The sequence below is a fragment of the Shinella sp. BE166 genome, assembly GCF_051201095.1.
Classification (GTDB): Bacteria; Pseudomonadota; Alphaproteobacteria; order Rhizobiales; family Rhizobiaceae; genus Shinella; species Shinella lacus.
Window position 1 is genome coordinate 401017 of record NZ_JBPEHL010000001.1, and the last position, 56097, is coordinate 457113.

A 56097-nucleotide genomic window follows, 5' to 3' on the forward strand; every position below is an offset into this window, starting at 1 on the left:
CTGTGGAAGTTTACCGGAACTCGTTCAAGCCGGACATGAAGCTCCTGTTCCGCGTCGGTCAGTAACCGGCAGCGATCCGTCGGCTGCATGGCGGTGCAGCCGACGGGCCAAAATCTCCAAGAGAATTCATAGCCGAGCTTACGAATAGGTCTCGCACGATATGTCACGTCCATCGAAAGAACGGCTGGAAGCCCGCGGCGTTGCCGTCGCATTTGGCGGGATCCGGGCCTTGAGCGGGGTCGATCTCGAACTCCGGCGCGGCGAGGTGCTCGGCCTCATCGGTCCGAACGGCGCCGGCAAGACGACCATGGTCAATGTGCTGAGCGGCTTCCAGCGCCCGACCAGCGGCAGCATCAGCCTCGACGGCATCGACGTTTCGAAGCTCACGGCCCGCAAGATCGCCCAGGCCGGCGTCGGCCGCAGTTTCCAGGCGGCGCGTCTCTTCCGGGCGATGACGGTGGAGCAGAACCTTTCGGTCGCCGCGATCGGCAGCGGGCTTTCGCGCAAGGCGGCCCGGGAGCGGGCGCTCGAAATCCTCGACTGGATGGGCCTTGCGAAAAAAGCCGACGACCGCTGCGACAGCCTTTCCTATGGCGACGAGCGGCGTGTCAGCATCGCCCGGGCACTCGCCTTGCAGCCGTCCTTCGCGCTGCTCGACGAGCCGGCCTCGGGCATGAACGATGCCGAATGCGAGGCGCTGATGGAGGTCATCGCCGAGTTGCCGGCGCGCTTCGGCTGCGGCGTGCTGCTGATCGAACACAATATGAAGGTGATCATGGGCGTCTGCCAGCGCATCCATGTGCTCGATGGCGGCCAGAGCCTCGCCGAGGGTTCGCCCCAGGATATCCAGAAAAACCCCGCCGTCCGCCGCGCCTATCTCGGCGAAAAGGCGGCCGACAGCACCCTCGCGATCTAGGAACCGGACGCCATGGCCAACATCGTTCAAGTTCTCGTCGATGCCATCGCGCTGGGCAGCCTCTATGCCCTGGTCGCGCTGGCGATCGGCCTCGTCTTCGGCGTCATGCGGCTCGTCAATTTCGCCCAGGCCGACTATATTACCATCGGCGCCTATGCGCTGGTCGTGCCGACCGCGAGCGTCACGCCGCCGCTGCTGCTCGGCGCGCTGCCCTCGGCCCTGATGATCGGCGGCGTGCTCGTCGTCGTGATGGCCCTGGCGCTTCTGACCGAGCGCGTCGCCTTCCGGCCACTGCGCAATTCCAATCCGTCGACGCTGCTCATCTCCTCCTTCGCCGTCAGCTATTTCCTGCAGAACCTCGTCATGCTCATCCATACCGGCCGGCCGAAATCGGTCGGCATCGGGCAGGGCCTGGCGAACGCGGTGGAGATCGGCGGCGTGCGGGTTCCAGGCGTGCAGCTCCTCACCATGGTCGTCACCGCCGGCCTGCTCGTCGCCCTGGTGCTCTTCCTCAAGAAGACGCCGCTCGGCATCCAGATGCGGGCAGCGGCAGAGAATTTCCAGATGGCGCGCCTGCTCGGCATGCCGGCGAACCGGGTCATCGCGCTCGCCTTTGCCATCTCCGGCCTGCTTGGCGGCGCGGTTTCGCTGCTCCTGACCATCCAGACCGGCACGCTCGACCTGCGCATGGGCCTGATGCCCGTCGTCTACGCCTTCTTCGCCACCGTCATCGGCGGCATGGGCTCATTGCCGGGCGCAGCACTTGGCGGGTTCCTCGTCGGTGTCGCCAGCGTGCTGCTGCAAACCTATCTGCCGGCGGACCTGCGACCCTTCCGCGATGCCGGCGTGTTCATGATGGTCATCCTTATCCTCCTCGTGCGCCCGCAGGGCCTGATCGTCACCAGCGCCGCGAAGGAGCGCGTATAATGAAAAGCGATACCATGTCCTTCGCAGCGATTGGCCGCTTCTGGTTTCCGGTGCTCGCCCTCGTCATACCGCTTGCGATCATCGTGGTGGTCACCGGGCAGTTCGGCGGCCTCTCCATCCAGCGCACCGTCATCGAAATGCTGATCAGCATCGTCATCGTCGTCGGGCTCTATGTCTTTGTCGGCAATTCCGGCATCATCTCCTTCGGCCATGCCACCTTCATGGCGATCGCGGCCTACGCCTCGGCCTGGCAGACCTGCTGCGAGATGCTGAAGCCGATCACCATGTCCGGCCTGCCGCCGTTCCTGCGCGACCAGAGCATTCCGCTGCTGCCCTCGGCTGTGGTCTCGGTGCTGCTTGCCGGCGGTGCCGCCTTTCTTACCGGGCTCGTCATCATGCGGCTCACCGGTCTTGCAGCGTCGATCTCCACGCTCGCCGTGCTCTTCATCCTGAACGTCGTCTATTCCAACTGGGACAGCGTCACGATGGGTTCCGCCTCGATCGTCGGCCTGCCGACCTATGTGACGGCCTGGCTGGCACTCGGCTGCGCCGTCATCGCCATCGTCGTCGCCTATCTCTACCAGGTCTCCGCCTTTGGGCTGGCCATCCGGGCGACGCGAGAAGACGAGGTTGCCGCCGCCGCATCGGGCATCTCCCTCTACTGGTCGCGGCTGATCGCCTTCACGCTCTCGGGTTTCATGGTCGGCCTCGGCGGGGTGCTTCAAGCGCACTACCTTGGCACGGTGTCGATCAACAGTTTCTTCCTGAGCTTCACCTTCCTGGCGCTCGCCATGCTCATCGTCGGCGGCATGGGCAGCCTTGCGGGTGCTGTGGTCGGCGTCGTCGTCATCACGGCGATGGTCGATATCTTCCGTCGGCTTGAAGGCGGGATTTCGATCGGCGGCGAGCAGTGGTCCCTGCCGGCGGGCACGCAGGAGCTTATCATCGCGGCCTTTATGCTGTTGATACTGGTCTTCCGCAAAGACGGAATCATGGCAGGGCGAGAAATGACCCTGCCGGAGCAGGAACATCGCGAGAAAGGGCTCATCAATGGCTAACAATCTACTCTTCAATACCGACGAGCCGATTGGCATCATCGACCACCGGATGCTGTCCGACCAGGTTTCGACCTTTCTCGTGCGCGAACTGATCTTCGGCCGGCTCCAGCCCGGCCAGCGCATCAACGAGGCGGAACTCGCCCGCCAGCTCGGCATCAGCCGCAACCCCATCCGCGAGGCGATCCGCCGGCTGGAGGAGCGCGGCCTGCTCGTCGCGGTTCCCCGCAAGGGCACCTTCGTTCGCACCTTCCTGCACAGCGATATCGACGAGATCTTCTCGTTCCGCGTCGTCGTCGAGCGCTTCGCCGTCGAGCAGGCGCTGCCGCAGATGACCGACGCCGACATCGAGCGCATTGCCGGTTTCGTCGATGCGATGGTCGCGGCCGCCAATGCCAATGACGAGATCGCGCTGGTCGAAAACGACCTCGCCTTCCACCTCGAAATCTGCCGGCTCTCGAAGAATCGCCAGACGCTGCACGCCTTCACCAACATCCAGGCGGAAGTGCAGATGCTCATCACCATGGCCGAGCGCCAGTTCGAAAGCCAGATGGCGGCCGCGGTCGATCACTGGCCGGTCGTCGAGGCGCTCCGCACCCGCAACCCCGAAAAGGCGATGGACGCCATCCGCGATCACATCCGCGATTCCTGGCGCCACCTGCTTGAAGCTTACGAGCGGGAAAAACCCCGCTCGTCCTGACCCTATCCATGAGAAAAGAGGGAACAATGCCTGACAGAAAAATCATCGGCATCGATATTGGGGGAACGTTCACCGACTTCGTTTCCTACGATGCGGCGACCGGCACCATCGAGAACTGGAAGAACCTGACGACGCCCTCCGAACCGATCGAAGGCGTGCTCCAGGGGCTTGGACAGGTGGAGGATGTTGCGAGCGTCGACAAGATCCGTCTCGGCACGACGATTGCCACCAATGCGCTCCTGACGCGCCGTGGCGCCAAGGTCGCGTATGTCACGACCACCGGCTTTCGCGATGTTCCCTTCATCCAGCGCGGCGACCGCCGCAGCCACTACGACATTACCTGGATCAAGACCAAGCCGCTGATGAAGCGCGCGGACACCTATGAGATCGGTGGCCGTTTCAGCGCCAAGGGCGAGCTGGTCACGGCACTCGACGAGGCGGCCGTGCGGGAGCTTGCCGCCACCATCAAGGCCGACGGCACGATCGAGGCGATCGCCGTCTGCACGCTGTTCTCCTATATCGACCCGAGCCATGAGCAGCGCATCCGCGATATCCTTGCGGAAGAACTGCCGGGCATGCCCATCTCGATTTCCTACGAGGTCCTGCCGAAGTGGAAGGAATACGACCGCGCCTCGACCACGATCGCCGACGCCTACCTGAAGCCCATCGTCTCCGACAATTTCCACCGCATGCAGAAGCGCCTGGACGCCATCGGCATCGGTGACAGGATCGGCGTGATCAAGTCGAACGGCGGTGAATCGACGCTCAAGGGCGCTGCCGAAGCACCGGTGCAGATGACGCTGTCCGGCCCGACCGGCGCCGTGGTTGCCACCCGCGTTCTCTCGGAACTCACCGGCATCAAGAACCTCGTTACCTTCGACATGGGCGGCACTTCGACCGATTGCTCGACCGTCGTCGACGGCATGGAGCATGTGACGACGAGCTTCGAGATCGAATGGGGCCTGCCGATCCAGATCCCGATGATCGACATCCACACGATCGGCGCCGGCGGCGGCTCGATTGCCTGGATCGACAAGGGCGGCATGCTGCGCATGGGGCCGCAATCGGCCGGCGCCGCACCGGGTCCTGCCTGCTACGGCCGCGGCGGCGAGAATGCCACTGTGACGGATGCCAACGTCGTTCTCGGCCGCATCAACCCCGACTACTTCCTCGGCGGCAAGATGAAGCTCGATGCGGAAGCGGCGCATCGTGCGGTCAAGACGGTCGCCGACCAGCTGGGCCTTGAAGTCGATGCGGCGGCCTTCGCCATGGTGCAGATCGCCAACAACAATATGCTGGGCGCGCTGCGCGCCGTCCTGCTCCAGCGCGGCCTCGATCCGCGCGATTTCTCGCTTGTCGCCTCGGGCGGGGCAGGCCCGGTGCATATCTGCGACCTGATGGATATTGCCGGCATTCCGCAGGGCATCGTGCCGAACTATCCCGGCCAGTTCTCGGCCTTCGGCTTCATCATGACCGATGCCCGTGTCGACCGGCATCGCACGGTGCAGCAGATCTCGAAATACTTCGATGGCGCCCGCGCCACGGCCGCGATGACGGAACTCGTAGACGGCGCCATCGCCGAGCTGGTCTCTCAGGGCTACCAGCAGAAGGTGGAGATCTACCGCTCCATCGAGGCGCGCTACTTTGGCCAGAACCACGAGCTGGAACTGAGTTTTCCGGCCAACCAGTTCACCGAGGAGACCATCGCGAACCTCTGGGAGCGTTTCCACGAGGAGCACCAGAACCGCTTCGGCTTCTCCATCCCCGGCGAAACCATCGAGACGGTCAATCTCAAGGTCGTGGCCGTCGCCGTTTCGGAAAAGCCGAAGATGCGCGAACTCGAAAAGGGTGAGGGCACGCCTGCCTCTTCCGGCAGCCGCAAGGTGCGCTTCGAGGACGGCTGGCACGACGTGAAGACTTACGACCGCGGCACCTTCAAGCAGGGGCAGACCGTCGCCGGTCCTGCCATTGTCGAAGAAAGCGCCTCCGTCACCATTCTGCAGCCGAAACAGACGCTTCGCGTCGACCGTCTCGGCAATCTGATCATTTCGGCCTGAGGAGTACCGTCATGGACTTCGTTACGATGAACATCCTGGAATCCAGCATGGTCTCTCTCTGCAAGGAGATGGGGATCGTGCTGATGAAGACGTCCTATTCGACGATCTTCAACGAGGCGCTCGATTTCACCTGCGGCCTCGCAGACATGAACGGCGACATGATCGCGGTTGCCGACTATTGCCCGGCGCAGATCGGCGGCATGCCGCTGCTCGTCAAGTCGTGCCTCAAGGAAATCCCGATCGACGAGATCGAGGAGGGCGACGTCATCCTGCACAACGACCCCTATCGCGGCGGCCTGCACACGCCGGAGCACACCTTCTTCAAGCCGATCTTCGTCGATGGCGAGATCATGGGCTTTGCGGTGGCGATCGGCCATATCGCCGAAGTCGGCGGCATGGCGCCGGGCGGCTTCTGCGGCGAGGCGACGGAAATCTTCCAGGAGGGCCTTCGCATTCCGCCGGTGAAGATCAAGAAGCGCGGCAAGGACAATATCGAGGTCTGGAAGCTGCTTCTCGCCAATGTGCGCACACCGCGCGTCAACTATGGTGACCTGCGCGCCCTCATCGCCGCCGTCGATCTCGGCGAAAAGCAGATGACGCAGATCTACAAGAAATACGGCAAGGAGAAGATCAAGGAGACCGTCAACGACCTGCTGCTCTATTCGGAGCGCCGCATGCGCGCCGAGCTGGAAGCGATCCCGGACGGCATTTACGCCTTCTCCGACACGATCGAGAGCGACGGTATCGATGCCGAGCGCACCTACACGGTCGCCGTGGAAGTGCACAAGCGCGGCGGCGAGATCATCGTCGACTACCACGGCTCCTCGCCGCAGGCCTCCGGCCCGATCAACGCGACGCTCGGCGTCGCCACCTCGGCCGCCTACAATGCCGTGCTGCACATGACCGACCCGACGATCCCACGCAATTCCGGCTGCTTCCGGCCGATCCGGGTGATGGCGCCGCCCGGCACCATCGTCAACGTGGATTTCCCCGCACCGGAAGTCGGCGGCAACACCGAGACGCACCCGCGCATCGTCGGCACGATCCTCGGCGCCATGGCGCCGGCCATTCCAAACCGCGTCATGGCCGCGGAAGGGGCGACGCATTGCAACTTCGTCTTCGGCGGTGTCGATGCGGATACGGGCGAATACTTCGCCTGCTACGATCTCGAGGCGGTTGGCTGGGGCGGCCGCGCCTTTGCGGACGGCAATGACGGCGTCGATTCGATCAACGGCAATTGCCGCATCACGCCGGTTGAAGTCTATGAGACGCGCTTCCCCTGGCGCATCGAAAGCCTCGCCTTCAACGTCGATGCCGGCGGTGCCGGCGAATACCGCGGCGGGGTCGGCTATTCCAAGCAGATGCTGTGCCTCAACGACGAGATCATCTGCTCGCAGATGACCGACCGCCACCTGCTCGCCCCCTGGGGCCTCAACGGCGGCACGGAAGGCGGCGTCGGCGCGACGCTGGTCATGAAGAACGGCCGCGAGGACTGGCAGACGATGCGCGAGGCCTACGGCAAGGCCTCGACCAGCCGCTACTCCAACGTCTCGATCCGCCGCGGTGACCGCGTGCGGCTCGTCACCCCCGGCGGTGGCGGCTACGGCGAACCGGCAAAGCGCGACCCGGCAGCGGTCGCAGAGGATGTCCGCGAGGGCTACGTCTCCAAGGCGGCCGCCCAGAAACATTACGGCTACCAGGAGGCCTGAGACCATGAAGTTTTCGCTGAACGGGCTTTACATCGAAAGCTACACGAAATGCGCCAATTGCGGCGTGCTGATCTACGAGGCCTCGGCCGAGGATTCCGCCCGCAAGAAGGTGCATGACGGGAGTATCTATTGCTCCGAGGAATGCGTCGACTGGAAGCTTGCCCGGGACGCCCGCCGCGCCAAGGCGGCCGTCTAGGAATTGATGTGCCGGCCCCGTCTGTGAGGGTGGGGCCGGCCAATTTGAAGCGCCGCGATTAGCGCCGCGCCATAACAAACTGTCCAAGGAGACATCCATGTCCACGAACGCTGCCTTCACGGCGCGGCGCGCTGCCGCTATTCCGGCTGGCCTGTCGAAACATCTCGACGTCTATATCGAGAAGGCGGAAAACGCCGAACTGTGGGACGTCGAAGGCAAGCGCTACATCGATTTTGCCGCCGGCATCGCCGTCAACAACACCGGTCACCGCCATCCGAAAGTGGTCGAGCGGGTGCGCAACCAGCTCGATAAGGTCACGCACACCTCGTTCCAGACCACGCCCTATATCGATTATGTCGCGGTCTGCGAGAAGCTGAACGACCTGGTGCCGGGTGACTTCCCGAAGAAGACGTTTCTTGTCTCAACCGGCGCGGAAGCCATCGAGAACGCCGCCAAGATCGCCCGCGCCGCGACCGGCCGCTCGGCCTTCGTCGCCTTTTCCGGCGCCTTCCACGGCCGCACGCTGATGGCGATGACGCTGACCGGCAAGACCGCGCCCTACAAGGCCGGCTTCGGCCCGCTGGTGCCGGATGTCTTCCATCTGCCGTTCCCGATCCCCTATCACGGCATTTCCGAGCAGGAATCGCTGACCGCCCTCGACCGCTTCTTCCGCTCCGAGGTCGATCCCACCCGCGTCGCCGGCATCTTCGTCGAGCCGGTGCAGGGCGAGGGCGGTTTCTACCCGGCGCCCGTCACCTTCCTGCGCACGCTGCGCGAGATCTGCGACAAACACGGTATCCTGCTCATCGCCGACGAGATCCAAACCGGCTTTGCCCGCACGGGCAAAATGTTCGCGATGGAACATGCCGGCGTCGCCGCCGATATCGTCACCATGGCCAAGGGACTTGGCGGCGGTTTCCCGATCGCCGCCGTCACCGGCCGCGCCGATATCATGGACAAGATCCCGATGGGCGGCGTCGGCTCGACCTTCGCCGGCAATCCGCTGTCCTGCGCGGCCTCGCTTGCCGTGATGGAGATCATCGAGGACGAAAAGCTGATCGACCGCGCCAACGAGGTCGGCAGCCGGCTGAAGGCGGTCTTCGAGGACTGGCAGGAGGGCAACGAGTTTGCCTGCATCGGCGAGGTGCGCGGCCTCGGCGCCATGGTGGCGATCGAGTTCGTGCGTGACCGCGAGACGCGCCAGCCCTGGCCGGAACTGGTGAAGGCCATCACGCATACTGCCGCCGAAAAGGGCCTGCTGCTGCTCTCCTGCGGTGTGCACGGCAATGTCGTGCGTGTTCTGACGCCGCTGACCATCCCCTTCGACCATCTCGACGAAGGCATCGCTATCCTGAAAGACAGCCTGCGGGCAGCGCTGGAAAAGGCGGAGGCCGGGCAATGACGCTCGCGCTGCTGCATGACCGCGCCTTCATCGATGGTGAGTGGGTGGGTGGGGATGGGGGCGCGACCTTCGAGGTGCGCAATCCGGCGACGGGGGAGGTTCTCGCCCGCGTCGCCGATCTCGCCGCCGAAGATGTCGAGCGGGCGATCCTTGCGGCAGAGCGCGCGCAGGTGGACTGGCGCGAGCGCCCGGCCAAGGAGCGGGCAAAACTGCTGCGCGTCTGGTTCGACCTGATCACCGCGCATACGGAAGACCTTGCCCAGCTGATCACGGCCGAGCAGGGCAAGCCGCTCTACGAGGCGCGGGGCGAGGTGGCCTTCGGCGCCTCCTTCGTCGACTGGTTTTCCGAAGAGGCCAAGCGCGTCTATGGCGACGTCATCCCCTCGGCCGGGCGCGACCGGCGTTTCGTTGTGCTGAAACAGCCGATCGGCGTCTGCGCCGCCATCACGCCCTGGAATTTTCCGCTGGCGATGATCACCCGCAAGGCCGCCGCAGCGCTTGCGGCCGGCTGCACCATGGTCGTCAAACCCTCCGAGGAAACACCGCTGACGGCGCTCGCCATGGCAGAGCTTGCCCGGCAGGCCGGCATTCCGGCCGGCGTGCTCAACATCGTGCCGTCAAAAGATTCCGCCGGCATCGGCCGCCTGCTCTGCGAGCATCCGGTCATCCGAAAGCTCTCCTTCACCGGTTCAACGGCCGTCGGCAAGTTGTTGATGCGGCAATGCGCCGATACGCTGAAAAAGCTGTCGCTGGAACTCGGCGGCAATGCGCCCTTCATCGTCTTCGACGACGCCGACCTCGATCTCGCCGTCGCCGGCGCGATCGCGTCAAAATTCCGCAATTCCGGCCAGACCTGCGTCTGCACCAACCGCATCTATGTGCAGGATGGCATCCACGATGCCTTCGTGGCGAAGCTGACGGAAGAAGTTGCCAGGCTGAAAGTGGGAGACGGTGCCGCGCCGGAGGTGGTGCAGGGACCGCTCATCAACGCCAAGGCTGTCGCGAAGGTGGCGGAGCTGATCGGCGACGCCGTCGGCCATGGCGCCAGCGTCGAGACCGGCGGCAAGCCGCATGCGCTGGGCGGCACCTGGTTCGAGCCGACGGTGCTGAGCGGCATGCAGGCCTCGATGCGGCTCGCGCAGGAAGAGGCTTTCGGCCCGGTCGCCCCGGTCTTCCGCTTCAAGGACGAAGCCGAGGTCATCCGCCTCGCCAACGACACACGCTATGGCCTGATGGCATATTTCTACGCGCGCGACGTCAACCGCATCTGGCATGTGCTCGAAGAGCTGCAATTCGGCATGGTCGGCATCAATGAGGGTCTGATCTCCACCGAACTCGCCCCCTTCGGCGGCATCAAGGAAAGCGGTTTCGGCCGCGAAGGCTCCAAATATGGTATCGAGGAATATGTGGAGTTGAAATATGCCTGCTTCGGCGGGCTGAAGAGATCATAAGGGGCAGCATGTCGCAAAAGGTGGCATTGATCGTCGGAGCATCGCGAGGCCTCGGCCTTGGTCTCGCGGAAGTCTTTCTTGCGCGCGGATGGGAGGTGATCGCGACTGTGCGCAACGAGCGCGGTCGCGCGGCTCTCGAAACGCTGGCGGGGAAGGGCACTCTCTCGATCGTGACGATGGACATCACGATCGCCGAGGATATCGAACGTGTGCGGAAATCACTTTCTGGACGCAGGCTGGACGTGTTGTTCGTCAATGCCGGCATTGCCAATGATCCGGCGGCGCCCATCGAAAGCGTGCCGGAGCAGGATTTCCTGGGTGTCATGGCCACGAATGCGCTGGCGCCCTTGCGCGTCATCGGCGCGCTGCACGACCTGATCGCGTCCGCCGGCGTCGTTGCCGCCATGTCCTCGAACATGGGCAGCGTCAGCGGCAATGCCGGGGGCGGATGGGACGTCTATCGCGCCAGCAAGGCTGCGCTCAACCAGTTGATGAAGAGTTTTGCCGCCCGGCATGCGGACGGCAAAACCTATCTCGCCGTCTCGCCCGGCTGGGTGCGCACCGACATGGGCGGTGATGGCGCACCGCTCGATGTCGAGACGAGTGCTGCCGGCATCGTCGGCACGCTGATTGCCCGCGCCGGCAGCGGCGGCGTGCATTTCGTCGATTATCGCAACGAGACGATCGCCTGGTAGGCTGAGCAGGCACGCCACGAGCGTGCCGGCTCTCATTCAGATGCCGAAGCCGAGCTGGGCGAAGCGGTCGGGGCTTGCCCCCTTGAGGCGCGTGGCGAGCAGGATGCCGATGAGGGCCGCCGCCGGGATCAGGGCGGGAAGCGCCACGGCAAGCACCGAACTCGCCCCCGTCAGCACGCCAAAATTCACCGTCACGAAGTAGATCATCGCGGCAAGCGTGACCGACACCGCAAGCGGCGCGATCGTCGTGACGAAGACACCGTGCTTGAGCTGCGGGTTCTTGCGGAAATAGCAGAAGATCGCCACGGCGGTCAGCGCCATCAGCACCATGACAGCGAGCGTCGCCAGCATGGTGAGCCAGGCGAAGAGCGCCAGCACCGGATCCAGCCCGGCAATCGCGAAATAGGCGATGACCACGATGGCGATGACCGTCTGGACCACCGAGCCGATATGCGGGCTCTGGAAGAGGCCGTGGGTGGTGCCGCAGATTTTCGGAAACAAGCCCTCACGGCCGCCGACATAGACATAACGGGCGACGGCATTGTGCAGCGCCAGCACGGCGGCAAAAAGGCTGCTGATGAAGAGCAGGCTCATGATCGGTACGATCCAGCTGCCGACATAACGTTCGGCCAGTGCAAAGAGGAAGGTGGTCGGATCGGCGAGGCTTTGCAGCTCCGGCAACAGCTTCGCTTCGCCGGCGCCGATGACCATCAGCCAGGAGGTGAGCATGTAGAAGATGCCGATGGTGAGCACGGAGACATAGGTCGCGCGGGGCACGGTCTTCAGCGGATCGCGCGCCTCCTCGCTGTAGATCGCCGTCGCCTCGAAGCCGACGAAGGATGCGAAGCAGAACAGCAGGCCGATCGCCGGCGAGCCGGAGAAGAAGGCGGTGGGCGTGAACGGGGTGAAGGTGAAGCCGGAATCCCCGCCGCTCACGAGAATGGCGACATCGACGATGATGACGACGAGGAATTCGAGCAGCACGAGCACTGCCAGGATCTTGGCCGAAAGGTCGACATGGCGGTAGCCGCAGACGGCCACGATCGCGATGCCGGCAAAGGCGCAGGCCCACCAGGGCAGGGTGATGCCGAGTGTGGCGAGGAAGCCGGCCGTCGCCGCGCCGAACAGGCCGTAGACGCCGATCTGCATGGCATTATAGGCGAGGATCGCGACGAGCGAGGCCGCCCCGCCGGCAATGCCGCCGATGCCCTGCGAGGCATAGGCATAAAAGGCGCCGGCATTGCGCACGTAGCGCGTCATGGTCACGTAGCCGACGGAAAAGAGCAGCAGCACGGCGACCACGACGAGAAATGCGGCTGGAATGCCCGCGCCGTTGCCGAGCAGCATCGACATGGGCACGCCGCCCGCGGTGGCGGTGAGCGGCGCTGCCGCCGACACTACGAGAAAGGTAATGGCGCCGACGCCGAGAGAATCCGGCCTTAGCCGGTTGGCGGGCGTATCTGCGGAGGCTTGCTTTGACATCTGGTTCCCCTTTTTTGTCGTCAAGCAAAGACCGGCCTAGAGGCCGGCGAAATAACGCTGGAATTCGAAATCGGTGATGTGCCGGTCGAGCCAGGCCTTGAAGGCCGCGGCCTCGAAATGGCGGCTCGCCGCATAATGGGCCTGGAACCCGGCGCCGAGTGCCTCGGTCACGAAGGCGTCCTTTTCGAAGAGCGCGATCGAGCCTTCCAGCGTATCGGGCAACTCCCTGTCGGCGATGGCATCCGGATCGAGGCGTTTCTCGATACCGTCGAGGCCGGCGGCGAGCATCATCGCGACGCTGAGATACGGGTTGATGTCCGAGCCCGGAACGCGGTGCTCGAAACGGGCGGCCGGCTCCGACGGGATGGTGATGGCGCGGATCGATTTCGTGCGATCCTCGTGGCCCCAGCCGATCGTCGTGGGCGACCAGGCGCCCCGGTCGAAGCGGCGGTAGGAGTTGATGTTCGGCCGGAAGGCGAGGTGTGACGCCGGCAGGTGTTGCAGCAGGCCGCCGAGATAGTGCCGGCCGACCGCGCTCAACTGGTTTTCGCCGGCCGCGGTGACATTGCGGCCGTCCTTCCAGAGGCTCTGGTGGTGGTGCGCACCGGAGGCGCTGTGCGTGCCGAGCGGCTGGAAGCGGGCCATGAAGGTGGCGGTGAGGCCGTGCTCCAGGCAGAGTTCCTGAAGGACGATCTTGGCACGCACGGCGTCGTCGGCCGCCTCCAGCGGCGACTTCGGACCCAGCGCATATTCGTACATGCCGTAGCCGTATTCCGTCGTCACCGCGGCGAGCGTGATGCCGACGCCCTTCAGCCGGCGGATGAGTTCGGCGAAGAAGGCCTGGAAGCCCTTGGAGCGCATCAGCGAATAGTTGATGTCGCCATGGCCCCAGGGTTTGAGGTCGCGGTAGCGGCCGGCCCGCATCTTCTCCTCGTCGATCTCGAAGATGCCGAACTCGTATTCGAGCGCGAACTTCACCTCGTAGCCGAGATCGGCCGCCCGCTGTTCATGGCGCGCGATGATGCCGCGCAGGTCGAGCGGATTGCGCCGGCCGCCGATCTCGAAGGAATCGACGATCGCCGAGGCCCATTCCGGCGCCCATTCGTGCTGGCGCACCGTCGCGGGGTCGATGAGGCCGCGCATGTTGGGAAAGCCGTTCGTCTCGCTGGAGACCTCGGCCGGGAAGAGCGGCTCCAGCAGCGGCGCGCCTTCCCCGGGCGCCGTGCAGAAGAAGTTGCAGTTCACCGCCTCGCCCTGCGAGGAGATCTTGAAGGGGGCGATCTTGGTGCGGAAGTTGCCGTTGATATCGGGCAGGTGGATCTGGATGAACTGGGCGCCGTTCTTCGCGAGCGACGCCTGGAAGTCGTCGAGGGCGGACGCCCTTTCGGCGCGGGCGGTTTCGTAATCGTTGGACACGCGGGTTCCCCTTTTGGCTTATAGATGTGCCTTGATGTGATCGGAGGCCTTTTCTCCGATCATGATCGAGGCTGCATTGGTGTTGGCGCTGGGCAGCGTCGGCATGATCGAGGCGTCGGCGACGAAGAGGCCGGACAGGCCGTGCACGCGCAGCGTTTCGTCGACGACGGCGCCGCCATCGCGCCCCATGCGGCAGGTGCCTGCGGGATGGCTGAAACGCATCGATTTCTGGCGCAGGAACGCGTTCCAGTCCTCGTCGCTGCGCGTCTCAGGCCCCGGCTTGACCTCCCGTTCATAGGTCGCGGCGAAGGCCGGTGCCGCAAGGATATCGCGCGCCATCAGCGCGCCGCGCCGCAGCGTGTCGAGGTCTTGCGGGTCGCCGAACATCGGGTGGTCGATGACGGGAAGCGCGTGCGGATCGGCGGAGCGCAGGCGAAGCGTGCCGCGCGACAACGGGCGGCAGACATTGACGGCAAGCACGATCGCCGGAAACGGCAGCAGCATCGGTCCGTCACCATCGGTGTTGTAGCCGATCGGCGTGAAGGTGATCTGCACGTCGCCCTCGGCAAGCCCATCGCGCGTGCGGGCGAAGGCGACGGCGTGGCCGATTGGCGTCGCGCCCGGCCCGCGGCCGCGCAGCATCCAGTTCAGCCCGTGTTTGACGACGCTGAGCGGGTCCGTCTCGACATTGTAGGTGCACGTGCGAACGGCCGCCGTGACCAGCACGCCCGGATGCTCCTGCAGGTTCTCGCCGACGCCCGGCAGATCTGCAACCACGACGATGCCATGCGCACGGAGATGATCGGCGGGGCCGATGCCCGACAGCATGAGGAGGCGCGGGGAGGCGAGCGCGCCGGCGCTGAGCACGACGGCACCCGCATGGATGCGGTGCGTCGTGCCGCCCTGAACATAGTCGAGGCCGGTTACCCGCCCACGATCGGTCAGGATGCGGGTGACCTGCGCCCGCGTGCGGATCGTCAGGTTGCGCCGGAAGAGCGTCGGCCAGAGGTAAGCCCGCGCCGCGCTGTGCCGCCAGCCACGCTTCTGGGAGGCCTGCAACGGGCCGACGCCGAGCTGCGTCTCGCCGTTGACATTCGGATTGTAGGTATGGCCCGCCTGCTGCGCGGCCGCGATAAAGGCCTTAACCAGCGCGTGCGGCGTGCGCACGTCCGAGACGGCCAGGGGGCCGTCCGCGCCGCGATAGGCGTCACCGCCGCGAGAGTTGTGCTCAAGCCGCTTGAAGTAGGGCAGCACGCTTTCATAGTTCCAGCCCGCGGCACCCGCCTCGGCCCAGGCGTCGAAATCGCCGCGGTTGCCGCGCAGAAAAATCATGCCGTTGATCGAGGAACTGCCGCCGAGCACGCGCCCGGCCGGCCAGTTCTCCTGCCGTCCGTCGCGGGTAGGGTCCGGTTCCGTCCGGTAAGCCCAGGCATAATCGGGGTTGCCGATCGCCTTCTCCTCGCCGGCCGGAACGCTGAACACCGGCGACCAGTCCCAGCCGCCGGCCTCCAGCAACAGGACGCGCCGCGTGCCGTCCGCCGAAAGGCGGTTGGCAACGACCGATCCGGCCGAGCCCGCGCCGATGACGACAATGTCCGTGGTCTTGGTCGTCATCGTTTGTCCTTGATGTCTTTCGAATAGGTGCGCAGCAGGTCGCACATGAAGAGCGCGGCCGGCGACAGCGGCACGGCCGAGCGCCTGAGCAGCCAGTAGCGGCTCGGCTGGAGCTTTTGCTCGAAGGCGAGGCTGACGATGCGGCTTGCGACATGCGGCTGGTCGATCAGGGGTTCCGGCAGGGCGGACACCATGTCGCTGTTGGCGATGATCGAAACCGTGGCCGGCAGGCTCACGCATTCGACCAGCTTCGGCGGCATGGCGAGGCCCGCTTCCTGCATGAAGGCATGCATCGGGTCCGACGGGTCGCTCGGCTCCTGCGGCAGCACCCAGACCGCATCGGCAAGCTCCGCCGGGTCCCGGATCCCCGCCAGCGGATGGCCACGGCGCAGCGCGATGCGCTTGTTAACGCTGAGCAGGAATTCGCAGGCGAGGTCGCTCGCGGTCGCCGGTTCCCGGCCGGCGCCGACGACGGCGAGGTCGAAGGTGCCGTCGCGGATGTCGGGCAGGGAGCCCGGCAGCGACGCCTCGTGAATGACCAGCCGCACGCCGGGCATGCGGGTGCGGAAATGGCGGATGATCTCGGACAGTACCGTCTCGATGATGGTCGGCGTCAGGCCGACGACCAGCTTGCCGCCGGTGCCGGCATTGAGCTGGCGGATATCGTCCTGCGCGGCGCGCATCTGCTCGACGAGGAGATGGGCGCGCGCGGCAAGCTGCCGGCCGCTCTCGGTGAGCACGACGCCGCGGGCGCTGCGCAGCAGAAGCGACACGCCGGCCTCGGCCTCCAGCTCGCGGATCGCCTTGGTGATGGCGCTTTGCGTCAGGCCGAGCGTGCGCGCGGCCGCCCGGATGCCGCCGGCGCGCGTCACGGCCTCGAAGGCGCTGATCTGGTGGAATTTCATGGCTGCACCTCCTCTTTCGAGGAGACGAGAGCCGTAAGCGCATCGGCAAGGCAGGCTGCCACCTGCTCAACGCCGTCCGCCGTATCGATGATGTCGTTGCGCACTTCGATGATGATGGCCTCGACGTCGACCGCGGCCTGGATGCGGGTCGTCGTGCCCGGCGCGACCTTGCGCAGGTCGTAGGGATCGTTGTCGCCGATGACGAAGCGGCCGTCCTGCTTCAGCCAGTCGAGCATCGCCTGGCCGGTCCGGCAGCCGTCGGCGCGCAGCACGCCGATTTCCGTCCGGCGCGCCTTGCCGTCATAGATGCCGGAGAAGCTGTGGATGCCGACCAGCACGTCGCCCGGCCGCAGGCGGTGGATGACCGCCCGGTCGAAGGGCTCGCGCACCAGCGCATCGCGAAAATCCCGTTCCGCATCCGTCAGGTTCTGGTTGCCGGGCACGGGAATGCCGCCCATGTCCGGGCGAATGCAATCCCACGAGCGCGAACCACGGTTGATATCGTAGAACAGCCGCGAATAGCGGGCGAGGATCGCAGGTGCGGAGAGCTGGGCGCTGAGCGCGCGGGTAAGCTCCGCCGCGCCGATATCGTGCGAGAAATGCGTGTCGAAGTAGTCCTCGCCGAGGCCGAGCCGGTTCCATGCTTCCGGCACCTCGCGTCCGGCATGTTCGCAGATCAGCACGAGGCCCGAACGACGGCCACCGATTTCCTCGATCGACGCCTCGTCGGACTGGGGATGCAAAAAATGCTGGTCTGCGTTCATCAATGGTGCCCGGCTGGAATATGCTGGCAGCGACGCTAGGCCAACGGCACCCCGCGCATAAGACATCCAAATGCATCGAGTGATCACCAACGGTCGTCTCCCCGCGGATGGATGTGCGTGCTTAAACGGCATGGGATTTTTCAAGGACACCGACCTCATGCTGCCTTCCCTTTCTCCTGATTTCGACGCTGCTTTGAACGCACTCGCGTTCCCCGTCCAGCCATTCATCGACGGCGCCTTTCGTCCGTCAAGCGCGGGGAAGACTTTCGAGCCCGTCCACCCCGCTGACGGCCGTCGGTTGCCGGCCGTGGCAGCCTGCGATGCGCAGGATGTGGACGGCGCGGTCCAGGCGGCGCGGCGGGCTTTTGCGGATGGCCGCTGGCGGTCGTTCGGCCCGTTGCGGCGCCAGGCGATCCTCGGTCGTTTTGCTGATCTCGTGCGCGAGAACACGGAGACGCTGGCACTTTTCGACACGCTGGAAATGGGCAAGCCGCTCGCCGACGCCCGGTTCGACGTGTCGATCGCCGAAGGCCTAATCCGCTTCTTCGCCGGCGCGGTGGACAAGACGGAAGGCGCGGTCATGAGCGCCGATCCGCGCACGCTCGCCTTCTCGCGCGACGAGCCGCATGGCGTCGTCGCTGCGATCACCCCCTGGAATTTCCCGCTGGTCAACGCCGCCCTGAAGATCGCGCCGGCGCTGGCGGCGGGCAATTCGATCGTGCTGAAGCCATCCGAGATCGCGTCCTACTCGACGCTGAAGATCGCGGAGATCGCGGTTGCAGCCGGTGTGCCGGAGGGCGTGCTGAACGTGGTGACCGGGTTCGGCGCGGATGCCGGTGCGGCGCTCGGCGGGCACCCGGATGTCGATCTGATGAGCTTTACCGGCTCGACGGCGACGGGAAGGGCGCTCATGATGCTTGCCGCGCAATCGAACGGCAAGCCGCTGCTGCTCGAATGCGGCGGCAAGTCGCCGGCCCTGGTATTCGAGGATATGGCCAGCGATATCGAGCGGATTGCCGCAAGCATCGCGCGGGCGGGCCTCTGGAATGCCGGCCAGCTCTGCGTCGCCCGAACCCGCATTCTCGTCGCGGATGCGATCGTGAAGCCGTTCACCGAAGCGCTCGCCGCGAAGGTCGATGCGATGCGGCTGATCACGCCATTTTCCGGTGAGGCCGGGCTTGGGCCGCTGGCCAGCGCATCGCAGAAGCAGCGCGTCGACGGATACATCCAGTCCGCGCTCCACGATGGCGCGCGCCGGGTGACGGCCGTGCAGGTGGCGCCGTCGGCAGAGGGCAGCTATGTGGCGCCCACGGTCTTCGATGGTGTTTCGCAGAGCATGCGCATCGTGCAGGAAGAAGTCTTCGGGCCGGTGCTGACGATCCAGTCGTTCCGCACCGCCGACGAGGCCTTCGCTTTGGCGAACGACACGATCTACGGGCTTGCCGCCACCGTTTATACCCGCGACCTGACGATCGCCATGGAGGCGGCCCGCACGATCCAGGCCGGCAAGGTGGTCGTCATGGGCGACGACGCGGCCGGCGAGGGCTCCGGCTTCGCCCTCGGCTCCGCGCCCTGGAAGCAGTCGGGATTTGGCATCGAAAGCGGCATGGCCGGCATCGCGTCCTATAGCCGGCGAAAGGCGGTCGAGATAAGGGCCTAGTCACCACGGATACGGCCCATCCTCCGTCAGGTGGATTGCGACCGCCCTCAGGGCGCGGGATAAGCGATCGAACAGACCTATTCCGCAGGAGTGATACCCGTGACCGCCTATCCGATCGATCTGATCCGCGCCGCCTTTCCGGCCTTGCTCCAGTCCCGCACCGCCTATCTCGACAATCCGGCTGGAACGCTGGTTCCCGAACAGGTCATAGCGGCCGTCGCCCAGGCCATGGCGACGGCATCCTCCAATCTCGGCGGGCGTTTCGCCGCCTCGCAACGGGCCGATGCGATCTGGCGGGCGGCGCATGAGGCGGCGGCGGAATTCGTCAATGCCGCCTCCTGGCAGGAGATGGTGATCGGCCCGAACATGACGACGCTGGCCTTCCAGATGGCGCAGGTCATCGGCCAGACGCTGTCGCCCGGCGACGAGATCATCGTCACGCGCATGGACCACGAGGGCAACATCTCGCCCTGGCTTGCGATGGCCGAGGCGCGCGGCCTGGTGGTGAAATGGCTGCCCTTCAACAGGGAAAGCTGGCGCATCGAGCCCGAGGATCTTGCGGCCCTCCTGTCGCCGCGCACGAAATTCCTCGCGCTCAACTATGCCTCGAACATGACCGGCAGCGTCAACGACGTCGCCGCGTTGACGGCGCTGGCGCGGGCTGCGGGCGCGCTCGTCTGGATCGACGCGGTGCAACTGGCGCCGCACCGGCTGCCGGATGTCCAGGCGATCGGCTGCGATTTCCTGGCCTGCTCGTCCTACAAGTTCTTCGGCCCGCATCTCGGCATCTTGTGGGGGCGCGAGGCGCTGCTGCGGTCGCTGCCGCCGCACCGTGTGCGCTGCGCGAGTGACGATATTCCGGACCGCTTCTGCACCGGCACGCCGCAGACCGAGCTTCTCGCCGGCCTGACCGCGACGATCGACTACCTGGCCTGGGCCGGCGAGGCGACGGGCCATGCCGGCACGCGGCGCGAACGAATGGCGGGCGCCTATCAGTCCTTCGACGCTTACGAGGCCGGCCTGACCCGCCGGCTGATCGGTGGCCTGACGGCGCTGCCGGGTGTCAAGCTGATGGGAATCGCCAACCCGAACCTCTTTGCCCACCGCGTGCCGACCATCTCCTTCACCCACGAGAGCGTCTCGACCCACCGCTTCGCCGAGGCGCTGGCGGCCGAGGACATCAATGTCTGGTCCGGCCACAATTACGCGCTGGAGCCCGCCCGCCACCTCGGCCTTTCAGAGGAGGAGGGCGTCGTGCGCATCGGCATCGCCCATTACAATTGCGAAGACGAGATCGAGCGCACCCTGGCAGTCATCGAGCGGCTTGTCTCATAGGCCGCCATGCCATAACCATGCGGGCAAATAGCCGGTTTCCCTCAGGAATTTGACAGATGGCCCCATGTCGGAACCCCTCGCTGCCAGCTGGATAGCGCCCTTCGCCCACGCCCTCGACCGGTATGACCAGCCGGACGCCGCCACGGCGCTTCTGGCGGCGATCGGTTCGGTCGCGCGGTTTCACCTGGCGCTGTCGGTGGTCCACCGGCGAAACGGCGGGCCGAGCTATGTCTTCGACACGTTCTCCGGCCCGCGCGCCAAGCGGGCCGTCGCGCTCTTCATCGCCGGCACCTATGTGCTGAACCCGTTCCACAACGCCTATCTCGGCGGCCTGTCTTCAGGCGTCTACCTAATGCGCGACCTCGCGCCCGACAATTACCTCGCGTCGGATCTCTATCGCGGCCTCGACATCCGCCGCCATGAAGACGAGGAGTTGGGATACCGCACGCATGGCTGGCCGGAGGGCATGGAGGAGCTGCTCATCGCCATCGACCTGCCCGGCGGTGAGATGGCGGAAATCAGCCTGTCGCGCATCCGCAGCGAAGGCGGTTTCGATGAAGCGTCCGTCACCCGGCTTCGCGAGGTGCACGCCCTGATCGCCGCGATCTTCCGGCGTCTTTGGACGCATCTGTCGCGCGGCGACGCCACTCCGCAGCCGCGCGCCATCGACCATCTGTTCACCGATTTCGGCCGCGGGCTGCTGAGCCCGCGCGAGCGCGAGGTGGCCCTGCTCATCCTAAAGGGCCATTCCAGCGAATCGATCGGCTACCATCTCGGCATCTCGATCGCAACGGTGAAGACCCATCGGCAGAAGCTTTACGCCAAACTCAATCTCTCGACCCAGCAGGAGCTGTTTTCCACATTTCTGCGCAGCCTCAATCTGTAGGCCGCCCCGCTCAGTCCTTGAGGCTCTCGCGTATGGCGGCCGAGATCGCGGCAAGACTCAGGCGCAGTTCGTCCTCGGTCGGCCAGGCATAGCCGACGCGGAAATGCCGGTCGTCCTGCTCGAACCAGCGGCCGCGGCCGACATAGGCATGGTGCTCGCGGTAGAGCCGGTCATGGAAGGCGGCGAGATCGACATTCGCCGCGGGCACGATGCGGGGAAAGCAGACGCAGCCGCCGGACGGCTCGACCCACTCGACCAGCGGTTCGGCTTCGATCCAGTCCCTGACGATGGCAAAGGCGCTGGCAATGCGGGCATTGTTGAAGCGCAACCACTCGTCGCGCTGGCTGAGCGCGACATAAGCGATGTATTCGTCCACCATGCTGCCGGAAATGCCGATCTGTTCGCGCGCGGCGAGGAACGTGTCCATCAACGCGGCGTCGCGGGTGATAAGCCAGCCAATGCGGATGCCGGGAATGCCATAGGTCTTCGACAGCGACGAGACGCTGATCACCCGATCCGACAGGCTGGCGGCAACCGGCAGCATCGGGCCGAAGGTCATCTCGCGATAGGTCTCGTCGAACAGCAGGTAGATGCCTTTGCGCTCCACCAGCGCGACGAGCGCATCAAGCTCGGCCGGCGACAGCATCACGCCCGTCGGATTGTGCGGATAGGTGACCGAGACGTATTTCGTCTCCGGCCGGATCGCTGCTTCGATTTTTCCGAGGTCCAGCCGGTAGCCATCGTCGAATGTCAGGTCGATGAGGTTCAGTTCGCAGCCGATGGCGCGGGGCGTCTCGATATTCGTGGCGTAGTTCGGCCGCACCACCACGATGTGGTCGCCGGCCTGCAGCAGGGAGGTCGAGATGATGAACAGTGCGCCCGCGGCCCCCGCCGTCACCAGCACATCATCCGCCACAAGCCCTTCGCCCGTGCCGGCGATCAGGCCGCGCAAGTCCGGCGCGCCGCGATGATCGCCGTAACACAGCAAGATGTCGTCGAGCTTCACGTTGATTTCGCCGAGACGCCGGTCGGCAACCGAACTTTCCGACAGATTGTAGCGGATCGTGTCGTAGCCGAGCTGTTCGGGCGATTCGAGTTCGATGGGCATGCGGACATATTTCATGGGCGGTCTCCTTGCTGCTCGCCGGCATGCAACAGGCCTAAAGCAAGACCACCGCGCGTGCCATCCACCCGGAAGGGGATGGCACGGTCCATCCTTCGGTTCGCCTTCGCGACAAGGGCAGCGCCGTTCTGATGTCCTTATGCCGCTGCGTGAAGCCTGGGTTCCACTTCCCGCAGCGTCACCAGCCTCTTGGATGCCTCATCCCAGAGGATGAGTTTTACGCATCGCAGGCTGTCCCTGAGCGTGATGCGTCCCAGGTCGCCCAGTTCCGGGTGATCGCGCATGACCTCCGGAAGCCGGTAGAACGGGACGCGGCTCGACAGGTGATGGATGTGGTGCAGCCCGATATTGCCGGTCATCCAGCGCAGGGGGCGCGGCAGGTCATAGTGCGAGGCGCCGTGCAGGGCCGCGTGCTGGAAGGTCCATTCCGGCGGCTTCGACCAGTGCGTATCCTCGAACTGGTGCTGGACATAGAACAGCCACACACCGGCCGACCCGGCAATCAGCACGATCGGCAGGTGGATCAGCAGGAAAGGCACAATTCCGACGCACCAGATGACGAGGGCCGCGAGCACGAGGATGGCGGCGTTGGTTGCCATCGTTGAAATCCAGGGCAGTGCGCCGGATCGCATCATGCCGAACGGCAGTCTCTGCTGGAAGAGAAAGAGCCAGGCAGGGCCAATCCCGAACATGACCAGGGGATGCCGGTAGAGGCGATAGCCGAGCCGTCCCCGGGGCTTCAGGGCCCGGTATTCCGCGACGGTGAGGGTAGTGATGTCACCCACCCCGCGCTCATCGAGGTTGCCCGCCGACGCGTGGTGCTGCGAATGGGCGCGGCGCCAGTAATCGTAGGGCGTCAGGGTGAGAACGCCGATCGCCCGGCCCGTCCAGTCATCCAGGCCGCGCCGGCCGAAGAGCGAGCCGTGCCCGCAATCATGTTGCAGCATGAAGAGGCGCAGCAGAAAGCCCGCGGCCGGGACGACCAGGATCAATCCGAACCAATAGCCAAAATGCATCGATGCCCATGCGGCGGCCCAGAGCAGTGCGAACGGGATGAGCGTCACCGCCAGTTCGAACACGCTGCGGCCCGTACTCGGCTTGCGATAGGCGGCGAGGATCTTGAGCCAGGCTTTTCCCGGGTCGCCGCCATCGTGGGCGGTCGTTTTTATGGCAGTCATAGGTGTGGGGTGACTTTCGGTTCTGCAGTGCATGCTGCTCGGCGCCGATGGCGTAGCCTGCCGACGCCTCCTGGGCAAGCGATAGATCCTCTTTTTCGTGTTCCCAACGTGTTTGTGAACGGGCGTGCGCGTCTTGGCAGGATCGATTGCATCTGGCGGGACAATGGAACAATGCTACGATCCGCACGGGCGCGATCAACGGCCTCGTGGAAAAGGAAGAAAGATGGAGCAGTCCGCCCTGATCGAGATCGGTTTGCCGATCGCCGTGTTCGTCATCATGACCGGCATCGGCATGACGCTGGTGCCCACCGATTTCCAACGGGTGGTGGCGCGGCCGAAAGCGCTGATCTGGGGCATCGTGGCCGCGCTCTTCCTTGTCCCGATGGCGGGCATGCTGATTGCCATACTCCTGGGCCTGCCGCCCAAGATCGCCGTCGGTCTCGTGATCGTCGCTGCTTGCCCGATCGGCACCACGTCCAGCCTGTTTTCCTATTTTGCGCGCGGGAATGTCGCCCTGTCGATCGCGTTGAGCGCGGTCGGCAGCCTCGTGGCGATTGCCACGCTGCCGCTCTTTGCCAACTTCGCGATCGAGCGCTTCAGTGATGGCGATGCGCGTGTCTACCTACCCGTGCTGCGCACGATCGGCATCATGGTCGGGCTCATCCTGCTGCCCGTCATCGTCGGCATGGGCATCCGGCACAGGATCCCGACATTCGCAGCCCGCGCTGAAAGGATGGTGGGCGCATTCGGCGCGGTCGTGCTGGTGGTCCTGATCGTCGGCATCGGTGTTTCGGTCTATGGCCGCTGGGCGGAAATCCTTGCCAGCGCCGGGCCTGCCGTCATCGCCCTGGTTTTCAGCGGAATCGCCATCGGTTTTCTCGGCTCCCGCATTCTCGGCCTGTCCGGCCCCGAGACGGTGACCGTCGCCCTGTCGATCAGCATCCGAAACGCCGCGATCGGCATGTTGCTCGCGATCACCATGATGAATTCGCCCGAGATCGCCGTTCCGCCCGCGCTGTTCGGCCTGCTCATGTACGTCGTCGGCTTCAGCCTCGTCGCCTATGGCCGCATGACCATAAAGCCATCGCCCTGAGGCTCAGTCGACGAGGCGATCACGCTTTCGCAATTGCGGGAATATGATCGCCCAGGAGAGCGAGACGCGAAGCGTGCCGGCGGCGCAGATGACGATGGCGCCGCCCCACAATCCCGCCGACCATAGAAAGCGTGTCGGCGGGGATTGATTCTTCCAGATCCAAGAAGGCCAGCAGCACGCGTTATCGCGCGAAGTCGGTTGAGACCGAAACGCTCCGCCAAGCTGCCAGGATTTCGGCATCGGAGGCATGTTTATTCTCGATCGCCGCGATCGTGTCGCTGCCGAGAGGCAGGCGGACCGGCGGATTGGGGGCGTCGACGAAGTCGATCAGCACGTCCGCCAGTTTCGCTGGATCGCCCGGCTGGTTGTGGCTCACTTCGGCAGCCAGCCGCCGGACGGCGCCTGCGGTGCCATCATAGTCGTCTATGATCGGCGAGCTGACGGAGAGCGAGGAGGCATCCAGGAAGTCCGTACGGAAATATCCGGGCTCCACGGCGGTGACGTGGATGCCGAGCGGGGTGAGCTCCGCATGCAGCGATTCGCTGAGGCCCTCGACCGCGAACTTCGCCGACGAATAGACGCCGAAGCCCGCGCCTGCCCGATATCCGCCGATCGACGAGATGTTGAGGATGCGGCCCGAACGGGCCTTCCGCATATGCGGCAGGACGGCGCGCGTGACATTGAGGAGGCCGAACACGTTTGTGCGGTAGATCGCCTCGACTTCGGCCGCGGTTGCCTCCTCGATGGCACCGAGCAGGCCGAAGCCGGCATTGTTCAAGAGGACGTCGATGCGTCCGAAGCGCTGGATGGCTGAATTGGCGGCGGCGATCGCCTGGTCCTCGTTGGTGACGTCGAGCGCCACCGCGAGCAGGTTGGAATGGTCGCCGAAGCGGTCGAGGATGGCTTTGGGATTGCGAGCCGTGGCGACGACATTGTCGCCTTTGGCAAGCGCACGTTCCGTGATGAGAGCGCCGAAGCCGCGCGAGGCGCCAGTGATGAACCAGGTTTTCATAGGAATGACCTCAGGTTTGAATTTGAGCGGCCATCGTTGGCCGGCAAGATGAATTTAGCCCTTTGCCATTCCGCCGATTAGCGAGATAATATTGTCGATCATCATGAATCTGGCTCAGCAATGCGCACGACCGACCTTTCCGAACTCGCGGCCTTCGAGGCTGTTGCCCGCCATCGCAGCTTTCGAAAGGCGAGCGAGGAGCGTGGCGTGACCGCCTCGGCGATCAGCCATGCGGTGAGCAACCTGGAGGCCCGCGTCGGCATCCGCCTGCTGAACCGCACCACGCGAAATGTCTCCGCCACCGATGCGGGCGCGATGCTTCTTGCGCAGCTTTCGCCGGCCCTGCGCGATATCGGCTCGGCGCTCGATGCGCTCAACCAGTTCCGCGAGACGCCGTTCGGCAAGGTCCGCATCAACGCCCCCAACTCGATCGCGCCCTTTGTGCTGGGGCCGGTCATGGGCGAGCTGATCCGGGACAATCCCAAGCTGGAACTGGAAATCGTCGCGACGGACCGGCTCGTCGATATTGTCGAGGACGGGTTCGATGCGGGCATTCGGCTGGGCGAGAGCCTTCGGGAAGGCATGGTGGCCGTCAAGATCAGGCCGCGGCTGCGTTTTGCCGTGGTGGGCTCTCCCGGCTACTTTGAAACGAAGCCGATCCCCCGGTCGCCGACCGACCTGACGGCCCACGTCTGCATCCGCAACATGTATCCGAGCGGCGCCTTTTATCCCTGGTCTTTCGCGCGGGACGGCGAGGCGATCGATGTCGAACCGCGCGGGCCGCTGGCCTTGCATGACCATGAATTGATGGTGGAGGCAGCCCTTGCCGGCATCGGGCTTGCCTATATCTGGGAGGCGCGCGCCAAGCCCTATGTGGAGAGCGGCCGGCTGGTCGAATGCCTCCAGGCGTGGTGCCCGCCGGAGGATTGGCTTTATCTGTACTATCCGACGCGACGGCATATGTCCGCGGGCCTGAGAGCCGTCATCGATGCCATGCGGGTGTGATACTTCGAGACGTGGCCGTCTTTATGAAATCCCTATTCGTTCCGCCCTGTTTCCCAATCGAGAAGTTATGCCGGCGCGCCTAACTTGAGATCGCAGTCAGCAACGGATGGCTGCAATCTCTTGTGAGGTGCCGCCATGCGGAACGATTTTCCGAAACACCCGCTTCCGCCGCTATCGACGCGGATGATCTTTCTTCATCACCGCGTGCGGATGCACCATCGTTTTCACCACGACAGCGCGGGCACGCAGAGCCCGTCGCTTGCTGTGCGTCTTTCGCTCCTGGCACTTGCCGTCGCCATCGTGGTTTTGATCGGCGCCTTCCATGCCTAGGACCTCCACGTCCGACACGCATCATTCCCAGGGCGGCGATGCGCCATCGACGGCCGCGGATGAACTGGCGGAACGCATCGGCGCCGCCCGGCGCCTGCGCGAACATCACCTGTGGGAGATCCTGCGCTCCTTGCCCTCGCTTGCCGAAGCGCGCGACGACGTCGTCTTCCGGCAGCAGTTCCGGGCGCTGATGGAACGCGACGACCTGGAGGGTGCAAGCCGCGCGCTCGTTGATGCGGCCCGCCCGAGGCGCCATCTGGACCGCCTGCAATCCATCGACGGCAACTGGATCGCCCGCATTCTCTTCCGCGAGGCCTCGCCGTCCCGTTCCGTCGCCGTCCATGTCGACCGTGTGGCCGCCATCATGGCGGCCCTGGTTGCGGCGGACCGGCGCGCTACCGGCCCCGCAAAACACTGAAAGGATTTGCATTATGCAGGATTATCGACGCCGTCTCCCCGTGCAGGGACTGGTCTGCGACCTCGTCACGCCCTTCCGCGGAGATACCGTGGACCACGACGGCGTTGCAGCGCTGGTGCACTGGCAGATTGCCAGCGGCGTCTCGGGGCTCTCCGTCTGCGGCAGGATCGGCGAGGGCGGCGCGCTCAGCCGCGCGGAGCGCCGTGCCGTGCTTGCCACGGTGGTCCGGGCGACGGGCCTCGCCGTCCCGGTTCTGGCCGCCGTCGGCACCTATGCGACGGAGACCACCATCGGCCTCGCGCTGGATGCGGAAGCGGAAGGCGCAGACGGATTGGTCGTCACGACACCCTATTACAGCAAGCCTACGCAGAAAGGCATCATCACCCACCTGCGCGCCGTCGCGGAGGCCACCACGCTTCCGGTTCTGGTTCTTGCCGATCCTGCCGCGACCCGATCGGACGTCACGGCCGAAACGCTGCGCGAACTCGGCGCGATCCCCGGCATCCATGGCTTCATCGACGCCTCCGGCGACATTGCAAGGCTTGCCGTGATCGACCGCCCGTTGCGCGAGCGGCTGGCGCTCTATTCCGCCCACGACGCGACCGCCTTCGCCTTCAACGTGCTCGGCGGATGCGGAACGCTATCGCCCGCCGCAAACCTCGCCCCGCGCATGACAAGCGCGCTCCACCAGGCCCTGCGCACCCGCAATGTCGATCTCGCGCTCGACTTGAAGGATCGGCTCGCCCCGCTCTTCGCCGCCCTTGGCGACATGCCCGATCCCGCCATGCTCAAGCACGGTCTCGCGCCCTTGCTGGGCATCGACGAAGCGGTGCGGCTGCCGCTGGTATCCGCCTCAGTGCCGGCCGGTGCGATGGTGCGCCAAGCGCTCGCGGGCCTGCCGGAATGCGCGGCACAGCTCGCCAAGGCAAGCTGATCAGGAGGCCGCGATGAAACGCAAAAGGAAGAACCCCAAGGCCGTCGCGACCACCATGCCGTCGCCACGGCCTGAACTCCCGATGCCGGCGCTGGTGTTGCGCGTGGCCCTGATCCTCGCCGCTGCCGCGCTCGCCCAGCATTTCCTGCCGCATCCCTGAGCGACCTCTCCCAATTGAAGAAAGGAAGAACCATGCATCCGCATGCCAAACAGCCGCGTCCTCCTCGCGTGACGAGCCGGACAGAACCACCCCGCTTCACCGTCGGCCGCGATTGCCACGGCTGGTGGGTCGTCGATGATCGCCTCGGCCGCGTCGGCGGCATCTTTGCCAGCGAGGACGCCGCAATGCATTTTGCGCTGGAAGAGAGCAACAGGGACCGCAAGGCAGTGCGCTGCCAAAGCCGCGGCAAACTGGTCGAATTCCGGCTTCCGCCGGCGTCGCCGTCGCGCTTCAGAGGTCGAGCCCGCTGACAGCCTCAAGACATGATGAGCCCGCCATCCACATTGATCGTCTGCCCGGTGATGTAGGCGGCATCCGCCGATGCGAGGAAGGCGACGAGGGCGGCGACTTCGGCGGGGGTGCCGGCGCGGCCCATGGGGATGCCTTCCACCCATTCGGCCATCAACTCGCCCGGGCCGTATTCGCCGAGCATCTGACCCCAGACGCGGTCGTTATAGTCCCACATCTCGGTGTGGATGATACCAGGGCAGATGGCGTTGGCGGTGATGCCTTCGCGGGCGAGTTCCTTGGCAAGGCTCTGCGTCAGGCCGACCACGCCGAATTTCGAGGCGGCATAGTGGGGGGTGTAGATGAAGCCCTGGCGGGCCTGGCCGGAGGCGGTGTTGACGAGGCGGCCCTTGGTGCCGCTGGCGCGGAAGCGGCGGATCGCCTCCTGGCAGCACAGGAAGACACCCTTGGTGTTGACGTCGAGGTTGAGGTCCCATTCGCGCTCGGTGAGGTTCTCGACCTTGGCAATGGTGATGACGCCGGCATTCTGCACGGAGACGGACAGGGCGCCGAGCTTTGCCTCGGCCTCGCCGTAAGCCTCCTGCACGGCCTTGGCGTCGGTCACATCCAGCGCAAGGCCGAGCACTTCGGCGCCGGTTTCCTGTGCCAGTACCGCGGCCGCCTCGATCGTATCCTTCTCGATTGCGGCGATGGCGACCTTCGCGCCTTCTTCCGCGAAGCGCTTGGCGATGCCGCGCCCGATGCCCTTGTTGCCCCCGGTGACGAAAACCGTCTGGCCTGCAAAACGTCTCATGGTCTCTTCTCCATAATGCGCAGCAGGCCGGCGGCTGAAATCAGGCCGTCAGCCGCGCTGCTGTGAACTTGTCGGTAACAAGCACATCGATGACGCCCAGTTTCAGGGCGCCGGCGATGGCCTGGGTTTTCGATTCTCCGCCCGCGAGCGCCATGACGCGGTTCGTCCGGCGCAGGTCTTCCAGCGAAATGCCGATGACGCGCTCGTTGAGCGGCGTTTCGACCGGCTTGCCCTGGCTGTCGTAGAACCGGTAGGAAATCTCGCCGACCGCGCCGGCCTCGTGCAGCATCGCCATTTCCTGGCGGGAAAAGGTGTTGCCGGAGCGGGCGAGCAGTTCGGACGGTTCGACGGCGCCGATGCCGATGATGGCGAGGCTGAGGCGGCCGAAGAGGTCCATTGTCTCGCGCACCACCGGGTCGGCCAGCATGACGAGCTTCGCCTCGCGCGACGAGGTGATGCCCTGCACGAGCAGCAGCCGCGGCTCGCCACCGGTGAGCCTTGCGAGGCGTGCGGTAAGCTGCGTGGCGTGGGTCTGCACCGAGGCGTCGCCCATGCCGCCGAGGATTTGCGCGATGTATTTGGCCTTGGCGTTTTTCAGCGGATGGATGTTGTCCACCATGCGCAGGATCGTCTGGCTCCAGCTTGAGACGCCGATGATCTCGTCCTGCTGCAGGGTGACTTCGAGGAAGTGGGCGGCGGCTTCGCCGATGCGCGCCATGATGGCGCCGTCGCGGTCTTCCGAACAGTCGATGACGATGGCTTCGGTGAGGCCGTAGCGTTCTCGCAGCGCGTTTTCCAGGTCAGCGAAGGTGCCGGCGGGAGGAATGACCGTGGTGCGCACGATGTCTTCCTGCTCGGCCCGCTTCAGCATGCGTGAAACGGTGGCCTGCGACATGTGCATGGTCTCGGCGATCTCCGCCTGCCGCTTGCCCTCGATATGGTACATCTGGGCGATGCGGGCGATCAGTCGCAGCTCGTTCAATCGTCCCATGCCGTCCTCCGTTGGTGAATTTTTATTCACTCATAGTTGAAGGACCCGAAACGGTCGAGCGGTAGATTGCGTCCTGCCAGACCGCAAGGCGTTCCGTCGTATCGGCGGTGCGCGGCACGATGGGATTGCCGGCGCGCGGCAGGGCGGCGATGGCGGCAAGATCGGGCCAGATGCCAAGAGAAAGGCCAGCGAGATAGGCGGCGCCAAGGGCCGAAGCCTCCGGCGCATCGCACTGCGTGATGACGTGGTTCAGCGTGTCGGCGACGCATTGCATCAGGAACGTGTTCCGGCTCGGCCCGCCATCGGCATAGAGGCGGCCAAGCGGCGTCGGCGATTGCGCGGACATGGCCTTGAAGACGTCATGCACCTGGAAGGCCATGGAATCCGTCACCGCGCGCGCCATCTGGGCGCGGGTGGTGGTGAAGGTGATGCCGGAGAAAAGCGCCCGCGCATCGGCCTGCCAATAGGGCGCGCCGAGCCCGACGAAGGCCGGCACGAAGCCGGGGCCGCCGGGCTGGGCGGTCGCGGCGAGATCAGTGAGCGCTTGCACATCCGGCAGACCGAGCATCTCGGCCATCCAGGGCAGGGCGGCGGCCGAGACGAGGATGTTGCCCTCGAAGGCATAGGTCGGCATACCGCCGATCGACCAGGCGATGGTCGTGGTGATGCCCTGCTCGGGCGCGATGAACCGGGGCAGCGTCGTCATGATCGACGAGCCGGTGCCGAAGGTCACCTTGCCGTCGCCGGGATTGAAGGCGCCGTGGCCGAACAGCGCGGCATGGCTGTCGCCGATGGCGGAAGCAATCGGGATGCCGTCCCGCAGGCCCGGCACGTTCGTCGTGACGCCGAAACGAGACGCGCTGTCGCGCACCTCGGGAAGGGCGGATTTCGTCACGCCGAAGAGGGTGCAGAGTTCTTCGCTCCAGACTTGCTGATTTAGATCGTAAAGCTGGCTGCGCGCGGCATTGGCGGCATCGCAGGCATGCACCGCGCCATCCGTAAAGCAATGGATCAGCCAGGCGTCGATTGTGCCGAGCCGCACCGTTTTTCCTGCGGGCACGCGGTCGAGCAGCCACTTCATCTTGGGGCCGGGGAACATCGGGTCGATGGGAAGGCCGGTGAGCGCCTGCACGCGCGGCGCATGGCCGGCTGCGATCAGGTCGGCGCAGGCCGGCGCGCTGCGGCGGCACTGCCAGCTCACCACCGGGCCAAGCGGTTCGCCGGTCGCGGCATCCCAGACCGTGACGGATTCGCGCTGGTTGGAGATCGCGATGCCGAGGATATCGACTGCGGGGCCGGCTTGCAGGCAGGCGGCGATCGCTTCCTGAACCGATTGCCAGATGCGAACCGGGCTCTGCTCCACCCAGCCGGGCTGCGGGTGCTCGATGCCGACCGGTGAGGCGCCACGCGACAGAATTTCGCCGGCCGTGGAGACAAGCACGGCCTTGGAATTCGTGGTGCCCTGGTCGATGGCGAGGATGGCGGTCGTCATGGCGGCTCCGGCAGGCAGAAATGGGGGGCGCGGCGAAAGGGAGGCCTTGCCGCGCCCGGCACGTCATCTAATCCAGCGCGATCACGCGCGGGAAGACTTCCGTGCAATCAAAGCGACGGCCGCTTCGGCGATTGCCGCAGGCGACATGCCGAATTCGTCGAGCAGGAACTCGGCCGAACCGGTGGGGGCGAAGATGCCGGGCACGCCGAGGATCTTCATCGGCACGGGCGCTTCCGCCACCACATATTCGGCGATGGCCGAGCCAAGGCCGCCGATGGTGGAATGTTCTTCCGCCGTCAAGATGGCGCCGGTTTCGCGCGCGGCGGCCACCACGGCCTCGACGTCGATCGGCCGGACCGTCGCCATGTTCAACACGCGGGCCTCTATGCCTTGCTCGGCGAGAAGTTCGGCTGCTTTCAGGATGCGGTGCGTGACCGTGCCGTTGGCGATGAGGGTGATGGCGTCGCCGTCACGCAGCAGATTGGCCTTGCCCAGCTCGAACTTGTGGCCCGCCGGCAGCAGGTCCGGCACGCCGACGCGCGAGAGGCGTAGGAACACCGGCCCGTCATAATGCGCGGCCCATTCCACGGCCGCGGCCGTCTCGATCGAATCGCAGGGCGCCACGACCGGCAGGTTCGGCAGCACGCGGGTCCAGGCAAAATCCTCGATGGAATGGTGCGTCGGGCCGAGCTCGCCGTAAGCCATGCCGGAGGAAATGCCGATCAGCTTCACATTGGCGTTGGAATAGGCGATGTCGGCCTTGATCTGCTCCAGCGAGCGGCCGGTCAAAAAGCACGCGGCGCCGCAGACGAAGGGCAGCAGCCCGCCATTGGCAAGGCCGGCGCCGACGCCCACCATGTTCTGCTCGGCGATGCCGACATTGACCAGCCGTTCCGGCCAGCGGGACTTGAAGCCGCCGAGCTTCGAGGAGCCGACGGAATCGTTGCAGACGGCCACGATCTTCGGATTGTCCGCCCCGAGGCGTTCCAGCGTGGCGACGAAGGCGTCGCGGCAATCGTGCAGCTTGGGAGAGGTCATCACGTCTTTCATCACAGCGTCTCCGAAAGCTCAGCCACGGCAATCTTGTATTGTTCGGCATTCGGCACCTTGTGGTGCCAGTCCACCGTGTCCTGCATGAAGGAGATGCCGTGGCCCTTGTTGGTATGGGCGACGATGCAGTGCGGGCGGCTGCCGCGCTTTTCCAGCGCCGGCACGATCTCGTCCATCACATTGCCGTTGATCTCGGTGACATCCCAGCCGAAGGCTTCGAGCTTGGCCGGGAAGGGGGCGAGGTTGTTGGTGTCCTTCAGCGACGCGCCCTGCTGGAAGCGGTTGTGGTCGATGATCAGCGTCAGGTTGTCGAGGCCGAACTGTGCGGCGGCCGCAATCGCCTCCCAGTTCGAGCCTTCCTGCATTTCGCCGTCGCCGGTCATGACATAGGTGCGGTAGGTGGCCCCCGTCAGCTTGGCGGCCTTCGCCATGCCGACCGCGACCGGCAGGCCATGGCCAAGTGGCCCCGTATTGGTCTCGACGCCTGGCACCTTGTTGCAGTTCGGATGGCCGTTGAGGCGCGAATGCGGCTTCAGGAACGTCGCGACCTCTTCTTCCGGAATGAAGCCGCGCTTGGCGAGCGTCACGTAAAGCGCCAGCGCCACATGGCCCTTCGACAGCACGAAACGGTCGCGGTCCGGGTTTTTCGGCTGGTCGGGCCAGATGCGCAGCACGCGGAAATAGAGCGCGGTCAGGATGTCGATGGCCGACATCTCCCCGCCAATGTGTCCGGCGCCGGCTTCGAAAACCGCTTGCAGATCGCGAAGGCGGATCTGGCGAGCGATGCGGTCGAGATCGTTCGGCTGCATGAAACCCTCATAGTGAATAAATATACAGTTGCCTATATACTTGCATGGAGATTGGGCAAGTCAAGCGAAAATCGCGGATGGTGGCGCAAAAATTAGCTGTCCGGATCGTATTGACAGGACCTGGATCGATCATATACGAATTTACACACGGTAATGAATATTTATGCGTGCCGCCAACCTAGAGTGGCTGGCTGATCGGGAGGAGCGTTCATGCTGGTTGCAGCGAAGGAAAAACAGGGCATCGTGGGCGGGCTGCTGCCATCCCTGCGCGGGGCCACCGGGCCGCTGATCGGCCTGATCGTGCTGTGCCTCTTCCTCACGTTTGCGACGGACAAGTTCCTGTCGATCCGCAACTTCCTCAACGTGCTCGACCAGATCACGGTGTTGGGCGTCATGGCCGTGGGCATGACGCTGGTCATCCTGATCGGCGGCATCGATCTTGCGGTGGGCTCCGTCATGGCGCTGGCGATGATGGTGCTCGGCTATCTCCACGTCGTCGCGGGCGTACCGATGGGGCTTGCCATTCCGCTCGCTTTGCTCGTCGCCTCGCTGAACGGGCTCGTTGCGGGGCTATTGATCACGCGCTTCAACGTGCCGGCCTTCATCGCGACACTCGCCATGATGTCGATTGCGCGCGGCCTTGCGAACATGATCACCGATGGCCAGCAGATCATCGGCTTTCCGGCCTGGTTCAACATGATGGCGATCGTGCGTTTCGGCGGCTTCCTGACGCTGACCGTCGCCGTGATGGTCGTGGTCTTCATCGTCGGCCTGCTCTACCAGCGCTATCGCCACGGCGGGCGCGTTCTCTACGCGATCGGCGGCAATGCGGAAGTGGCGCGGCTTGCCGGCATCAATGTCCAGCGCGCGACCGTGCTCGTCTATGTCGTGTGCAGCTTCCTCGCGGGCCTTGCCGGCATGGTGCTCGCCGCGCGCCTCGACTCGGTCCAGCCGTCCTCGGGCGTTTCCTATGAACTCGACGCCATCGCGGCGGTCGTCATCGGCGGTACTTCGCTTTCGGGCGGCACGGGCGGTATCGGCGGCACCATCATCGGCGTTCTCATCATCGGCGTGCTGCGCAACGGTCTCAACCTGCTCAGTGTCTCACCCTTCATGCAGCAGGTCATCATCGGCGCCGTCATCGTGCTCGCCGTCACGGCCGAGACCTATCGCAAGCGGAAATAACGGTTTTCACCCCGCAGCCACGCGGCGGGGTGCGGAAAACGGTCGGCAATGGTGCGGACCGGCAAAAGGGAAGGTGGTCTCCGGCAAACGGAACCCACCGGGAAACTCGGAGGAGAAACCATGAAACTGTCCAAACTGCTGATGGCGGCAACCGCGGCTGCGGTCCTTGCCTCTCCCGCGGCCGCCGCGGAGGTCAAGACGATCGGCCTTGCCGTCCCGAACCTCCAGGCCGACTTCTTCAACCAGATCAAGCTCGGCGTCGAAAAATACGCCAAGGAAAAGGGCCTTACCGTCATCGTCGTCGACGCGAAGAACGACACCGCCACGCAGGTCAGCCAGGTGCAGGACTTGATGACCCAGGGCATCGACGCCTTCATCTACATTCCCGCCGGTGCTGCCGCCGCCGCCGTGCCGACCCGCCTTGCCCGCGAAGCCGGCATTCCGGTGATCAATGTCGACCGCGTTCCCGATGGCGCACCGGGCGATACCTTCATCGCCGGCGAGAGCGTCGAATCCGCCTATGCCGTCTGCAAGCACATCATCGAGAAGGCCGGCGGCTCGGGCAAGATGGCGATCATCCACGGCCAGAAGGGCACGACGCCGGAAGTCGACCGCTTCGCCGGCTGCAAACGCGCCATCGATGAGAACAAGGGCATCGAGCTGGTTGACCAGCAGTGGAGCAACATGTGGTCGGCCGACGAGGGCTTCACGATCGCGCAAAACATGCTGCAGGCAAACCCGGACATCACGATCATCTTCGGTCAGGCCGACGGTCTTGCCATGGGTGCTGCCAAGGCAGTCGACGTTGCCAACCTCTCGGACAAGGTGATCATCGGCGGTTATGACGGCGACGTCTCGGCGCTGGAATACCTCGCCAAATGCAACGGCCCGTTCATCGCCACCGCAACGCAGAGCACGCAGAAGATGGGCGTGCTTGCCGTCGAATCCGCGCTGGCCGTTGCAGCCGGCCAGAAGGTCGAAGAGCGCCAGACGCCGAATGCCGTGCTGACGACCTGCGAAAACGCGCCGGAATTCGTCAAGAGCCATCCGTAATCCGGACACGAAAGGCAGCAGCGCCATGACGACACGCTCTCCCATCCTGTCGCTCCGTGGGATCCAAAAATCCTATGGTCCGGTCAAGGTTCTCCATGGTGTCGATCTCGACATCCATCCGGGAGAGGTCGTGGCGCTGCTCGGTGAAAACGGTGCCGGAAAGTCGACCCTGTCGAACATTATTTCCGGCACCGTGCAGCCTTCCGCGGGCGAGATGACCTGGCTCGGCAAGCCCTATGCCCCCGCCAATCCGCGCGCCGCGATGGACGAGGGCGTGGGTATGATCCACCAGGAACTGAAGCTGCTGCCAAAACTTTCCATCGCGGAAAACGTGTTCGTTGGCCGCTATCCCATGAAGGCCGGCCGCATCGACCGCAAGGCGATGGAAGAGCGGGCGAGGAGCGGCCTCAAGCGGCTCGGCCTCGATATCTCGCCCGATCGTCTGGTGGAGGGGCTTTCCACCGGAAAACAGCAGCTCATCGAGATCGCCAAGGCCCTGACGCTCAATGCGCGCCTGCTCATCCTCGACGAGCCGACCGCGGCACTTGGCGGCGAGGAGACCCAGCTTCTCTTCCAGCAGATCGAACGGCTGAAAGCGGAAGGCGTCGGCATCGTCTATATTTCCCATCGCCTCGAAGAAATCCGCCAGATCGCCGACCGCATCGTCGTCATGCGCGATGGCGCCAAGGTGCAGGAATTCGACAGCGGCGACGTGCCGGTCCGCACCATTGTCGAGGCCATGGTCGGGCGCTCGCTGGAGCGCATGTTCCCGACGCTTCCACCCCCGACGGAGGAAGTGACGCTGGAGGTACGCAACCTCTCTTCGCCATCCAACACATTTCGTAACATCAGTTTTTCGGTCCGCAAGGGCGAGGTCTTCGGCATTGCCGGCCTCATGGGCGCGGGCCGCACCGAACTCGTGCGCGCCATTACCGGCGCCGATCCGATTTCCGGTGGCGAGGTGCTGCTGCGCGGCAAGGCCGTCACGCCGCGCTCGCCGATCGACGCAATCCGTAACGGCATCGTGCTGGTGCCGGAGGACCGCAAGCTCCAGGGTGTGGTGCTCGAACATTCGATCGCGGAAAACATCGGCTATGCCAATCTCGGCGAGATTTCCCGCAACGGCTGGCTTTCCTCGCGCCGCATCCGCGAATTCGCCGAGGACTATATCAAGCGCTTCGGCGTGAAGGGCCGCGGCGGGCAGAATGCGGGTGAACTCTCCGGCGGCAACCAGCAGAAGGTGGTGCTCGCCAAGTGGCTGGCGCGCAAGCCGCAGGTGGTGGTGCTCGACGAGCCGACGCGCGGCATCGATGTCGGTGCGCGCTCGTCGATCTACGATCTCATCATGGACCTCGCCCGTGCGGGCGTTGCGGTCATCGTAGTCAGCTCCGACCTTGAAGAAGTGCTCGGCGTCTCCAGCCGCATCATGGTCATGGCGCAGGGCAAGCAGGCCGGCATCCTGGACCGCGAGGACGCCAATGACGTCTCGGTCATGGAACTGGCGACGATTTGAACAGGAAAAGCATTATGTCTGAAATCACCCTCAACGCGCCGAAATTGTTCGACCTTTCCGGAAACGTCGCCTTCGTGACGGGGGCCGGCAGCGGCATCGGCCAGCGTATCGCCATGGGCCTTGCCCAGTGCGGCGCGGATGTCGCACTGCTCGACCGCCGCACCGACGACGGCTTAGCGACCACCGCCGATTTCATCGCCAAGACAGGCCGCCGCAGCATCCAGATCGCGGCCGATGTCACCAGGGGTGCAGCGCTGAACGATGCGGTCGCGCGTACCGAAGCAGAGCTCGGTCCGCTCACGCTCGCCGTCAACGCGGCCGGCATCGCCAATGCGAATCCGGCGGAGGAGATGGCGGAAGACCAGTTCCAGACGATGATGGACATCAACCTGAAGGGTGTTTTCCTCTCCTGCCAGGCGGAAGCGCGCGCCATGCTGAAGACCGGCCGCGGCTCGATCGTCAACATCGCCTCCATGTCCGGCGTCATCGTCAATCGCGGCTTGAGCCAGTGCCACTACAACGCCTCCAAGGCCGGGGTCATCCACATGACGAAATCGATGGCGATGGAATGGGTCGGCCGCGGCATCCGCGTCAATACGATCAGCCCCGGCTATACGGCAACACCGATGAACACGCGGCCGGAAATGGTGCATCAGACGAAACTGTTCGAGGAGCAGACGCCGATGCAGCGCATGGCCAGCGTCGACGAGATGGTTGGCCCCGCGGTCTTCCTGCTGTCCGGCGCGGCAAGCTACGTCACCGGTGTCGACCTTCTCGTCGATGGCGGCTTCTGCTGCTGGTGAACGTCGGCTTCCTTCGACGCCTTATTCGATGGCAGGCGGCATCTCACCGTCTTCGCGGCCGCGCAGCGGCTTTTCCGGCATGAGTTGGAAGATGACGAGCGACAGCGCCATCGTGACCGCGCAGGCAAGGAAAATATAGGTAAAGGGCAGCGCCGAGGTGACGCCGACGCTCACCGTCTGGATGGCTTCGCCGCCGAGCGGCAGGCCGTTGCCGAGCGCGATGGCGCCGAGGATCGCGACGCCGAGCGCGCTGCCGAGCGAGCGCAGGAATGTCAGGACGCCCGTCGCGACGCCGAGATGCGCCTGGTCGACCGCGTTCTGCACGGAGACGGTCGCGACCGGGAAGGTCATGCCGGTGCCGAAACCCACGCCCGCCGTCAGAGCTTCCAGCACGAGCAGCGACGTGCGCCCGGCGAGAGATGCCAGCGCGATCAGGCAAAGGAAGCTGATCACGCCGCCGACAAGTGCGATCCTCTTGTAATGGGTGAAACGCGGTATCGTCCGCCCGCTGGTCGTCGCGCCGAGCACGGTGCCCAGCAACAGGCCCAGCAGGGCGATGCCCGATCCGCTGGCGGAAAGCCCGTGGAACGACTGCACATAGACCGGGATATAGACCGAAAGGCCGACATTGGCGGCCTGCACCAGGAACATCGCCAGGGTTCCGTAGCGCACGATCGGATTGCCGAGCACTTCGAGCGAGATCAGCGGCTCCGCCGTCTGCCGCAGCCGCAATGCAAAAATCGCCCAGACAACCACCGAAGCGCCCAGCAGCCCGACGATGACAGGCGAAACCCAGGAATAGCGGCTGCCGCCCCAGTTGAGGGCGAGCAGCAGGAGCGTCGTCGCGACGATGAGCAGCACCGCGCCGGCACCGTCTATGCGGTGTTTGCGCGTGATGGCGGGCAGCTTCTTCAGCGGATTGTTGATGATCATCATCGCCGCCAGCCCGAGCGGGATGTTGATCCAGAAGATCAGGGACCAGTGGAGATGCTCGGCGAAGGTGCCGCCCAATAGCGGTCCGGCGATACAGGCCACCGCCCAGGTCCCGGATATCCAGGCGGCGTAACGCGCGCGTTCGCGGGGCGGAACGAGATCGCCAATCACCGTTTGCGAGAGCGCGAAGAGGCCGCCGCCGCCGAGCCCCTGCACGGCGCGGCCGATGATCAGGGTCAGCATGTTGGGCGCCAGCGCGCTGATCAGCGATCCGACGAGGAAGATGATGATGGCGGCGAAGATCGTCGGACGCCGTCCGTGCACATCGGCGATCTTGCCGTAAAGCGGCGCCATCGCGGTGGCGGTCAGGAGGTAGCCCGTGACGATCCAGGGCAGGTAGTCGCTGTGCCCGAGCGCCCTGCCGATCGTCGGCATGGCGGGCGCCACGATCGTCTGGTCGAGCGCGGCGAGCAGCATGGAGAGGAGAACACCGGCGATGATGACGTTCTTTTCCGGCTCGGACAAAGCGGGTATCGCCGTTACCGTTCCGCTCGGGTGACGTGCTTCATTCATTCCTGCAATTCCGATATCGACAGCTGGATTTTGGCCCGTCGGCTCTGGCGAGTCGGCCGCCTGTTCGTGCGTGGACACCGGTAAAGCACCTTCCTTGCCGCAAAGTCCATCGAATAGAGTATATTAGCGGTACGATGCAGGCGGGTTTCGGCCCCAGCACAATCAGCAATATTTCCTTAATCCTCCCGCAAGCAGAGACTGGCACTGTGCGGGGATGCGAATCACTACCATCACCAACTGGGCCTACGGCATCACCGTCGTTCTGACGGCGCTTTCCGGTGCCTCCTTCATAATGTCATCCCGCAGCGCCCTTCATGAACGGGTCGCGGTCGAGGAACACCTGACGCTCGACACGCTGGCCGAGGAGCTCGCGCTTGGCGCCGAGGTCCGGAGCGACGAGGCGCGGCTTTACGTGATGCGCGGCGAGGAGCGCCACCTGCAGGCGTTTCACGCGGAAGAGCAGACGGAACGGCGTCGAGAGGACGCCGCGCAGAAACGCGGCGCGCAGAAACTGACGCCGGCCGAGGTGGCCGCGCTGGCGGATGTCGCAAGGGACGCGGAGGAACTGGACAAGATCGAGGTGGCTGCGGTCGAGGCGTTTCAGCGTGGGGACAAGGTCGCGGCGCAGGACGTTCTCTTCGGGGCGGAGCATGAACGGGTCCAGAAAGCCCTTCTCCAGACGGTGGCCCATTTCCGCGACCTGACGGCGACGCGCGCGACGTCGGAGCTGGAAGCCGCCCGCGCGCGTAGCGACTGGTGGAGCCTTGCCGCGGAGATCATGCTTGCGGTGACGGGCGCGCTGTTCGTCGCCGTGCTTTATTTCGTTTTGAGGCGACGGGTGGCGATGCCGCTGATGCGCATGACGGGGATCGTCAGTCGGCTCGCTAAGCAGGATTACACCGTCGAGCTTCCTATCGACCGGCGGGGCGACGAAATCGGCGAGATGAACGAGGCGATCGACGTCTTCCGGACAAACCTGATCGAGCGCGAGCGGCTCGATTCCGAGCGCCGGGCCGACCAACGCACCAAGGACCTCATTCTCCAGATGATGCACCGCGTGCAGGCGTGCCAGAACCAGGCGGAGCTGACCGACGTCGTCGTTCGGTTTGCCCCGCAGATCTTTCCGGGCCTTGCCGGCGGCCTCTATATTCTGAACGAAGGCAACACGTCGCTGGTGCGCACGGGGGCATGGCTCGACCCGCAACATTCGGCCGCGGTCTTTCCCGCCACGGCATGCTGGAGCCTGCGGCGCGGCCGCTCGCATCAGAGCAGCGCCAACGGCTCCGATGTGCCCTGCCAGCACCTCGATCCGCCCGGCGTGACCGCGCTCTGCGTTCCCCTGACGGCGCAGGGCGACATGATAGGGCTTCTCTCCCTCGAGGAGCGGGACGAGGACGCGCTCGGACCCTTGGGCGCGCGGCTCTATCTCGAACTGATTGCCGAAAATGTCGGCCTGGCGATCGCGAACCTGCAACTGCGGGAGAAGCTGACGATGCTTGCGGTGCGCGATCCGCTGACCGGCCTCTTCAACCGCCGCTTCCTGGAAGAAACCCTGCAGCGGCACACAAGGGATCATGCGGGCGAGCCGCTCGTCTGCCTGATGATCGACATCGACCACTTCAAGCGCTTCAACGACCAGTTCGGGCACGATGCGGGCGATCTCGTCATGCAGTTCGTGGGGCAGACGCTGCGCGAAACCTGCGCGCCGGCCGGCAATGCCTTCCGGTTCGGCGGGGAGGAGTTCACGGCCCTCCTGCCGTTCCTCGGCGAACAGGAGGGGATCGAGCTTGCAGACACGCTGCGCGACAAGATCAGCAGCGTCGCGCTCTCCCATGCCGGCCAGATCCTCGGCACGGTGTCCATCTCCGTCGGGGTGGCGGCGTCGCCGGGGGAGGGCTCGGTGGAAACCCTTGTCACGCGCGCCGATGCCGCGCTGTTGCAAGCCAAGGCGGAAGGCCGCGACAGGGCGATTGCCGCAAGCGCGATCCACAGAAAGAGCTGAGCCGCGCCGTCAGACCCCGGGCGCACGCACGCTGTTCAACTGGCGCACCAGTTCCGGGCCCAGCGTGTTTCGCGCATAGTCGATCAGGATGGATTTGGCTTCTTCCAGCGGGAGGTCGATATCTGCATGGCCGCGGCGCAGCCAGAGGCCGTCGATGAGAGCCGCAAAACCGCGGACGAAGTGGTCGATCTCGGTGGGGCCGAGATAGGGTTTCAGGATATCCGACACATTGGACTTGAGACGGCGGTAATAGGGGCGCAGCAGCCGCGCATAGCGTTCGTTGTGCGAGGCCTCCGAATATAGCGATATCCAGGCGCTCGCCGTGGGCTGATCGAAACGCTGCGCGGGAAAATTCCCGTCGATGAGGGCGATCAGTCGCTCCCAACCGCAGCGCGAGCGGCGCAGGTTGCCGACGATCTCGTTGGCGAGGATGCGGTTGTTCATCCGCACCATCTCGAAGAGAACCTCTTCCTTGTCCTTGAAGTAATAGGTGAGGATGCCCTGCGAGAGGCCGGCCTCGGCGCAGATTTTTGCGCTCGTCAGGCCACGCAAACCCTCCTTCAGGAAGATGCGATGGGCGGCGTCGATCAGTTCGACGCGCCGGACGTCCTCGATGCGGGTGCGCTGCTTCTTTGGCTTCTGCTGCATGGTTTTCCCTAGCAGATCAAATTTTTGTACGCTTTAACAATTTTTTGCTTGTCTTAAAAATTACCGTCCGTATCCTTTGTGAAAACCACAAGGGGAACGCCAATGAACAGGACAGTTTTTGCGATGATCGTCGCGGCCGGGGCCGCATGTCTGCCGGTGCATACCGCATTTGCGGCCGATGCGCCGGAATGCAAGGCGGTGCGGCTTTCCGATCTCGGCTGGACGGATATCGCGCTGACCAACACGACGGCCGAGATCATTCTGGGCGCGCTCGGCTACGAGCCCAGCCAGACGCTGCTCGCCCTCAACATCACCTTCGATTCGCTGCGCAATGGCGATATCGACGTGTTCCTCGGCAATTGGCGTCCCGTGCAGGATCTCGATTACAAGCCCTATTTCGACGACGGCTCCGTCATTCCCGTCGCCACCAACCTGACGGGCGCGAAATACACGCTGGCCGTCCCGAAATACGTCTTCGACGGCGGCTTGAAATCCTTCGACGACCTCCAGAAATTTGCCGACAAGCTCGACCATAAGATCTACGGCATCGAGCCCGGCACCAACAAGCCGCTGCTCGACATGGTCGAAGCCAAGGCGCATGGCCTGGAGGGCGACTGGGAGGTTGTGGAATCCAGCGAGGCCGCGATGCTCACGCAGGTGCAGCGGGCGGCCGAGGCCAAGGAATGGATCGTCTTCCTCGGCTGGCAGCCGCACCCGATGAACGTCAACATGGAGATCGCCTATCTCGCCGACGGCGATGCCGAATTCGGCCCGGATTTCGGTGGTGCGACCGTGCGCACGCTGGTGCGCAAGGGTTATCCGGAGCTGTGCCCGAACGTCACGGCCTTCTTCAGCAATCTCGTCTTCGACATCGACTATGAAAACACCGGCATGAACATGATCATGACCGACGGGCTGGAAGCGAAGGACGCGGCCATAAAGATGATGCAGGCGCATCCGGAAAAGCTCGATGCCTGGCTCAAGGACGTCGTGACGCTTGACGGCAAGCCGGGACTGGCTGCCGTCAAGGCGGAGCTCGGCATCCAGTGACATCCATGCCCATGATGCGGGCCGCCGTGCTGGCGGGCTATGGCGAACCCTTGCAGATCCGGCAGGTGCCACGGCCCGCTGCCGGACGCGGCCAGTTGCTCGTCCGCCTGAAGGCGTGCGGCATCTGCCATTCCGACGTTCACATCTGGAAGGGCGACGTGCTGCCGCCGTATGCGCCTGAGCCGTTCATCCTGGGCCATGAGGGCGTGGGGGTGGTCGAGGCGGTCGGCGAAGGCGTAAAGGGCTGGGCGGCCGGCGACACGGTGGGCGTGCCCTGGCTGCACGACACCTGCCTTCGCTGCGATGAATGTTCGGATGGCCATGAGGCCTTCTGCCAGCACCAGCGGGCGCATGGCCTGAACGTGCCGGGCGGCTTTGCGGACTATGTCGCGGTCGACGCCGCCTTCGCCGTCGCGCTGCCGGCCGACGTTGATCCGCTGGCCACCGCGCCGGTGATGTGCGCGGGTGTCACCGCCTATGGCGCGATCCGCCGGGCAGGGGTGGTGGCCGGCGAGCGGCTTGCGGTGTTCGGCTGCGGCGGCCTCGGCCTCTATGCGGTGCAGATCGCCGCGCGCATGGGTGTTCATGTGCTGGCCGTGGACCGCGACCCCGCCAAGCTGGAGCATGCGCTCTCCTATGGCGCGGCCGAGGTGGTGACGGCGGGTCCGGATCTCGACCGCCATCTTGCCGACGACGCCCGCTATCACGCGGCGATCAACTTTGCCCCGACCCCCGCCACGTGGGCGGCGATCGTGGCGGCGATCCGGCCGCGCGGTCGCATCGTTGCGGCGGCGCTGGTCTCAGAACCCGTTCCATTGGTTCAGGAATGGCTGACGGCGACGGGCGTCACGATCACCGGCACCAGCGTCGGCACGCGGCAGGAGATGCGGGAGGTCGTCGCGATGCATGCGCGACAGCCGCTCCTCAACCCCATCGAGGAAATAGACCTCGCCCACGCCACCGAGGCGCTGGAGGCGCTCGCAAGCGGGCAGGCCAAGGGCCGTTACGTCATACGCTATTGACGATCCGTCATTCGAACAGGCCGGGGTGATCGGCCTCGATCTGGGGCAGGTCGGCGAGGATGCCATTGAGGTGGCGGCGCATGGCGGCCGCGGCGGCATCGGCATCGCGCGTGTCGATGGCGGCGATGATCGCCTCGTGTTCGGAAATCAGCCGCGTCATGGAATCGGGGTGGCGGAGCTGCAGGTTGCAGACCCGGTCCATATGCGCCTTGATGTCCGAGATGGCGTTCCAGGCGAGGCCGCAGCCGGCGCCTTCCGCAATCGCGATGTGGAACTGCTCGTCTTCCCGGCGGAAGGCGTTGTGGTCGTGCGCCTCCATCGCCGCCGTCTGGCGGGCGAGGATTGTATCGATCTTGCGTCGCGTCCACGCGTCGAATGTTTCGCTGGCGCGTCGTGCTACGGCGGTCTCGATCGCCTCGCGCACGAAGCGCGCTTCCATCATCTGCCGCGCTGAAATCCTCACGACGACCGTGCCCCGGTTGGGGCGGATGTCGACCAGCTTGGATTTGCCGAGCGCGATCAGCGCCTCGCGCACCGGCTGGCGGGATACGCCCATGCGGGTGGCGATTTCCTGTTCGGAAAGCCGCACTCCAGGGGCGAGTTCGAGGCGGATGATCGACTCCCGCAGGTCGCGCTCGACCTGCGCCGCCGCTGTTTCGCCGGTGTCGATCTTCAGGGATTCAAGGTTCATCTCTTTCGCCGCCGTCATGCGTTGACATCCAATTTAAACCACCATACAGTACCATACAGATCAAACGCAACAGAAATCCGGTGGCCTGAAAACCGGATGAACAGGGAGGGGCCGGCGCCATGTGTCCGGCCTTGGAGAGATATTGCTGTCCAATTTTATTGCACCCGATTCAAGTGATCCCCGCCTCGGCATTAAATCCCGCTACCGGATGCTTGTCGATGGCAAGTCTGTGGATGCGGCCTCGGGCAAGACGATCGATCGGGTGAGCCCCGGCCATGCTGGCATGGTGGTGGGAACTTGGCCGGAGGCTTCGGCCGACGATGTGCGCCTGGCTGTCGCCGCCGCGCGCCGGGCCTTCGATACCGGCCCGTGGCCGCGCATGTCGGGCGCCGAGCGCTCGCGCCTGATGTTCAAGGTGGCGGACCTCATCCTTGTGCATCAGGAAGAGCTGGCGCTCGCCGAGAGCCTGGAGGTCGGCAAGCCGATCAACCAGGCCCGCGGCGAGATCGGCTTCTGCGCCGACCTCTGGTCCTATGCGGCCGGGCAGGCCCGGGCGCTGGAAGGCCAGAGCCACAACAATATCGGCGACGACCGCCTCGGCCTTGTGCTGCGCGAAGCGGTCGGCGTCGTCGGCATCATCACGCCGTGGAATTTCCCCTTCATCATCGCTTCCGAGCGCGTGCCGTGGGCGATCGGCGCCGGCTGCACGGTGGTGCTGAAGCCCTCCGAATTCACCTCCGGCACCTCGATCCGCATGGCGGAACTGGCGCGCGAGGCCGGCATTCCCGACGGCGTGTTCAATGTCGTCACCGGCTATGGCGATCCGGCCGGCCAGGTGCTTGCCGAAGACCCGGGCGTCGACATGGTCGCCTTCACCGGCTCCGTCCGCGTCGGCACCAAGCTCGGCGAGATCGCCGCGCGTAGCGTCAAGCGCGTCGGGCTGGAGCTTGGCGGCAAGGGGCCGCAGATCGTCTTCGCTGACGCGGATCTCGATGCGGCGGCCGATGGCATTGCCTACGGCGTCTACCACAATGCCGGCCAGTGCTGCATTTCCGGCAGCCGGCTGCTGGTGCAGGAAGGCATCCGCGATGCGCTGATGGAGCGCCTGCTCGACATTTCGCGCAAAGTGACCTTCGGCGACCCGCTGAACGAGCGCACCAAGATCGGCGCGATGATCTCCGAAGCCCATGCGGACAAGGTGCATTCCTATGTGGAGGCCGGCATTGCCTCTGGCGCGGAACTGCTGCTCGGCGGCGAAAGGGTCGGCAGGGAGGCCGGACTCTATTACGCGCCGACGGTCTTCGGCGGCGTGACGCCGGACATGTCGATCGCCCGAGAGGAGATCTTCGGGCCGGTGCTCTCGACGCTGACCTTCAAGACGGCGGACGAGGCCGTCGCGATGGCCAATGCCAGCGAATTCGGCCTGTCTGCTTCCGTCTGGTCGACCAATCTCGAAAACGCGCTCCAGAGCATCCGCCGCATCCGTGCCGGCCGCTGCTGGATCAACAGCGTCATCGACGGCACGCCGGAACTGCCGATCGGCGGCTACAAGAAGAGCGGTCTCGGCCGTGAACTCGGCCGCTATGGCTTCGATGAATATTCCCAGTTCAAGGGCGTGCATGTCACGCTCGGGCGCCCGGCGCCCTGGTTCGGATAATCCGCTGCAATCTGTAGCGAGAGGAGGAAAATCTCGGCTGGCGTGATCTTTGGTCGGAGCCCGCCAGCCGAGACTTGGGTCTTTTGGACCCGCATTGCACATCCAAAGGGAGGATACGCAAATGAAATTGACCAGGTTGAGAACCGCTGCATTGGCCGCGGGCCTGACCACCATGCTGGCATCGACGGCGCTTGCCGCGGATGTCAAGGCAACGATGATCATCTACCTCGATCCGAGTGTCCAGTTCTTTAACCCCGTGGTGAAGGGCGCGCAAGACGCGGCCGCCCAGTTCGGCGTCGATCTCGACGTGCAATATGCCAACAACGATCCGGTGCGCCAGAACGACCTGATCGAAAGCGCGACCGCGAGCGGCGTCGACGGCATTGCCGTCGCCATCTCCTCGTCGGACGCCTTCGACGAGAGCATCTGCGCGGCGGTGAAGGCCGGCATCGTCGTCATCGGTTTCAACAATGACGACCTCGACGGCGCCAAGGGCAATTGCCGTCAGGCCTATGTTGGCATGAACGAATTCGCCTCCGGCTACGAGCTCGGCAACCGCATGATCAAGGAATTCGGCCTGAAATCCGGCGACGTCGTCTTCAACCCGCGCGAAATTCCCGAGGCGAGCTTTGCGGTCGCCCGTGGCGGCGGCATCGAGAAGGCCATGACGGAAGCCGGCATCAAGGTGGAGACGGTGCGTGCCGGCCTCGATCCGGCGGAAGCGCAGAACATCATGGCGCAGTTCCTGATCGCCAACCCGACGGTCAAGGCGCTGTTCGGCACCGGCTCGGTCACCTCCACGGTCGGTGCTGGCGCCATCAAGGATGCCGGCGTCAACATTCCGTTCGGCGGCTTCGACCTTGCGGTCGAGATCGTCAATGCGGTGGAATCCGGCGCGATGTTCGCGACCATGGACCAGCAGCCCTACCTCCAGGGTTACTACCCGATCGCCCAGATCGCGCTCTCGAAGAAGTACGGCCTGACCCCGACCGACATCGACACCGGGCAGGGCGCGTTCCTCGACAAGTCGCGCATCAGCTCGGTCAAGCCGCTGATCGGCAGCTTCCGCTAATCGCCTTGAAAGGGAGCCTGCCGGCAGGCCCGGCGGGTTCCCTGGTCCCAAACGATCGAGTGCCAGACCGTGACCCCTATTCTAGCAGACAGTGCCGCGCCCCGGTCGCGGACCCAAAGACAATCCATCCTCAAGCAGATCATGGGCATGCCCGCGGGTGCGATCTTCCTCGTCTTCATGACGTTGCAGATCGTCTGCATTGCCGGTGCGCTGCTCTATCCTAATGAGTTCCGCTATCTCTCACCGCAGAACCTGACGATCCTGATGAAGGCGATCCCGGTGCTTGGCTGCCTGGCGCTGGGCGCCGGCGTGCTGATGATCGCCGGTGAATTCGACCTCTCCATCGGCTCCGTCTACACCTTCACGGCCGTCCTGATGGCCACGCTTGTCGGTGCCGGCGTCAGTGCCTTCGTCGCCGCCCCGCTCGGCATCCTCGCCGGCGTGATGATCGGCCTGCTCAACGGCCATATCACGCTGCGCTTCGGCCTGCCGTCCTTCATCGTCACGCTCGGCGGCCTCCTGTTCTGGCGCGGCGCCGTGCTGCTCTATAACGGCGCGGTCCAGGTGCGCTTCGATCCCGAGCCGATCTTCACCAGCCTGTTTTCCGGTACGCTGCTCGGCGTCAACGCCGCCTTCATCTGGATCGTGCTCTTCGTCATCGGCTTCCACCTGCTGCTGCACCGTCACCGCTTCGGCAACCACGTCTTCGCGACGGGCGGCAATCCGGGCGCGGCGACGGCGATCGGTATCAATACGAACCGCGTCAAGCTCATCGCCTTCGCGATTGCCGGCGGCATGGCGGCGGTGGCGGGCATTCTGGCGACGGCCCGCGTTGGCAGCGTGCAGCCGGGGCAGGGCGCCGGGCTTGAACTCCAGGCGATTGCGGCCTGCGTCATCGGCGGCCTGTCGCTGCGCGGCGGCCGAGGCTCGATCATCGGCATCTTCCTCGGCGTGCTGCTCATCCACACCATGACGGACGTGCTGCTGCTGCTGCGCGCTCCCGGCTTCTATCTCGACATGTTCATCGCGACGCTGATCGTGCTGGCCGCCATCTTCAACCATCTCATCGAGCGGCGGGGTCTTGCGTGATGTCGAACCTTCTCGAACTGCACAATATCTCGAAAAGTTTCGGTGCCCTCACCGCGCTCCGGAACCTCAGCTTCCATATCGGCGAGGGCGAAGTGGTGGGCCTGCTTGGTGACAATGGCGCCGGCAAGTCGACGACCGTCAACCTGATCTCCGGCATCCACAAGCCGACCGAGGGCTACCTCAGCGTCGACGGCAAGAAGACGGCCTTCACCTGCCGTTCGGACTCGGCGGATGCCGGCATCGAGACGATTTACCAGCATACTGCACTGGTGGATTCCCTCTCGATCACCCGCAACATCTTCATGGGGCGCGAGTTGACGGACCGCTTCGGCTTCCTGCGGCAGGCGGAGATGCGCGAGATCGCCATGGGCGTGTTGCAGAACGCCGTGCACATCTCCGGCATCGATTCCCCGGATACGCTGGTCGGCAACCTTTCCGGCGGCCAGAAGCAGGCCGTTGCCATCGCCCGCGCCGTCTACTTCAAGAAGCGCGTGCTGTTGTTGGACGAGCCGACCTCCGCACTCTCGGTGCGCGAGACGGAGGCACTGCTGAACCAGGTGCTGAAGCTCAAGGCGGAAAACGTCTCCAGCGTGCTGGTGACGCACAACATCTACCACGCCTATCAGGTCTGCGACCGGTTCGTGATCATGAGCCACGGCACCAAGGTGTTCGACGTCGACAAGGCCGACACGACGATCAACCAGCTGACCGAATATGTCGTGCTCACCTGACCCCCATTTTGAAAGACAAGAGGCAAATGCCGTGACACTTTCCGTATCTGTACGACAGGCCGTGGGGCCGCAGGACGCCGCAAGGCGCGACACGAAGGGCCTGCGCGATGGCTTCGTCATCGAGGACCTGTTCCGCCCCGGCGAGGTGAAACTCACCTACAGCCATCTCGACCGCATGATCGTCGGCGGCGTGGTGCCGACGACGAACACGCTGGTGGTCGACAGCGTGCCGGAGACGGGCACCGAACGCTTTCTCGACCGCCGCGAGGTGGCGATCGTCAATATCGGCGCCGCGGGCACGATCAGCGTCGGCGGCAAGGACTATGCGCTCGGCTTCCAGGAAGCGCTCTATGTCGGCATGGGCGGCGGCGCCCTTGGCTTTGCAAGCAGCGACCCGGCCGCTCCGGCTCTGTTCTATCTCCTGAGCGCGCCCGCGCACCGCGTTTGCCCCACGGTGCACATCACCCGCGAGATGGCGAAGAAGGTCGTGCTCGGCTCGGCGGAGGAATCCAATGCCCGCACCATCAACCAGTATGTGCACCCGGATGTCTGCGAGAGCTGCCAGTTGCTCGTCGGGCTGACCATGTTCGAGCCGGGTTCGGTCTGGAACACCATGCCGGCGCATGTGCACGACCGGCGTATGGAGGTCTATCTCTATTTCGGCATGCAGGAGGCGACGCGCATCTTCCATTTCATGGGCGAGCCGGGCGAGACACGGCATGTCGTGCTGAAGAACCATCAAGCGGTCTTGTCTCCGGGCTGGTCGATCCATTCCGGTGCCGGCACCGGCCGTTACGCCTTCATCTGGGCCATGGCCGGCGACAACATGAGCTTCACCGACATGGACAAGGTGCCGATGGACGCGCTTCTATGACGATGTTCGACCTCACCGGCCGCTGGGCGATCGTCACCGGCGCCAATACCGGCATCGGCCGCGCCATTGCGGTCGGGCTGGCGCAGGCCGGCGCCGACATCGTCGGCGTGGGGCGATCGGCGATGACGGACACGGCGGCGGACGTGACGTCCGCCGGGCGGACCTTCCTGTCCATCACGGCCGATCTTTCGCAGGCGGGCGCGGGAGCCAGCGTCATCGCGCAGGCGCTTACGGCCGGCGCCACGCCGGATGTGCTGGTCAACAATGCCGGCATCATCCGCCGCGCCGATGCGCTTGAGTTCACCGAAGAAGACTGGGATGCGGTGCTCGACACCAACCTGAAGTCCGTCTTCTTCCTGTGCCAGGCCTTTGCAAAGGCGGCGGTCGCGGCGGAGCGACCGGCAAAGATCATCAACATCGCCTCCCTGCTCTCCTTCCAGGGCGGCATTCGCGTGCCGTCCTACACGGCGGCGAAGAGCGGCCTTGCCGGCCTGACGAAGCTCATGGCAAACGAATGGGCGGCGCGCGGCATCAACGTCAACGCCATCGCGCCCGGCTATGTTGAGACCAACAACACGGTCGCCCTGCGTGCGGATGCGGAGCGCAGCGCCGACATCTTGAAACGCATTCCGGCCGGCCGCTGGGCGAAGCCCGGTGACATGGTCGGTGCCGCGGTTTTCCTGGCGGCACCGGCTTCCGACTATGTACATGGCACCATCCTGCCGGTGGACGGCGGATGGCTCGCCCGCTGAGAGGACACATGCAACATTATACCCTGCCTGAAGATACCGTCTGGACTGAAGTGGCACCCGGCAACAGCCGCGCGGTGCTGAGCCATCGCCCGGAAATGATGCTCGTCGCCTTCCGCTTCGAGGAGGGCGCCATCGGCGCCCTGCATTCGCACCCGCACACGCAGGTGAGCTACGTCGCCGAAGGCGCCTTCGACGTCACCGTGGATGGCGTCACCACCCGCCTTGCCCGAGGAAGCAGCTTCATCGTCGCCCCGAACCTCGTGCACGGCGTGGTCGCGCTGGAGCCGGGCCTGCTGATCGACACGTTCACACCCCGGCGCGACGATTTTCTTTGATCTCGGTAAGGTTTGATGAGAGGCCTTATTCCGGCGGCTGGAGGAAGGTGCGGGCGGCGGCGCTGAGCACCAGGGCGCCCTGCGGCAGGGCGGCTTCATCCACGCGGAATTTCGGGTGATGCAGCGGATAGATGGCGTCGATCGCGTCATTGCGAATGCCGAGGCGGAAATAGACCGACGGGCATTTTTCGCTGTAGAAGGCAAAGTCGTCGGCCGCGGTCCAGCCGGGCAAGGCGAGCACATTCTCCTGCCCGACGATCTCGTTGCCGGCACGCCGGACGACCTCGACCATCTCCGGCGCATTGACGACCGGCGGCTCGCCGCGTTGCAGGTGGATGTCGACCCTGGCGCCATGCGTCGCCGCCGCGCCCTCCAGGATCTGGCGCAGCCGGGTCCAGGCCTTTTGGCGCGTTTCCTCATGGCCGCTGCGGATCGTGCCCTTCAGCCGGGCTTCGGCCGCAATGACATTATAGGCCCCGCCGCCTTCGATGCCCGTGACGGAGATGACGAGCGGATCATAGGGATCGATCTCGCGCGCCACGATCTTCTGCAATTCCGTGACCATGGAGCAGGCGATCGCGATGGCATCGACCCCTTCGGAGGGTTTTGCGGCATGGGCGGAATTGCCGATGACGACGACGTCGAAAATATCGCAGGCAAGCGTGTAGGGTCCGGCGCCGACCGCAATCCTGCCCGTTGCCGTATAGGGATCGACATGGATGCCGATCGCCGCATCGACGTCGTCGAGCAATCCTTCCGCGATCACCCGCCTGCCGCCGAGCGGCTCGGCCTCTTCTGCCGGCTGGAAGATGATGCGCACGGTGCCGCTGAACGATTGTTTCTGCTGGTCGAGCAGCACCGCGGCGGCATAGCCCATCGCGGCATGGGCGTCGTGCCCGCAGGCATGCATGACGCCGGGGCGCTCGGAGCTGAACGGCACGCCGGATGTCTCGGTGATCGGCAGCGCGTCGATATCGGCGCGGATGACGACCTTGCGGTTGGACGGCCCGGCCGTGCCGACGATATCGACGGCGAGGCCGAAGCCCGCGACGGGCCGGACATCGCGCAGGCCCGCATCTTCCAGCGCCTGCTTCAGGTAGGCCTGCGTCTCGCGCTCTTCGTTCGAGAGTTCCGGATTGCGGTGCAGGTGGCGCCGGATGTCGATCATCCGGCGCTCCAGTGCTGCCTCCATCGCGCCCGCGCCGATGTCAGGATTTGACATGGATGTCTCGCGGGAAGCGGGTCAGCGTTTCGTTTCCGCTCTCCGTGACGAGGATCGTTTCGCTGACCTCAATGCCCCAGCCGTCCATCCACATGCCGAGGATGGAGTGCAGCACGTTGCCGGGCTGCAAAACGGTCTTGTCGCCGGGGCGCAGGCTGATCGTGTGCTCGCCCCAGTCCGGCGGATAGGCGACGCCGATCGAATAGCCGATGCGCGATTCCTTCTTCAGGCCGTAGCGCTGGATGACCTGGCGCCAGCTTGCCTCGACCGCCTCCGCGGTGATGCCCGGCCTGATGGTCGCAAGCACGGCCTCCATGCCTTCGAGCACGGCCTTGCTGGTATCGCCGACCTTGGTCGGCATGGTGCCGAGCTGCATGGTGCGCGCGAGGCCGGCGGTATAGCGGCGCACAACGCCCGCCAGTTCGAGTGCCACGGTTTCGTTCGCGCCGAATCGGCGGTCGCTCCACATGACATGCGGCGCCGAGGCGTTCTCGCCGCCAAGGATGGTGGGCGGTAGGGCGGTGATGTCGCCGGCAAAATCCGGGGACCCCGCCACCTGCGCCGCCTGGATCCTGGCAATCGCATCGCATTCGCGCACGCCGGGTGCAATGACCTCATAGGCTGCGGTAACGGCCGCTTCGGCGAGGCGCGAGGCCTTGCGGAGATAGTCGATCTCGGCTTCCGATTTGACGCTGCGGATCCAGTTCACCAGCAGGTCCGCATCCTGGAAGGTGGCGTTCGGCAGGCCCGCGGTGAGGCGAGCATGGGCCTTGGGCGAATAATAATAGGCTTCGAGCTCGATGCCGATCGTGCCGCGGCCCCAGCCTTTCCGGCTGATCCATTCGGCAATCCAGTCCATCGGATGCCGGTCGGCGCGCTGGACATGGTCTTCGGGGAAGCCGACGACGTTTTCGGGCTTCATCCACGCGGTGAGCAGGCCGCCCGCCGCGTCCATGGCGCGGCCGATCCAGACCGGCTCCTCGTCGACGAGGGGCACCAGCACCACCTGCGGCGTATAGAACGACCAGCCGTCATAGCCGGTGATGTAATGCTGGTTGGCGACGTCGTTCACGATCAGCAGATCGAGATTGCGGCGCGCCATTTCTGCGCGGATGGCCTGGAGCCTGGTCCTGTATTCGCTGAGCGCGAAGGGCAGTTGGATCATAAGAATTCATCCTGTTCTGAGGCGGGACGGGGCATGTCTAGGGTGCCGGCAAGCGCCAGCAGGCGTGCGGTGGAATGCGGATCGGCGACGACGCCGCACAATCGGAGACTTGCCCAGGCGGCGGCGAGATTGCTGGTGACGACCGGCAGTCCGGTCCGTTTTTCGATCTCCGGCACGCATTCGGCGGCGCGCAGGGCCGTGCAGGCGATGAACAGCGCCTGCGTCTCCGGCGTCACCGTCTCGATGGCGAGCCGGACGATTTCGGCATATGGCAGGCGCGCCATGTCGCGGTCGTCTTCCATGCCGAGGTAGGCGAGGCGATCGACCTGAAATCCCTGCGCCGTGAAGAAGGCGTGCATGGGCTCGGCCGTTCTGCGGACATAGGGTGTGAGGATGGCAATATGGTCTGCCCGCAACGCGCGCAGAGCCGCAACGGCGGCACCCGCCGGCGTGACGACGGGTACGCCCGGTTTGCCGGCTCCGATGGCTTTGGCGATTTCCGGCTCGCCGATGATCACCGATGCCGAGGTGCAGCCATAGACGATCGCGTCCAGCGTTTCATCCGGCAGGATGAGGGAGGCCGCGGTCGTGAGGTGCGGCTGCATGGCCAGCAGGTTTTCCGGCGTCGTCGGATTGGCGTAGCTGACGCGCGTCACATGGACGGCAATGGCGTCGCGCGCGACGAGCCGCCGGAAATCCGCCTCCACGGTGTGATCGGTGGCAAGCGCGATGAGACCGATCCGCCTTCCTGCCGGGCGGTCATCCAAAGTCGACTGATGCTGCCTCTCTTCGATCATGCCAGCTCCGGTGGGTTCTGCGAGCATTGAGCAATGGAAAGAGATGCGCGTCAATTGATGAAAAAGACACGTGTCAATTTCTAGATCGTCAGCACGCTCCGATCTGGTACGGCGCGCAGCAGCGAGGCGAGGATATCGAGCCCGGCGCGAAGTTCGTCCGCCTCCGTAGCGCCCACCGACACCCGGACGGCCCCCACCGGCAATCCCGAAAGGGAGAAGGGCGTGCTGGGGGCGACAGCAACGCCGCGAACCCGGGCCTGCGACACGAAGGCCAGTTCGTCGTGATCCGGCGGCAGCGTGAGCCAGAAATGCAGCGCTTCCGGATGCGCGCGATAATGCGCGCCGTGCAAGGCGTCCGCGACGATCCGGTGGCGTGCCCGCAGGGCATCGCGTTGCCAATCGACGAGTTTGCCGATCGTGCCGTCACCCAGCCAGAACGTGGCCAGTTCGGCGATCATCGGTGTCGCCATCCAGTTGGCCATCAATTGCCGGTTGGCGATGGTCGCCGCAAAGTGATCCGGCGCCGCGATATAGCCGATCCTCAAGCCCGGCATGGCGACCTTCGTGAAGCCGGTAAAGTAGATGGTGCGTTCGGGAGCGAGTGCCGCGATCGGCCTCGAGCGGTTGGTTATCAGCGGGCCGAACACATCGTTTTCGATGATGGTCAGGTCGTGTTTGCGCGCCATCTCGGCAAGTGCCAGGCGCCGGGCTTCCTGCATCAGCGTGGCGGTCGGGTTGGCGAGGTTCGGCTGGAGAACCAGGACGCGCACCTTGTCGCGCAGGCAGGCTTCTTCAAGTGCCTCGGGTAGCATGCCGTCCTCGTCGGCGGCAATCGCGCGCACGCGCATGCCCAGATAATCCGACAGGGGGCGGATCACATGGTAGCAGATTTCTTCGGCCGCCAGCACCGTTCCGGGGCCGGCGGCGGACATCAGCGCGATGGTGAAGGCGGAGGAGGCGCCGTTCGTGACAAGCAGGTTCTGCGGCGACGTGCTCACGCCCAGCGTGGAGAGCCAGGCGACCGCCGCCTCGTTGTGCCGCGGGAAAATCGTGTTCGGCCGAA

The 56097-nt window shown here is 65.0% G+C and carries 55 protein-coding genes (2 of these 55 cut by a window edge); 35 read left to right on the top strand and 20 right to left on the bottom strand.

Going from position 1 to position 56097, the window contains the following annotated elements:
* The 11 genes from J2Y63_RS01775 to J2Y63_RS01825 form a co-directional block, all read left to right on the top strand.
* A protein-coding gene (locus J2Y63_RS01775) for an ABC transporter substrate-binding protein (RefSeq protein ID WP_435264644.1) crosses the window boundary here: on the top strand, nt 1–65 show its end. It extends 1132 nt beyond the left edge of the window; only the last 65 of its 1197 coding nucleotides appear in the window; its start codon lies beyond the left edge, outside the window; its stop codon occupies nt 63–65.
* Nucleotides 66–160: 95 nt separating this feature from the next.
* Nucleotides 161–916 (top strand): ABC transporter ATP-binding protein, encoded by a 756-nt coding sequence (locus J2Y63_RS01780; protein WP_435264645.1) that lies wholly within the window; start codon nt 161–163, stop codon nt 914–916.
* 12 nt (nt 917–928) lie between these two features.
* Nucleotides 929–1843, top strand: a complete 915-nt coding sequence (locus J2Y63_RS01785) for a branched-chain amino acid ABC transporter permease (protein ID WP_435264646.1) — start codon at nt 929–931, stop codon at nt 1841–1843.
* A complete protein-coding gene (locus J2Y63_RS01790; RefSeq protein WP_435264647.1) occupies nt 1843–2901 on the top strand; it encodes a branched-chain amino acid ABC transporter permease in 1059 nt (352 codons plus the stop codon). Before J2Y63_RS01785 ends, J2Y63_RS01790 begins: the two co-directional genes overlap by 1 nt.
* Entirely contained in the window at nt 2894–3598 is a 705-nt protein-coding gene (locus J2Y63_RS01795; protein WP_256114903.1) for a GntR family transcriptional regulator, read from the top strand. The genes J2Y63_RS01790 and J2Y63_RS01795 overlap by 8 nt, the downstream gene beginning before the upstream one ends.
* 26 nt (nt 3599–3624) lie before the next feature.
* On the top strand, nt 3625–5655 hold the full coding sequence (locus J2Y63_RS01800; RefSeq protein WP_435264648.1) for a hydantoinase/oxoprolinase family protein: 2031 nt from the start codon (nt 3625–3627) through the stop codon (nt 5653–5655).
* 11 nt (nt 5656–5666) lie between these two features.
* A complete protein-coding gene (locus tag J2Y63_RS01805; protein WP_261002852.1) occupies nt 5667–7364 on the top strand; it encodes a hydantoinase B/oxoprolinase family protein in 1698 nt (565 codons plus the stop codon).
* A gap of 4 nt (nt 7365–7368) precedes the next feature.
* Nucleotides 7369–7560, top strand: coding sequence for a hypothetical protein (locus J2Y63_RS01810; protein ID WP_023513745.1), 192 nt, complete (start codon nt 7369–7371; stop codon nt 7558–7560).
* Between the two features lie 97 nt (nt 7561–7657).
* The gene (gene gabT, locus J2Y63_RS01815) at nt 7658–8962 is read left to right on the top strand and encodes a 4-aminobutyrate--2-oxoglutarate transaminase (protein WP_435264649.1); all 1305 of its coding nucleotides are present in this window, start codon (nt 7658–7660) and stop codon (nt 8960–8962) included.
* Entirely contained in the window at nt 8959–10413 is a 1455-nt protein-coding gene (locus tag J2Y63_RS01820; protein WP_435264650.1) for an NAD-dependent succinate-semialdehyde dehydrogenase, read from the top strand. Before gabT ends, J2Y63_RS01820 begins: the two co-directional genes overlap by 4 nt.
* Nucleotides 10414–10421: 8 nt before the next feature.
* Nucleotides 10422–11108, top strand: coding sequence for an SDR family NAD(P)-dependent oxidoreductase (locus tag J2Y63_RS01825; RefSeq protein ID WP_435264651.1), 687 nt, complete (start codon nt 10422–10424; stop codon nt 11106–11108).
* Between the two features lie 36 nt (nt 11109–11144).
* On the opposite strand, the gene J2Y63_RS01830 is transcribed toward J2Y63_RS01825, so the two are convergent.
* From J2Y63_RS01830 to J2Y63_RS01850, 5 genes are read right to left on the bottom strand one after another with little or no spacing between them, the layout of a single operon-like run.
* Nucleotides 11145–12590, bottom strand: coding sequence for an APC family permease (locus tag J2Y63_RS01830; protein WP_435264652.1), 1446 nt, complete (start codon nt 12588–12590; stop codon nt 11145–11147).
* A 36-nt stretch (nt 12591–12626) separates the two neighbouring features.
* Nucleotides 12627–14006 carry a glutamine synthetase family protein gene (locus J2Y63_RS01835; protein WP_435264653.1) on the bottom strand — a complete coding sequence of 460 codons (1380 nt, stop codon included), beginning with the start codon at nt 14004–14006 and terminating at the stop codon, nt 12627–12629.
* Nucleotides 14007–14024: 18 nt separating this feature from the next.
* Nucleotides 14025–15620: a GMC family oxidoreductase gene (locus J2Y63_RS01840; protein WP_435264654.1), complete on the bottom strand. Its 1596-nt coding sequence runs from the start codon at nt 15618–15620 to the stop codon at nt 14025–14027.
* Nucleotides 15617–16525 (bottom strand): LysR substrate-binding domain-containing protein, encoded by a 909-nt coding sequence (locus J2Y63_RS01845; RefSeq protein WP_435264655.1) that lies wholly within the window; start codon nt 16523–16525, stop codon nt 15617–15619. The genes J2Y63_RS01840 and J2Y63_RS01845 overlap by 4 nt, the downstream gene beginning before the upstream one ends.
* Nucleotides 16522–17289 carry an N-formylglutamate amidohydrolase gene (locus tag J2Y63_RS01850; protein ID WP_435264656.1) on the bottom strand — a complete coding sequence of 256 codons (768 nt, stop codon included), beginning with the start codon at nt 17287–17289 and terminating at the stop codon, nt 16522–16524. The genes J2Y63_RS01845 and J2Y63_RS01850 overlap by 4 nt, the downstream gene beginning before the upstream one ends.
* Nucleotides 17290–17446: 157 nt before the next feature.
* On the opposite strand from J2Y63_RS01850, the gene J2Y63_RS01855 reads away from it, so the two are divergent.
* The 3 genes from J2Y63_RS01855 to J2Y63_RS01865 all read left to right on the top strand — a co-directional run bounded on the left by J2Y63_RS01855 (nt 17447) and on the right by J2Y63_RS01865 (nt 21170).
* A complete protein-coding gene (locus tag J2Y63_RS01855) occupies nt 17447–18949 on the top strand; it encodes an aldehyde dehydrogenase family protein (RefSeq protein ID WP_435264657.1) in 1503 nt (500 codons plus the stop codon).
* Between the two features lie 99 nt (nt 18950–19048).
* Nucleotides 19049–20284: a cysteine desulfurase-like protein gene (locus J2Y63_RS01860; RefSeq protein WP_435264658.1), complete on the top strand. Its 1236-nt coding sequence runs from the start codon at nt 19049–19051 to the stop codon at nt 20282–20284.
* Nucleotides 20285–20348: 64 nt separating this feature from the next.
* Nucleotides 20349–21170, top strand: coding sequence for a response regulator transcription factor (locus J2Y63_RS01865; protein ID WP_435264659.1), 822 nt, complete (start codon nt 20349–20351; stop codon nt 21168–21170).
* A 10-nt stretch (nt 21171–21180) separates the two neighbouring features.
* Here J2Y63_RS01865 and J2Y63_RS01870 read toward each other — a convergent pair whose 3' ends face one another.
* Nucleotides 21181–22293, bottom strand: coding sequence for an aminotransferase class I/II-fold pyridoxal phosphate-dependent enzyme (locus J2Y63_RS01870; protein ID WP_435264660.1), 1113 nt, complete (start codon nt 22291–22293; stop codon nt 21181–21183).
* A gap of 137 nt (nt 22294–22430) precedes the next feature.
* Nucleotides 22431–23471: a fatty acid desaturase gene (locus J2Y63_RS01875; RefSeq protein WP_435264661.1), complete on the bottom strand. Its 1041-nt coding sequence runs from the start codon at nt 23469–23471 to the stop codon at nt 22431–22433.
* A gap of 223 nt (nt 23472–23694) precedes the next feature.
* Here J2Y63_RS01875 and J2Y63_RS01880 point away from each other — a divergent pair, with 223 nt between their 5' ends.
* Nucleotides 23695–24564 carry a bile acid:sodium symporter family protein gene (locus J2Y63_RS01880; RefSeq protein WP_435264662.1) on the top strand — a complete coding sequence of 290 codons (870 nt, stop codon included), beginning with the start codon at nt 23695–23697 and terminating at the stop codon, nt 24562–24564.
* 181 nt (nt 24565–24745) lie between these two features.
* Here the strand turns inward: J2Y63_RS01880 and J2Y63_RS01885 are convergent, their stop codons facing one another.
* On the bottom strand, nt 24746–25576 hold the full coding sequence (locus tag J2Y63_RS01885; RefSeq protein ID WP_435264663.1) for an oxidoreductase: 831 nt from the start codon (nt 25574–25576) through the stop codon (nt 24746–24748).
* A 120-nt stretch (nt 25577–25696) separates the two neighbouring features.
* Between J2Y63_RS01885 and J2Y63_RS01890 the strand changes: the two genes are divergently transcribed.
* From J2Y63_RS01890 to J2Y63_RS01915, 6 genes are all read left to right on the top strand, one after another.
* Entirely contained in the window at nt 25697–26581 is an 885-nt protein-coding gene (locus J2Y63_RS01890; protein WP_435264664.1) for a LysR family transcriptional regulator, read from the top strand.
* A gap of 135 nt (nt 26582–26716) precedes the next feature.
* Nucleotides 26717–26911, top strand: a complete 195-nt coding sequence (locus J2Y63_RS01895; RefSeq protein ID WP_435264665.1) for a hypothetical protein — start codon at nt 26717–26719, stop codon at nt 26909–26911.
* On the top strand, nt 26904–27329 hold the full coding sequence (locus J2Y63_RS01900) for a hypothetical protein (protein WP_435264666.1): 426 nt from the start codon (nt 26904–26906) through the stop codon (nt 27327–27329). Before J2Y63_RS01895 ends, J2Y63_RS01900 begins: the two co-directional genes overlap by 8 nt.
* Nucleotides 27330–27342: 13 nt before the next feature.
* Nucleotides 27343–28263, top strand: coding sequence for a dihydrodipicolinate synthase family protein (locus tag J2Y63_RS01905; RefSeq protein ID WP_435264667.1), 921 nt, complete (start codon nt 27343–27345; stop codon nt 28261–28263).
* A 13-nt stretch (nt 28264–28276) separates the two neighbouring features.
* Complete coding sequence (locus tag J2Y63_RS01910; RefSeq protein ID WP_435264668.1) at nt 28277–28423, top strand: hypothetical protein; 147 nt, start codon at nt 28277–28279, stop codon at nt 28421–28423.
* A 32-nt stretch (nt 28424–28455) separates the two neighbouring features.
* Nucleotides 28456–28734 (top strand): hypothetical protein, encoded by a 279-nt coding sequence (locus J2Y63_RS01915; protein WP_435264669.1) that lies wholly within the window; start codon nt 28456–28458, stop codon nt 28732–28734.
* A 5-nt stretch (nt 28735–28739) separates the two neighbouring features.
* On the opposite strand, the gene J2Y63_RS01920 is transcribed toward J2Y63_RS01915, so the two are convergent.
* The 5 genes from J2Y63_RS01920 to J2Y63_RS01940 all read right to left on the bottom strand — a co-directional run bounded on the left by J2Y63_RS01920 (nt 28740) and on the right by J2Y63_RS01940 (nt 33867).
* The gene (locus J2Y63_RS01920; protein WP_435264670.1) at nt 28740–29525 is read right to left on the bottom strand and encodes an SDR family oxidoreductase; all 786 of its coding nucleotides are present in this window, start codon (nt 29523–29525) and stop codon (nt 28740–28742) included.
* 40 nt (nt 29526–29565) lie between these two features.
* Entirely contained in the window at nt 29566–30516 is a 951-nt protein-coding gene (locus J2Y63_RS01925) for a sugar-binding transcriptional regulator (protein ID WP_256114877.1), read from the bottom strand.
* Nucleotides 30517–30538: 22 nt separating this feature from the next.
* Complete coding sequence (locus J2Y63_RS01930) at nt 30539–32008, bottom strand: FGGY family carbohydrate kinase (protein WP_435264671.1); 1470 nt, start codon at nt 32006–32008, stop codon at nt 30539–30541.
* An 81-nt stretch (nt 32009–32089) separates the two neighbouring features.
* Nucleotides 32090–33058, bottom strand: coding sequence for a transketolase family protein (locus J2Y63_RS01935; protein ID WP_435264672.1), 969 nt, complete (start codon nt 33056–33058; stop codon nt 32090–32092).
* Nucleotides 33058–33867: a transketolase gene (locus tag J2Y63_RS01940; protein ID WP_435264673.1), complete on the bottom strand. Its 810-nt coding sequence runs from the start codon at nt 33865–33867 to the stop codon at nt 33058–33060. The genes J2Y63_RS01935 and J2Y63_RS01940 overlap by 1 nt, the downstream gene beginning before the upstream one ends.
* Nucleotides 33868–34077: 210 nt before the next feature.
* Between J2Y63_RS01940 and J2Y63_RS01945 the strand changes: the two genes are divergently transcribed.
* The 4 genes from J2Y63_RS01945 (at nt 34078) to J2Y63_RS01960 (ending at nt 38421) form a co-directional block, all read left to right on the top strand.
* Nucleotides 34078–35052, top strand: coding sequence for an ABC transporter permease (locus J2Y63_RS01945; protein ID WP_435264674.1), 975 nt, complete (start codon nt 34078–34080; stop codon nt 35050–35052).
* 120 nt (nt 35053–35172) lie between these two features.
* Nucleotides 35173–36105 (top strand): substrate-binding domain-containing protein, encoded by a 933-nt coding sequence (locus J2Y63_RS01950; protein ID WP_435264675.1) that lies wholly within the window; start codon nt 35173–35175, stop codon nt 36103–36105.
* Nucleotides 36106–36130: 25 nt separating this feature from the next.
* Nucleotides 36131–37618, top strand: a complete 1488-nt coding sequence (locus J2Y63_RS01955) for a sugar ABC transporter ATP-binding protein (protein WP_435264676.1) — start codon at nt 36131–36133, stop codon at nt 37616–37618.
* Between the two features lie 14 nt (nt 37619–37632).
* Entirely contained in the window at nt 37633–38421 is a 789-nt protein-coding gene (locus tag J2Y63_RS01960) for an SDR family oxidoreductase (RefSeq protein WP_435264677.1), read from the top strand.
* 21 nt (nt 38422–38442) lie between these two features.
* Here the strand turns inward: J2Y63_RS01960 and J2Y63_RS01965 are convergent, their stop codons facing one another.
* Nucleotides 38443–39927 carry an MDR family MFS transporter gene (locus J2Y63_RS01965; protein ID WP_435264678.1) on the bottom strand — a complete coding sequence of 495 codons (1485 nt, stop codon included), beginning with the start codon at nt 39925–39927 and terminating at the stop codon, nt 38443–38445.
* A 214-nt stretch (nt 39928–40141) separates the two neighbouring features.
* Between J2Y63_RS01965 and J2Y63_RS01970 the strand changes: the two genes are divergently transcribed.
* A complete protein-coding gene (locus J2Y63_RS01970; protein ID WP_435264679.1) occupies nt 40142–41929 on the top strand; it encodes a diguanylate cyclase in 1788 nt (595 codons plus the stop codon).
* A 9-nt stretch (nt 41930–41938) separates the two neighbouring features.
* Here the strand turns inward: J2Y63_RS01970 and betI are convergent, their stop codons facing one another.
* Nucleotides 41939–42577 carry a transcriptional regulator BetI gene (gene betI / locus J2Y63_RS01975; protein WP_435264680.1) on the bottom strand — a complete coding sequence of 213 codons (639 nt, stop codon included), beginning with the start codon at nt 42575–42577 and terminating at the stop codon, nt 41939–41941.
* Between the two features lie 102 nt (nt 42578–42679).
* On the opposite strand from betI, the gene choX reads away from it, so the two are divergent.
* The gene (gene choX, locus J2Y63_RS01980; RefSeq protein WP_435264681.1) at nt 42680–43627 is read left to right on the top strand and encodes a choline ABC transporter substrate-binding protein; all 948 of its coding nucleotides are present in this window, start codon (nt 42680–42682) and stop codon (nt 43625–43627) included.
* 5 nt (nt 43628–43632) lie between these two features.
* On the top strand, nt 43633–44649 hold the full coding sequence (locus J2Y63_RS01985) for an alcohol dehydrogenase catalytic domain-containing protein (RefSeq protein WP_435265029.1): 1017 nt from the start codon (nt 43633–43635) through the stop codon (nt 44647–44649).
* 7 nt (nt 44650–44656) lie between these two features.
* On the opposite strand, the gene J2Y63_RS01990 is transcribed toward J2Y63_RS01985, so the two are convergent.
* On the bottom strand, nt 44657–45358 hold the full coding sequence (locus J2Y63_RS01990; RefSeq protein ID WP_256114865.1) for a GntR family transcriptional regulator: 702 nt from the start codon (nt 45356–45358) through the stop codon (nt 44657–44659).
* Between the two features lie 124 nt (nt 45359–45482).
* On the opposite strand from J2Y63_RS01990, the gene J2Y63_RS01995 reads away from it, so the two are divergent.
* The 7 genes from J2Y63_RS01995 to J2Y63_RS02025 all read left to right on the top strand — a co-directional run bounded on the left by J2Y63_RS01995 (nt 45483) and on the right by J2Y63_RS02025 (nt 51850).
* A complete protein-coding gene (locus J2Y63_RS01995; RefSeq protein WP_435264682.1) occupies nt 45483–46997 on the top strand; it encodes an aldehyde dehydrogenase family protein in 1515 nt (504 codons plus the stop codon).
* Between the two features lie 121 nt (nt 46998–47118).
* Complete coding sequence (locus J2Y63_RS02000) at nt 47119–48069, top strand: sugar ABC transporter substrate-binding protein (RefSeq protein ID WP_435264683.1); 951 nt, start codon at nt 47119–47121, stop codon at nt 48067–48069.
* Nucleotides 48070–48138: 69 nt separating this feature from the next.
* A complete protein-coding gene (locus J2Y63_RS02005; RefSeq protein WP_435264684.1) occupies nt 48139–49158 on the top strand; it encodes an ABC transporter permease in 1020 nt (339 codons plus the stop codon).
* Entirely contained in the window at nt 49158–49889 is a 732-nt protein-coding gene (locus J2Y63_RS02010) for an ATP-binding cassette domain-containing protein (RefSeq protein WP_435264685.1), read from the top strand. Before J2Y63_RS02005 ends, J2Y63_RS02010 begins: the two co-directional genes overlap by 1 nt.
* Nucleotides 49890–49920: 31 nt before the next feature.
* A complete protein-coding gene (gene kduI / locus J2Y63_RS02015) occupies nt 49921–50763 on the top strand; it encodes a 5-dehydro-4-deoxy-D-glucuronate isomerase (RefSeq protein ID WP_435264686.1) in 843 nt (280 codons plus the stop codon).
* Nucleotides 50760–51515, top strand: coding sequence for a 2-dehydro-3-deoxy-D-gluconate 5-dehydrogenase KduD (gene kduD / locus J2Y63_RS02020; protein WP_435264687.1), 756 nt, complete (start codon nt 50760–50762; stop codon nt 51513–51515). The genes kduI and kduD overlap by 4 nt, the downstream gene beginning before the upstream one ends.
* Before the next feature lie 8 nt (nt 51516–51523).
* Entirely contained in the window at nt 51524–51850 is a 327-nt protein-coding gene (locus J2Y63_RS02025; protein ID WP_435264688.1) for a cupin domain-containing protein, read from the top strand.
* A 25-nt stretch (nt 51851–51875) separates the two neighbouring features.
* On the opposite strand, the gene J2Y63_RS02030 is transcribed toward J2Y63_RS02025, so the two are convergent.
* From J2Y63_RS02030 to J2Y63_RS02045, 4 genes are all read right to left on the bottom strand, one after another.
* Nucleotides 51876–53072 carry a M20 metallopeptidase family protein gene (locus tag J2Y63_RS02030; RefSeq protein WP_435264689.1) on the bottom strand — a complete coding sequence of 399 codons (1197 nt, stop codon included), beginning with the start codon at nt 53070–53072 and terminating at the stop codon, nt 51876–51878.
* Nucleotides 53059–54237: a M24 family metallopeptidase gene (locus J2Y63_RS02035; protein WP_435264690.1), complete on the bottom strand. Its 1179-nt coding sequence runs from the start codon at nt 54235–54237 to the stop codon at nt 53059–53061. The genes J2Y63_RS02030 and J2Y63_RS02035 overlap by 14 nt, the downstream gene beginning before the upstream one ends.
* A complete protein-coding gene (eutA, locus tag J2Y63_RS02040; protein WP_435264691.1) occupies nt 54234–55034 on the bottom strand; it encodes an ectoine utilization protein EutA in 801 nt (266 codons plus the stop codon). Before eutA ends, J2Y63_RS02035 begins: the two co-directional genes overlap by 4 nt.
* 80 nt (nt 55035–55114) lie before the next feature.
* Nucleotides 55115–56097 carry the 3' portion of a PLP-dependent aminotransferase family protein gene (locus tag J2Y63_RS02045; RefSeq protein WP_435264692.1) on the bottom strand. It continues 400 nt past the right edge of the window, so only the last 983 of its 1383 coding nucleotides appear in the window; its start codon lies off the right edge, out of view; its stop codon occupies nt 55115–55117.

Coding starts and splice junctions, on each gene's coding strand:
- J2Y63_RS01780 (WP_435264645.1), top strand. CDS start 161: ATGTCACGTCCATCGAAAGAACGGCTGGAAGCCCGCGGCGTTGCCGTC.
- J2Y63_RS01785 (WP_435264646.1), top strand. CDS start 929: ATGGCCAACATCGTTCAAGTTCTCGTCGATGCCATCGCGCTGGGCAGC.
- J2Y63_RS01790 (WP_435264647.1), top strand. CDS start 1,843: ATGAAAAGCGATACCATGTCCTTCGCAGCGATTGGCCGCTTCTGGTTT.
- J2Y63_RS01795 (WP_256114903.1), top strand. CDS start 2,894: ATGGCTAACAATCTACTCTTCAATACCGACGAGCCGATTGGCATCATC.
- J2Y63_RS01800 (WP_435264648.1), top strand. CDS start 3,625: ATGCCTGACAGAAAAATCATCGGCATCGATATTGGGGGAACGTTCACC.
- J2Y63_RS01805 (WP_261002852.1), top strand. CDS start 5,667: ATGGACTTCGTTACGATGAACATCCTGGAATCCAGCATGGTCTCTCTC.
- J2Y63_RS01810 (WP_023513745.1), top strand. CDS start 7,369: ATGAAGTTTTCGCTGAACGGGCTTTACATCGAAAGCTACACGAAATGC.
- gabT (WP_435264649.1), top strand. CDS start 7,658: ATGTCCACGAACGCTGCCTTCACGGCGCGGCGCGCTGCCGCTATTCCG.
- J2Y63_RS01820 (WP_435264650.1), top strand. CDS start 8,959: ATGACGCTCGCGCTGCTGCATGACCGCGCCTTCATCGATGGTGAGTGG.
- J2Y63_RS01825 (WP_435264651.1), top strand. CDS start 10,422: ATGTCGCAAAAGGTGGCATTGATCGTCGGAGCATCGCGAGGCCTCGGC.
- J2Y63_RS01830 (WP_435264652.1), bottom strand. CDS start 12,590: ATGTCAAAGCAAGCCTCCGCAGATACGCCCGCCAACCGGCTAAGGCCG.
- J2Y63_RS01840 (WP_435264654.1), bottom strand. CDS start 15,620: ATGACGACCAAGACCACGGACATTGTCGTCATCGGCGCGGGCTCGGCC.
- J2Y63_RS01845 (WP_435264655.1), bottom strand. CDS start 16,525: ATGAAATTCCACCAGATCAGCGCCTTCGAGGCCGTGACGCGCGCCGGC.
- J2Y63_RS01850 (WP_435264656.1), bottom strand. CDS start 17,289: ATGAACGCAGACCAGCATTTTTTGCATCCCCAGTCCGACGAGGCGTCG.
- J2Y63_RS01855 (WP_435264657.1), top strand. CDS start 17,447: ATGCTGCCTTCCCTTTCTCCTGATTTCGACGCTGCTTTGAACGCACTC.
- J2Y63_RS01865 (WP_435264659.1), top strand. CDS start 20,349: ATGTCGGAACCCCTCGCTGCCAGCTGGATAGCGCCCTTCGCCCACGCC.
- J2Y63_RS01870 (WP_435264660.1), bottom strand. CDS start 22,293: ATGAAATATGTCCGCATGCCCATCGAACTCGAATCGCCCGAACAGCTC.
- J2Y63_RS01875 (WP_435264661.1), bottom strand. CDS start 23,471: ATGACTGCCATAAAAACGACCGCCCACGATGGCGGCGACCCGGGAAAA.
- J2Y63_RS01880 (WP_435264662.1), top strand. CDS start 23,695: ATGGAGCAGTCCGCCCTGATCGAGATCGGTTTGCCGATCGCCGTGTTC.
- J2Y63_RS01885 (WP_435264663.1), bottom strand. CDS start 25,576: ATGAAAACCTGGTTCATCACTGGCGCCTCGCGCGGCTTCGGCGCTCTC.
- J2Y63_RS01890 (WP_435264664.1), top strand. CDS start 25,697: ATGCGCACGACCGACCTTTCCGAACTCGCGGCCTTCGAGGCTGTTGCC.
- J2Y63_RS01895 (WP_435264665.1), top strand. CDS start 26,717: ATGCGGAACGATTTTCCGAAACACCCGCTTCCGCCGCTATCGACGCGG.
- J2Y63_RS01900 (WP_435264666.1), top strand. CDS start 26,904: ATGCCTAGGACCTCCACGTCCGACACGCATCATTCCCAGGGCGGCGAT.
- J2Y63_RS01905 (WP_435264667.1), top strand. CDS start 27,343: ATGCAGGATTATCGACGCCGTCTCCCCGTGCAGGGACTGGTCTGCGAC.
- J2Y63_RS01910 (WP_435264668.1), top strand. CDS start 28,277: ATGAAACGCAAAAGGAAGAACCCCAAGGCCGTCGCGACCACCATGCCG.
- J2Y63_RS01915 (WP_435264669.1), top strand. CDS start 28,456: ATGCATCCGCATGCCAAACAGCCGCGTCCTCCTCGCGTGACGAGCCGG.
- J2Y63_RS01920 (WP_435264670.1), bottom strand. CDS start 29,525: ATGAGACGTTTTGCAGGCCAGACGGTTTTCGTCACCGGGGGCAACAAG.
- J2Y63_RS01925 (WP_256114877.1), bottom strand. CDS start 30,516: ATGGGACGATTGAACGAGCTGCGACTGATCGCCCGCATCGCCCAGATG.
- J2Y63_RS01930 (WP_435264671.1), bottom strand. CDS start 32,008: ATGACGACCGCCATCCTCGCCATCGACCAGGGCACCACGAATTCCAAG.
- J2Y63_RS01935 (WP_435264672.1), bottom strand. CDS start 33,058: ATGAAAGACGTGATGACCTCTCCCAAGCTGCACGATTGCCGCGACGCC.
- J2Y63_RS01940 (WP_435264673.1), bottom strand. CDS start 33,867: ATGCAGCCGAACGATCTCGACCGCATCGCTCGCCAGATCCGCCTTCGC.
- J2Y63_RS01945 (WP_435264674.1), top strand. CDS start 34,078: ATGCTGGTTGCAGCGAAGGAAAAACAGGGCATCGTGGGCGGGCTGCTG.
- J2Y63_RS01950 (WP_435264675.1), top strand. CDS start 35,173: ATGAAACTGTCCAAACTGCTGATGGCGGCAACCGCGGCTGCGGTCCTT.
- J2Y63_RS01955 (WP_435264676.1), top strand. CDS start 36,131: ATGACGACACGCTCTCCCATCCTGTCGCTCCGTGGGATCCAAAAATCC.
- J2Y63_RS01960 (WP_435264677.1), top strand. CDS start 37,633: ATGTCTGAAATCACCCTCAACGCGCCGAAATTGTTCGACCTTTCCGGA.
- J2Y63_RS01965 (WP_435264678.1), bottom strand. CDS start 39,927: ATGAATGAAGCACGTCACCCGAGCGGAACGGTAACGGCGATACCCGCT.
- J2Y63_RS01970 (WP_435264679.1), top strand. CDS start 40,142: ATGCGAATCACTACCATCACCAACTGGGCCTACGGCATCACCGTCGTT.
- betI (WP_435264680.1), bottom strand. CDS start 42,577: ATGCAGCAGAAGCCAAAGAAGCAGCGCACCCGCATCGAGGACGTCCGG.
- choX (WP_435264681.1), top strand. CDS start 42,680: ATGAACAGGACAGTTTTTGCGATGATCGTCGCGGCCGGGGCCGCATGT.
- J2Y63_RS01985 (WP_435265029.1), top strand. CDS start 43,633: ATGCCCATGATGCGGGCCGCCGTGCTGGCGGGCTATGGCGAACCCTTG.
- J2Y63_RS01990 (WP_256114865.1), bottom strand. CDS start 45,358: ATGACGGCGGCGAAAGAGATGAACCTTGAATCCCTGAAGATCGACACC.
- J2Y63_RS02000 (WP_435264683.1), top strand. CDS start 47,119: ATGAAATTGACCAGGTTGAGAACCGCTGCATTGGCCGCGGGCCTGACC.
- J2Y63_RS02010 (WP_435264685.1), top strand. CDS start 49,158: ATGTCGAACCTTCTCGAACTGCACAATATCTCGAAAAGTTTCGGTGCC.
- kduD (WP_435264687.1), top strand. CDS start 50,760: ATGACGATGTTCGACCTCACCGGCCGCTGGGCGATCGTCACCGGCGCC.
- J2Y63_RS02025 (WP_435264688.1), top strand. CDS start 51,524: ATGCAACATTATACCCTGCCTGAAGATACCGTCTGGACTGAAGTGGCA.
- J2Y63_RS02030 (WP_435264689.1), bottom strand. CDS start 53,072: ATGTCAAATCCTGACATCGGCGCGGGCGCGATGGAGGCAGCACTGGAG.
- J2Y63_RS02035 (WP_435264690.1), bottom strand. CDS start 54,237: ATGATCCAACTGCCCTTCGCGCTCAGCGAATACAGGACCAGGCTCCAG.
- eutA (WP_435264691.1), bottom strand. CDS start 55,034: ATGATCGAAGAGAGGCAGCATCAGTCGACTTTGGATGACCGCCCGGCA.